The sequence below is a fragment of the Lactiplantibacillus modestisalitolerans genome (genome assembly GCF_005405425.1).
GTDB classification, from domain to species: Bacteria; Bacillota; Bacilli; order Lactobacillales; family Lactobacillaceae; genus Lactiplantibacillus; species Lactiplantibacillus modestisalitolerans.
The window spans coordinates 1-57,671 of the sequence record NZ_BJEA01000004.1 but is presented as its reverse complement, the minus strand read 5'-3'; the positions used below and the strand labels follow the sequence as shown (position 1 = coordinate 57,671).

Below are 57,671 nucleotides of genomic sequence, written 5' to 3'. Positions count from 1 at the left end.
TCTTACTTGGTAACAACTGGGACTTGACCTGCTTTTTAGCCGTTGCCATGGCAGTCGCCACCTGCTTTTGCGTGGCCTGTAAACTGGCCGCTTGCGTTTTAAGCTTGGCCGCAGCCGCTTGCTGAGCCTGTAGCGTCGCGGCGCCAGTTGCCGCCTCAGCGCCCCCGGCCTGTACTTGCGCTTGGGCCGTTTTAACCTTCGCCTGAATTTGGGCCTGCTGCTTTTTCAGCGCTGCGCCCTGCGTCTGCAGCTTCTGCGCAGCCGCCTGGTCCCGCTTACTCAACTTCGACGCAATCAAGGCCTGATTATAAGCCGTCGCCAACTTCTGATAGCCCAACAGGCGCTTCGCACCCTTTACGTGGACCGTCTTAGTCTGGTTACCGGCCTTAATTTGAACGGCCTGACGCTTCGTTTTAGTTGGCACTTGAATCACGAAGGTGTGATGATTGACCTTCGCCGTTTTTGTTTTGGCCCCATCGATTTGGTAACGGACGGTTTGCTGGTTACTGCGACCCTTAACGGCCGCGACCAGTCCGTTGCGCTTGTACGTGGTTTTAGTTGTGGAGAGCGTCGTTTGACCACAGCCGGCAAGTACTAACGCTAACGCGCCCGCTGAAACGACGATTCCTACGGTTTTACGGAACAATTAACACCCCTCCTTTAGTCTTGACTAATGTTTCCTGAAAATTGACTGTTATACAAATCGGCATAGAAGCCATTTTGCGCCATTAACTGGCTGTGAGTCCCAGTTTCAACGACTGAGCCGTGATTCATCACAATGATATTATCGGCGCCCTGAATCGTTGATAGGCGGTGCGCCACGACGAAACTCGTCCGGTTCTTTAAGAGCCGTTCCATCGCGTGCTGGATGTGAACTTCGGTTCGAGTATCCACCGAACTCGTCGCTTCATCTAAGATCAAGATTTCTGGATCGGCGACAAAGGCCCGCGCAATCGTTAATAATTGCCGTTGGCCCTGAGAAATATTGGACGCTTCTTCATTTAGGATCGTCTGGTAGCCATCCGGTAATTTACGTACAAAGCTATCAACGTGGGCCGCCTTCGCCGCCGCGTAGATTTCTTCTTCGGTCGCGTCTTCGCGCCCGTACTTCAAGTTATCGTAAATCGTCCCGGTAAACAGCCACGTATCCTGCAGCACCATCGCAAAGTGCGATCGTAAGTCTTCACGCTTCAAATCCCGCGTATCGACACCGTTTAAGCGAATCGAGCCACCCTTAATGTCGTAGAAGCGTTCCAGCAAGTTGATAATGGTCGTCTTGCCGGCCCCGGTTGGCCCAACAATAGCCACTTGCTGCCCGCGCTTAACGTCCAGATTATAGTCCTTCATCAAAAGCGCTTCGTCGGTATAACCAAACTGAACGTGTTGTAAACTGATCAAATTGTCCGAATCGGTTTCCGCGGGCAAGTCCGACTTCGTTTGCTTCATTTCTTCTTCGTCAAGGACGTCAAAGACCCGTTCCGCAGACGCAATCGTCGATTGAATCGTGTTCAACAGGTTCGCCATCTGTGAGATTGGTTGGGAGAACTGTTGCGTATATTGCAGAAAGGCCTGGATGTTCCCCAAAGTCACTTTCCCGTTGGCAACGTCGATCCCACCAATAATCGCAACGAAAACGTAGCCGATGTTATTTAAGAACATCATCAGTGGCATGATAATCCCAGAAATAAACTGGGCCTTCCAAGCCGATTGATAGTAGTTTTCGTTTTGTTCCTCAAAGTCATCGATCGCGTCTTGTTCCTTATTGAAACTCTTAATGACGACGTGGCCGGCGTAATTTTCTTCAACTTGGTCGTTTAGTAACCCCAAACTCTTTTGTTGAATTCCGAAGAATTTTTGCGACTTAGGCGCAATCACCCCAACAACGACAACGCTGAGGGGAATCGTGACTAGGGCAATTAAAGTTAACTTCCAACTGATGGAGATCATCATCCAAAGGGTCCCAATAAAGGTTACCGTGCTGGTAACCGCCTGGGTCAGGTTTTGTTGCAACGTGTTGGCGATGTTATCCATATCGTTGACCGCCCGACTCATGATATCCCCGTTACTGTGGGTATCGTAGTACGAAATCGGGACGTTCCGCATCTTTCCCTTAAAGGAACGCCGCAATTTATAAACGGTCCCCTGAGAAATCCGGGTCATGATGTACTGTTGGATAAAGTTAAAGACGGCCGATGCCAAGTACATCAAAATAACGATTAAAACGATCTGACCAATCTTTTCGAAGTTAATTGGAAACCCGTTCTGGGCAATCCCGGCACTCTGCTGGGCGTTTCCCTTCATAATCCCCTTATAGATTTCAGTAGTGGCTTTCCCTAAAATCTTAGGAGTCCGAATTTGGAAAATAACCGACGCAATCGCAAAGGCCATGACAACCACTAGTCCGACCCACCGATCAGACATGTACCGCATTAAGCGGAAAGTCGTTTTCCAGAAGCTCTTCGGTTTTTCCACGAGGCCACGGCTACCAGGACCATGCCGGGGTCCACTTGGACGGGGTGCTTCCGTTTGACTTGCTTTTTTCGCACTCATTACAGCTGGTCCTCCTCTCGTAATTGTGACTTCATAATTTCTTGATAAACTTCATTATTTGCTTTTAATTCAGCGTGGGTGCCCTTACCAACTAACTGACCATTATCTAATACTAAGATCAAGTCGGCATCGGCAACCGTGGCAATTCGTTGCGCGACGATCACCACGACGCCCTTTTGAATTTGCGCGTCTTGCCGTAATTCGGCCCGTAACTGGGCGTCGGTCTTAAAGTCCAACGCTGAGAAGGAATCGTCAAAGACGTAGACCGCGGCGTGCTTCACCAGCGCCCGGGCAATTGCTAAACGTTGCCGTTGACCACCGGAGAAGTTTCCCCCGCCTTGTTCAACGTGCGCGTCTAAGCCGCCCTCTTCTTTAACGAAGTCGGTTGAACGGGCGATTGCCAGGGCGTGCCAGATTTCTTCATCGGTTGCGTCCTTATTCCCGAACTGCATATTATCGCGAATCGTCCCGGTAAACAGGGTCGCGGTTTGCGGCACAAACGAAACCGCCCGGTGTAAATCGGCCAGATCCAAGTCCCGAACGTCGTGGCCGTCAATCTTAACGTGACCACTTTCAATGTCGTAAAAGCGTGGAATCAAGTTAACTAAGGTTGATTTCCCAGAGCCGGTCCCACCAATAATCGCGACCGTTTGGCCCGAATGCGCTTGAAAGTCAATTTTTTCCAGCGCCAGCTGTTCCGCGTTTTGATAGCGATAGTTGACGTTATCAAACGCCAAACTATGGGTACTTTCGGCTGGTAAACTAGTCGGCTTAGCTGGATTATGAATTTTGGTCTTAATTGCCAACACTTCTTGAATCCGGGAAGCCGAAGCGGCCGCCCGTGGGATGAAGGCAAAAACCATCGCCAGCATCATGAAACTCATTAACACTTGCATCGCGTAAGTCATAAACGCAATCATGTTCCCAACTTGCATGGTTTGGCTGCTAATCAATTGGCCCCCAAACCAAACAATTGCCACGTTAGTACCACTCATAATCAGGGTCATTACTGGAAAAGCTAACGCCACGATCGTATTAACCTTAATCGCATTTTGGGTGTAATCCTTATTGGCATCCTCAAAGCGGTCCTGTTCAAACTGGTCCTGGCGAAAGGCCCGGATGACCCGCACCCCGGTCAGCCCCTCACGAAAGACCAGATTAATCCGGTCGGTTTTGGTTTGCATGGCCCGGAACAGCGGAATCGCAAACCCCATAATTATGCCAATAAAAACTAATAAAATTGGAATCGCCACCAAGAAGATCCATGTTAACTCGTGACTCTTGGTATAGGCTAAAAATGACGCACCCACTAACATGATTGGTGCCATGATCATCATTCGTAACGCCATCATGGCAACGTTTTGAATTTGCACCACGTCGTTGGTCGTCCGGGTAATCAGTGAAGACGTTTCAACCTTATCAAACTCATCGTTCGAAAAGTTAATGACCTTATGATAAATGTCCGTCCGTAAATTTTTCCCGAGCTGTTGTGATGACCGGGAAGCCAAAAAGACGTTCCCAAAGGCCGCGACAACTGACAGCAACGAGAAGCCAATCATTTCAAACCCGATTTTCCAAATGTAGCTAATATCTCCTTTGGCGACCCCGTTGTTCACAATATTGGACGTCAAACTAGGTAGATTCAAATTCGCGATAACTTGGATAATCATAAAAATAATTGCCCCAATTACCGCCGGATAAGAAATCCGACCCTTGGCTATTTTAAGCATCTACACGCTCCCCTTCATTAAAATAATTATTGCTAGTTCATTCTTGCATGAATTAACGATTCTTGTCAATTATCTTTACAAGTCCAACGAGAACTATTGTAACTCACTCACCGAACTTTGACACCCCAAAAGCTTTAAAATTTAATAAAGTCTCTAATATTCAGTAAACAATGGTTGCGCTTTAATTTCAAATAAAGGCGCCCCCAACCCCTTCGTCGCCAAAATGGCGCAAAAAACCGACCAACCGCAAGCCCGAAGGTGTGCGGTTGGTCGGTTGATTTTCCGGTGTAACGAACTTAATGATTAGTTAGTCGGCGCTAGTGCAATTACTTGGTTAACTTGGCTCGGCAGTTGCGTCACCGGTACCGCCGCCCACGAATTGACATTTTGTCCCTTCGTTTCAATCTTCAGATAGTGGTTTAGTTTTAACCGGTGATCGGCATCAAAAGTCAACCACCGGCGGTTCCCCTTGGCATCGACCGTATTGATGCGGTACTCGTAGACGTCTTCACCCATTTGCCCCTGATGGTAGCTGACCGCCTGGTTGGTCTTACCGTAAACGGTCGTGACCGGCACGAGCGGGTTAACGTTATCTAACGCCATCGAAAATTCGTCCCCGCGATTCTTAGTCACCGTCCCCGATGCTAACAAGCCGCCAACGATCAACACAATCACAAGGGCTAACCCCAAAAGTCCTTTTTTCATCAATTGTTCCTCCATTAATTTAATTATTATTTTAATACAAATAATATTTTAACGGCTAGCCAATCCGGGGACTAGTGGGTCTAAGGGTTTCTTAACGACTTTAGGAAATTTCTAAAGCTTCTAAAAGCTTCTTAATAATTAAGGTGGCTCTGCACCAATTGGTGATGAAATTGCTGCCAGCAGCGGGTGTAACCGATTGGCAAAAACACTGCGGGTATCGATTTGAGCTCACTCAGAAAACCGCTGAGCAATCTCAAATTCGAGCCTTATTCTAAGCCGGAAGAACAACACTGCCGACTAAGAATAATTTCGCAGTTGAGCCATGGTTACACCCCCTACTGGCTAAATTTATCTTAATACCAAGATTCAATTAATGAAACAGGTTGTGTAAGGCACTTACTAAGCTAACTACAACCTTACCTGCTTATCTAGCAGTTACAGCAAATTTGTTAAAAATCCAACTGACCTTTTAGTTAAATAACACCATCATCATAGGGTTCTTACGGTTAGTGCTTCCCCATAAACACAAAACAACCCGCCAATATCTCTTAGATATTAGCCGGGTTGTTTAAAATAAGCCTAATTATACTGAAAGGACCTCACCAATTAATGGCTAACGCGTAAACGATAAAACCGCCAATTAACATGCCAACGGTCGCTAAACTCCCCAACAAAACGTTGCGGGTGGCGCGACTGACCCGTTGTTCGAACCGCGTCTTCGTTTGGGTTGGTTCGTGTTGCGCATTGAACAACGACGCATTCGTATTTTTAATCCAATCGGCTCCCCGTTGTCCGTAATATGGATTAACGTGGTCCGCTTGGGAACGTGCAACCCGTCCATCGGGTTTGGTTAACGGTCGATATTGCCGCATTAAAATCCTCTTTTCCTTGATTGCTTAGTGCTTCTGAGCTTTATAAGGAACTGCGTAATTCTTAGGTGCGTCACTCGCCTTAGCGTACTTCCAATGGCCAGACATCTTTTTTTCTAACGGTGCGTTCGGCTTAATGCAAGTAAACCGGGAGCCGACTTCATTTTCGATAATAAAAATCCGGTTAAATTCGTGCCGGGTCTGAACAACGTGACAGTCATCGTGATCAATTCCAAAAACATCTTTATAGACCAACAAAAATTATCTCCTTTGTAACTGACTAATAAACAATCCAATCATGCCGCGACACCCAACGATCAGTTTTCATTCCACCTTTATTATACGCCCCACCCCGAACCGGTAAACTGTTTTGCTCAGCTTTTTCCCCGATTCACAATTAAAAGCGTCCTTGATGATAAAGCGACGTTCTTTACCAACGCACGCATCAACGGCAAACGAAAAGGACTAAAACTGCCCTTCAGGCAAGGTTTCAATCCCACGCAAGCATCCGTAACGCTAATTTCGAACGGCTCCAACTGACCGTTGTGGTCACAAGCATCCACTTTCTATCATAAGAGTAAACTTTCACGCTGTAAACCAGAATGTTTGTTCGCCGCGCTTAACCAGCAGCCCCTTCGTTACCAAAGCCCGGCCTTCAAATCACGGTTTGCACGTAATAAAAAAACACCGAATCGCCGTCAAACCAGCTCTTCAGTGCTTAATTATTTTACCGTAACGCCTACTTAATCACCCGCACGGGGATCGAACCCGTAACTCCGCCTTGAGAGGGCGACGTCTTAACCAATTTGACCAGCGGGCAAAATTCATTTACAATCTTACCGAAACATTCGGGACTTGTCAAATCAAATTTACAATCAATTTTAGATGCTTACAATTTTGCGTGCCGCAACCGCAGAACCGTAACGCCTACCAGCGCAATAAATAAGAGCCCACAATAGACCACGCAACACCAAAAAACAAAGGTCAACAGCGCCGGCCATAAAAAATGGCGCATTACCGCAAAAGCGATGGCGGTCACCGCCCACACCACTAATTGCTGGCGCAGGCGGTTAAACCAACGCGTTAATTCCTTCGTTGTCATTTTGATCACCCCACCCTTTTAGTGTGCCCAAAACCCGCTTTAAACGCAAGCGTCAATGCGTCTTTTTTGAAAAAATTGGCTTCAAACCTTGACAGTTAAGTTCCGAAAAGTTAATATTAAATAGTTGTTTCGCAACGTTATTGGGTATTCGCCAAATTGGTAAGGCAGCGGACTCTGAATCCGTAATTTACTGGTTCGAGCCCAGTATACCCAATCAGTTTAACGAAGTCGCCACCAACTTTTAAAGTTGGTGGTTTTTTTATCTAAAAAAAAGCCGGAATTACCGACTGGTAGAATTCCGGCTGCCACTTATTTAAAAAACGACTTGTGGGTCGCCAGGCGGTAAATTGCATCGCTCAGCCCCACTACAAATACCAAGCCTAAACCGGCATATTGTAGCCAAGGGACGTTTGTTTTCAGGCTGGCGACCTGACTCCCAACCCCAAATAAAATCAAGCCAAACAGGATGAGAATGCTTTCTACCATGTTTAGTGTGCGCATACGGGCCTCCTCAATCTATTTTTAATCAAAGAAAGCACCACTAACACCGATAGTGGCATTAGTGGCGCCCATTTAATTGCCAGTTTTAAACGACTAGTCGCTTAAGCGGGCAGTTAATTTCTTAGTTAATTCTTCGTAACCTGGCTTACCAAGTAAAGCAAACATGTTGTTCTTGTATGCTTCAACCCCTGGTTGGTTGAATGGGTTGATTCCGTTCAAGTAACCAGAAATGGCAACGGCTGCTTCAAAGAAGTAGATCATGTAGCCAAGCGTGTAAGCATCTTGGGAAGGAATGTTAACGACCATGTTTGGCACACCGCCATCAACGTGGGCCATAATAACCCCTTCAAAGGCCTTAGTGTTAACTTGGGCCATCGTCTTACCTTCAAGGTACTTCAAGCCGTCTAAGTTTTCAGCTTCCTTAGGAATGTCAACGTCACTAGTTGCGTTTTGCACCTTGATAACCGTTTCCATTAAGTTCCGGCGACCTTCTTGGATGTATTGGCCCAAGGAGTGTAAGTCGGTCGTGAAGTTAGCGGATGATGGGTAAATACCTTTTTGGTCCTTACCTTCTGATTCACCCATTAATTGCTTCCACCATTCGGAGAACATTGCCATATTTGGTTCGTAGTTTTCCAAGATTTCAGTGGTGTAACCCTTGCGGTATAAGATGTTCCGCAATGCAGCGTATTGGTAAGCTTCGTTCTTCGTCAAGTCAGCATCTGAGTATTCAGCGCGACCATCAGCAGCACCCTTCATCATGGCATCAATGTCGCCACCAGAAACGGCAATTGGTAATAAACCAACTGGCGTTAAGACCGTGAAACGGCCACCAACGTCATCAGGAATAACGAACGTTTCGTAACCTTCAGCGTCAGCTTCTTGCTTCAACGCACCGCGCTTGCGGTCAGTTGTCGCGTAGATCCGTTCCTTTGCGCCTTCTTCACCATACTTCGCAATCAAGCGTTCCTTGAATACCCGGAAGGCGATTGAAGGTTCCGTCGTAGTCCCGGACTTCGAAATGATGTTAACGGAGAAGTCGCGGTCGCCGATCAAGTGAATCAAATCGTTGACGTATGAAGATGAAATTGAGTTCCCAGCAAAAACAACTTGTGGGAATTGACGATCTTCACGAGAAAGTGATGACCAGAAAGTTTCATGTAAAAATTCAACGGCAGCGCGCGCACCGAGGTATGAACCACCGATACCGATTACAACGAGGACGTCAGAATCGTTTTGAATCTTCTTTGCAGCGGCCTTAATCCGGGCAAATTCTTCCTTATCGTAGTCAACTGGTAAATCTAACCAGCCACGGAAATCGTTCCCGGCGCCGGTTCCTTCACGCAGCTCCTTGTCAGCAGCTGTGACCATCGCTTGCATTTCGCCAAGTTCGTTGTCATGGACGAACTTAGTTAAATTGGAGCTGTCAAATGAAATGTGTGCCATTTACTATTACCTCTTTCTTTACTTAATTACAATCCACATTATACAATAGCCGCTCGCAGAATAAAAAGCGATTACCCATCTTTTTCGCAATTTTCCACCGATTTCGGAAAAAGCAACCGGTTTCACAGACAAAATAAGACGCCTTCGTCATGCAACGAAGCGCGTCAAATCAAGCTTTATTCTAATTAATAAAATTATTATCAAATTAAAAGTAAATTTTTTACTAGGCCTTCATTAGTGAGAGGGCAATCCCACCGACAATCACTAAGATTGAACCGATGACGACGTACACCATTTCACGCTTGGTCTTGCGTTCGCCCAGCAAGAAGATACTCCCGAAAGTAGAGATAACAATTCCCATTTGTGATAAGGAGTAAGCGACGGCCTGACCGATTTGAGCCATTGCCATGAACATGAACAAGTTCCCGACACCCCAAACCAGTCCGGTCACGATGTTGCGGTAAGTCGCCGTTTCTTTCCAAGGCTTGTCCTTGAAAGACCAAATCAACGCCCCAAGTAACATCCCAACGGCTTGTGGCATGACCACGGCCTGAGCATTAACGTTCCCGTAATGCACGACAATCGTGTAACCCGCATAGCCAATCGTTGAAATAATCAGGGCCCGAATCCCAACGCCCCAATTTTCAGACGTACTACGGTTCGGATCAGTTCGGTCAGTCAGGGAGGTCAATACCGCCCCGGCAATCAAAATAATGACGGAAAACGAGCCAATCCAGTACATATTACCGTGCCACTCGTTAAAGAGCAAAACGCCGGCAAGGGCGTTTGCGACTAGTTGCATCCCCGTTGAAATTGGGGTCGTCCGTGAAATTCCAACGGCCTTCATTGACGTAAACTGTTGTCCCTGTCCAATACTCCAGAATAACCCGGAAACGATCCCAATCAGCCAAATTTTGCTGGTTAGCGTCGGTTGTTGAACCAGCCAAAGGGCCAAACCAAAGACAAGTGCCCCCATGGTCATCCCGAGGGTTTGTTGCCGGGCGGAGCCACCCATCCGGCCACTAATCAGGCCGATACTACCCCACGCGATTGCAGGAATCAGTGCAATTAGAATTCCCATTACTAATAATCCTCATTTCTATTTTTTCTCTCATGCCTAACGACAAAAAATAATTCTAACAGTTAAGTAACCGTTTTACCAGTCGTAATCACTGATTCCGCGCTAAATATAATTATATTTATATTTTCATGAATTCGTTTTCTTACTGATAGGGACCGTTTTCAATTAATGAAAACGGTCCCTGAAATGACGCTTAAAATTTTTTTATTTACGGTGGGAATTTATACTCAACTAACTAGTCATCCAGGCTCAAAACGAGCACTTTCAGGTAGTTACTTGCCAGGTACGCTTTGCGCGTAACGAAGTCGGCTGGTAAGCGGTACGTTTCTTCCAAGCGATAATGCCGATCACTGCCCACAAAGGCCGCACTAACCGCCGCTTTAAACTTCTTCATTGAGAAGTTGGCTGCACTCGTCGCGACGATCAAGTGACCCTGGCGCCGTACTACTGGCAAGGTTGCGGTTAATAGGTCGGTTAAATCAGTGGCAACTTGGAACTTTTGCTTCTTAACGCGGGCAAAGGTTGGCGCCGTTACGGCTACCACGTCGTAACTTAAGCGGTGCTTTTGCGCGTAATCCAAGTAGTTCGGTACCTCGATAACCCGAATTTCATGCTTATCTGGGTCAACGTTATTTACGGCTAACTGGTCAGCCGTCGCACTGGCACCCTTTTGGTTAGTTTCAATCGAAATGGTCTTCGCGGCTCCCGCCACGGCTGCGGCCGCGGTAATCCCGTTTTCCTGACTAAATAGGTTTAACACGGTCTTACCCGGCAATTCAGCACCGGCTAACCACTGCCGAATTGGCCGCATATCTAATAATAACCCGGTCGTTAAATCGTCGGCCAAGTGCAGGGGGTACGTGACCGCCCCTTCCGTCACGAGCAAGGGCTCCGGGGCGGCCGTTCCCGTCACGAGTTGGCTCTTCAAATTGGCTTCTTCGACGTTAAACCGCAGTTTCGCGTAAATCCCCTTAAATTGGTGGTCACTGGCCGCTTCAAATGCCGCGTACAGCATCTCACGTTGTTGGTAAACACCCTGCGCGTACCACGTAAAGACGTAGTAGTCCTGATAACGGTCAATCGTTAAGCCACCTAAACCGTCACCATCCGCGTTAAAAACCCGTTGCGGTAACTGGGGATCAAATTCGCGAACCCGGCGGACGAGTGCCTGCTTAAATAACTTGCGGAAATAATCCTGAGTCGGGGTTTCCGCTTCGTCACGACTAAGTACCCAGCCAAGTTGCCGGCGGTGCTTAGCGACCAAGGCATAGCCCATAAATTGGGAACTTGCCATCAACGCGACGAACGACCCGTCCGTCAATTTCATGGCGGGATCCTTTAAATCATCCGCTACGAGTAACGGGTACCCGTCCTTGACCTTCCGTTGTGAATTTCCTGTAATTTGTACTTTTTGCATAAGTTAACTCCTGTTCATTTCTATCGAATTGGGCCTGGTGAGGCCCAGCAAATTGCCGTGTTAAGCGTACCACACTTAACCTAGCGGCGCTATCTAAAAGAGAGTGTGCCAAAAGTCGGTTAGCTGGTGATCAGAGCCAGCTGACTTTTGGCGCACGTTTCGGCTATTAATACGCGGCAACGCACAAGAGACTGTGACTCATGTCACAGTCTCTTAATCAGTTTAGTCTTCATTAATCGGTTGGTCGTGGCCCTCATCCGGGAACGTTATGGTAAAGGTCGTTCCGTGATCAACGACACTTTCAACCGCAATCGAGCCCCCGTGTTGCTGGACCAATTGGTGTGAGATCGCCAATCCGAGGCCCGATTCACCGTACTTTGTATTTTTCCGGGACGGGTCCGCCTTGTAGTACCGCTCCCAAATATTCTTAACTTGGTCGGGGGTCATCCCAATACCGTGATCTTGAACCGCAATCACCGCGGCATGTTCCGTCCGCTTAGCGCGCACTTCGATCACGTTTTCCTGTGAAAACTGAATCGCGTTTTGCATGATATTAAAGAGGACCTGGACAAAGCGGTCGTAGTCCGCCCAAACCGGCAAGGCCGCGGGCACTTGGAGCTTAAACTGGTCGTCCGAAGCTGCCGCTTTCTTGGTCAACTGTTCAACCAGGTTTTCAAGAACTTCCTTACCGTCAAACTGGGTCTTGTTTAACGCAATTTGACCGGTTCGAATTTTCTCGTAATCCAAGTTCTCGTTCACCAGCCGAATCAACCGCTTAGTTTCGTTCTGCATCAATTCGATCGAGTGGCCCTTATCCTCTTCTGGAATCGCATCGTAAGCTAAGCCTTCCAAAATTCCGTTGATGGTCGTCAACGGTGTCCGCATTTCGTGGGCCGCGTCCGCCATAAATTCGCGGCGGCGCTTTTCTTGGCGCTTAATCTCATTATCCGATTTTTTCAATGAACTAACCATGCCGTTAAAGTCATCCGCTAAGTCATCAATTTCGTCCTTGTGATGACTCGCCACCTGAATATCAAAGTCCCCGTTAGCAACTGAATGGGTTGCGTTTCGGAGTCGATTAATCCGGCGAACTGAGTAACGGGCGATGATGTAGCTGAGAATTAAGGCCGCCACCCCCGAGACGAGCAGTGCAATAAACAAATTGTTTTCAATCTGCTGCTCGTTGGCCTGAATGGTCTGCTCAAACGAGCCAATTGAAATCGCACCGACAAACTGCCGGGTACTCCCATTCTTATAAAAGAGTGGCACCAGTACGTCAATCGTCCGTAACGCCGGCGTGTTAACCGGCCGATCATGCCGGCGCGACCGGAACGTCACGTGGGGGGACTGGGTAATAATCTTGTTTTGTTTTAACTTTTTCCAATCGCGGCTGGAAATCCGCGGTTCATAAAAGGATCCACCCGTCATGCCAGCCGTTTCAGCGGTCGGATAAACGACCTGCTTATTAGCGTCATAAACGGAAAAGTGAATGTGCTGATCTCGCAAAATAACGGTGCCATCATTTAAAAATTGCTGGTTAAACCCGACGACCTGATTAGTCTGGGTATTATACCGAATCGCTTCTTTTTCAATACTCGCGGCGTACTGTTGGAGCTGTTGCCACGAATTTTGATAGATCATGGTCTTGGTCGTCCGAATAAAGGAAAAACCTAAAACAACGATCACCGTAATAATGACGGCAAAGAACGCTAACATTTGTTGATAGATCAGCTTCATTGCTCATCCACTCCACCATCATCAAATTTATAACCAACGCCCCAAACGGTCTGAATAATTTGCGGGCCGGCCTTCTCAATTTTTTGCCGTAATTTTTTAATGTGGGCGTCAACCGTGCGTTCGTCACCGTAGTATTCGTAATCCCAAACGAGTTGGAGTAGTTGCTCACGTGAAAAAACCTGGCGTGGTTTCTGAGCCAACGTTTTTAACAGGTCAAACTCTTTAGGTGTCAAATCCTTAATTTCTTTGCCACCTAAATAGGCCTCGCGGGTTTTCGTATTCAGTTTAAAGTGGTCCGTTTGAACGTCAAAATCACTAACCGCGTTCGTCGGGGTTTCCGCTGCGACCTGCTTACCGAGATCGGCCCGCCGGTGTAACGCCTTGATCCGCGCAATTAGGGTAATTGGCGAAAACGGCTTCGTGACGTAGTCGTCCGCTCCCATTTCCAGGCCTAAGACTTGGTCGCTTTCCGAGTCGCGCGCCGTTAACATGATAATTGGTACGGTTGGCGAGGCTTTGCGAATATCTGCACTAACTTGCATACCGTCACGCCCGGGAAGGTTTAAATCGAGGGTCACCATGTCCCAACCGTCAACGTCCTCGTTAAACATTTTGACTGCTTCGTTCCCATCATAAGCGAAATGGGCATCCCAACGTTCTTTTTTAAAGAACATCGCCATCATTTCCGAAACGGATTTATTATCTTCAATCATTAATAATTTCATCGTGGCAATTCCTCCAAGCTATTTCACGAACCCCAATCAATTTGAGGCCTTCATTTTAGCACCCAATATTATTATGATACCCCATTTTGTATCAAGATTCAGTGTTAGTATAACAGTCAATTGCTAATAAACCGTGCGGGCTTTGTGAAAGAAGTGTGTGGTTAATTTTTTCACAAGTTACCGACCGCTTCTAAAACTGAACTGAATTGGTTCGGGTCGCAACCATCCCCACCTATATAATAGAAGCAATTGAACAATTATTAATTCTTGAATGAATGAATTGGCGCTGGAATGTGACCGCCCCGCTGAATGAAGGCTTGCGGTTGACTCGTATTGACTGGCATCACCGGTGCCCGACCAAAGAGGCCGCCAAAGGTCACTTCGTCACCAACCGTTTTACCCGGCGCCGGAATTACCCGGACGGCGGTCGTCTTATTATTGATCATACCGATGGCCGCTTCATCCGCAATCATCCCACTGATGCTAGCCGCACTGGTGTCGCCCGGAATGGCGATCATATCCAAGCCAACAGAGCAAACCGCGGTCATCGCTTCCAACTTTTCTAAGCTTAAACGGCCGGCACTCACGGCTCGAATCATTTCAGCGTCTTCCGAAACCGGAATGAAGGCCCCCGATAAACCGCCGACGTGTTCACACGCCATCACGCCACCCTTTTTAACCGCATCGTTAAGTAGTGCGAGGGCCGCCGTGGTCCCCGGGGCACCAACGCTTTCTAGCCCAATCTCTTCTAAAATTTCGGCCACTGAATCGCCCTCATTCGGGGTTGGGGCCAGGGATAGGTCAACAATCCCAAACGGCACGTTTAACCGCTGAGCGGCAATCGTCCCAACAAACTGCCCCATCCGGGTCACTTTAAAGGCCGTTTTTTTGATTTGTTCAGACACCACGTCAATTTTCGCGCCACGAACTTGTTCCAAAGCCCGCTTAACAACGCCGGGACCACTAATCCCAACGTTAATGACCCGATCGGCTTCGCCAACACCGTGAAACGCCCCCGCCATAAACGGGTTGTCCTCAACCGCGTTTGCGAAGACAACGAGGCTCATGCAATTGACCGGATCAATGGCCGCAACGTCTTTAATGACCTGGCCCATCTCCGCGACCGCATCCAAATTAATGCCGGCCCGCGTCGAACCCACGTTAATCGAACTGCAGACGCGCTTCGTTTCTGCTAACGCTTGCGGTAACGAGGCAATTAACCGCCGGTCGCCAATTTGAAAGCCTTTCTGCACGAGGGCCGAAAAGCCCCCAATCAGGTCAACGCCAAGTGTCGCGGCCGCTTGGTCCATTGTTTTTGCGTAGGCCACGTAATCGTGATCGCCACTAGCTGCGGCAACTAGCGCAATGGGGGTCACCGCAATTCGCTTATTAATAATCGGAATCCCATACTCCGTTTGAATCTGATCCGCGACTTTAACTAGGTCACGGGCACTAGTCGTAATCTTATCGTAAATCTTTTGCCGCGAACGCTCCCCATCGCTATCAATGCAATCAAACAGTGAAATTCCCATGGTAATGGTCCGGATATCTAAGTTTTCTTCCGCCACCATCTGAATCGTTTCTAAAATTGAACGCGTCTCCATACGGCACCCCCTACAATTTTTGAATAGCGTCAAAAACAGCTTGACGTTGAATTCGAATCGTTAAGCCAGCCGTCCGCCCCAGCGTTTCGAGCGCCGTTTGCGCGTCAGCGAAACTTAGCTTTTGATCATCCCACTCACCGGATAACATCATCGTGAAGCTCCGATCCATTAAGGTTTGCGAAATATCAATAATATTAATCTGTAGTTCAGCTAGCTTCGTCGCAACTTGCGCAACGATGCCCACCTGGTCCTGACCGACAACGGTAATGATTGCTTTCATGTTCAATCCCTCCATTTAATAGCGTTTTCAATAATCATAGCACGCGGACTGTGAAAGCGCACTTGCAACCGGTCCCAAATTATAATTCAATCAGAAGTGCCGAATTCGCGCAGGCAGTCCCGCGATTGTTTGTTATAATGTAAGCCGCAATTAATTGAGAAGGAGTGAGTTCAGTTGACGCAACAACACCACTTACGCGGTATTTTGCTCGCGAGTACGGCGTGTATTTTATGGGGAATTTCGGGGGTTTGTGCGAGCACCCTCTTCATCCACAACCGGGGCCTCTCCGCAATTTGGTTGACTCAAATTCGGATGCTAGTCGCGGGCAGTATTTTAATTATTTGGGCCCAATTAGCGCATAAACGCCCACTACAAATTTGGCATCACCGGCAAAGCGCGTGGCAAGTCGTCAGCTACGGGCTCATTGGGATGATTCCGGTCCAGTTCTGTTACTTTGAAGCGGTCCGCGTTGGTAACGCCCCCATCGCCACCATTATTCAGTTTTTAGGACCATTCATTATTAGTTTTTATTACTTATTATTTAAGCACGTCCGGCCCAGCCGCATCGAATTGCTCGGCATGGGGCTTGCGTTTATTGGTACTTTACTAATTGTGACCCACGGGCATTTAAACCAATTAGCGATTTCACCGGCAGTGCTCTTCTGGGGCGGACTATCCGCCGTGGGGGTCGCCACTAACACCCTGTTACCCCGGCCGCTTTTGCCCAAGTACGGCGCCCTGACGGTAACCGGTTGGGGCTTACTGGTCGCCGGACTCTTCCTAATGCTCGTGCAACCGGCCTGGCGCCAATCCGTTACCCTAACCGGCTTTGACTTCGGGCTACTCGTTGTCATTATTTTACTGGGAACCGTCGCGCCGTTCCTGATGTTCGCCCGCAGTTTAAGCGACATTTTACCAACCACTGCTAGTTTACTCGACGCGTTTGAACCACTGGCGGCCACCGTCTTCTCGGTCGCCTTCCTAAGTACCCAGCTCACCCGCTTTGACTTCATCGGCGGGAGCCTCATTATCCTGGCAGTCATGGCCCTATCCATCAACATGGACAAAGTCATGCGCCGCTGGCGGCGGTGGCGGCAAGCGTCTTAAGCTTTATAGTTGGCACACCGGGGGAACTATGCTAGACTAGTAATGTTGAATCTGGGGGTGTTCTGGATTCGACAGGTATAGTTTGAGTCCGGATTGCGTTTCGTAGGTTGCGTCTACGTAAAAACGCTCAGTTTAAATTATAACTGCAAAAAATAATAACAATTCTTACGCTTTAGCTGCTTAATAGGCGCTTAACGTAGATCCTCCCAGGATCGTCCATGTTCTGGATCTGGGTCCTAAATTTAGTGGACTTACGCTCAAGGCTTCCACCTGGAGTTGCGAGAAGAGATTAATCAGGTTAGCCATGACTGATAGCCCTGTCATGCGGCGTTTGGCATGGTGAACTTTAAGTAGTATGACTATGAACGTAGATATCCGGGGGGCAATATGCTTGGACGCGAGTTCGACTCTCGCCACCTCCATTCTTAAGTTTCAAGGCGATGTAATAAGCTCCAGAACACTTGTTATATCAACGTTTTAAGGCAATTGGTAAAGCAACTAAATATCATCGAATCAAACTAAATGGTATTCAAAATGGTATTCAACCAACCACGCTAGAAACGGACTATCAAGGTCATCCGAACTCCGGATGGCCTTGATTTTACACTTACGCAAACACAACTTAACCGTAACAAATGTCGTAACAATTTTATACTGGCGGGCTAGAATGTGGAAGCTATCCTAAATGGATAGCTTTTTTTATGCCTTGCAATCATTCCCAAAGCAATCCCCCTCTCATTTCAAGCTCAAAAACCCGTCCAATTGCACAACCATGCCTTTCTCAGCGTCCAATTACATGCTACAATTTAATTACTGATATCGTTTGCATTTTTGCGCGGGGACGCGATGCAAGCTGACGATTGATTTACGAGGAGGCGTTATGAATGGCACATAAAGATAATAAACCATCCGCTGGTAAACGGCTCTGGAATTCAATTACTGAGCCGATTCCAGATGAACACGATCAAGATGAAAATAACGAACAAATTCCACTGGCGTACGATCTAAAGGAGACGCCCAGCGACGAGCATCAGGCCGAAGATGATGCTGATGCCGAGGCTAAGTCCACCATTGATCCAGCCCGGGTGTCGCGTTCGGCTGGCACCCCGACCCCACCGCCCGAGCGGCCTAACCAGCATCAAGATGACGAGCAAGAACCCGAGCACCGGCGTTCCAATCCCCATCTAAAAAGGTCGCGGCACCGCAACCATTGGAAACTAGCGCTGACTAGCGTTGTCGTTTTGGTGATTGCGGTTGCTGGTGCTTTTTTCATGTGGAACCGGGCGAAAGCGACCCAGACGCACACCCAGGATGAGGCGCATGCCCTGGTCGCTAAGATTTACACGTCCAAGGCCCACCAAGATATTCGCAAGTCCGTCACCCGTGCTCAACTTCAGGCGCTCCAAACGCAAATTGATAAAGTTAAGGATTCAAAAACCAAAGCCACCCTGCAAGCACAACACGACGACGCGGCTAACATGTTAAGCATTCGGACGGCCTATCAGGGATTACGAAACGCGGACGGTTTAATCAAGGCAAACGTCACGACTGCGAACATCAACAAAATTAAACGCCGGTTGACCACGACCGATTTAACTAATACGAAGCCCCAGTTTGCCAAGCAGTCGCAAAAACAATTAACGGCAACCAACCAGATTGTTACCAAGGTTGCCACCGTCCACCAAGATTTCAAGAAGCTCTACACTAAGAAGGGGCAATTGAAAGCATCAACTGCATCTAAAACCATTAATAAGGTGCAAAAAGACTTGAAGGCTTACCGGGACAAGTCTCAGCTTGCGGCCGACGACTACGATCAACTCCAAAAAGACCGTAAAGCCCTGGCCAAGAAGCAGAAAAAGGCCAAAGCAGCCAGTCAGTCCGAGGCAACGTCAACTTCACAGGCGGACCTGATTAGTGAAAGCACTAGTTCGATCAGTTCAAGTTCAATTAGCGATGATCAGCTAACTGCTAGTGACGATTCAACGAGTGCAACTAAGAATGATAGTCAACTTTACTCGCAATCATCCCAGTATTCATACCGGTACTACGCCCCAACGACCCGCAAGTCATATACGGGTTCGTCGTATTATTACCAGGCGCCGAGCCGGAAAAAGTCCAGCAGCCATCAATCATCAACGCCGAACTCTCACGAATATTCGTCAACATCAGCTAAAAAAAACAAGCCTTCAGATTCAGATTCAACTAGCGACGTTAACAAGGACTCAAGTCCGTCGAAAGAGACCGATGACAATGAGTCCGTGACGAGTCCGGACGAGGAAACCGGTGCTGAAGAATAAACTGACTATGCAGACCGTCGATTCACTTGTCTAATCACCCTTTTAAAGTATGCACCGTTAGTCGGTCCCCAGCGCGGGACCGACTTTTTTTCGAATCGATTAATGGTGTTACCATTTTGAATGCCGTAAAATTAACTTAACCGTATTTAATCTTAATTGATGGAGGGTTAACATGACCGATTTATTTGCAGCTGGTGCAATTAGCATTCACGGCGCTCAAGAAAACAACCTCAAAGACGTTAATTTAAAAATTCCGAAACACCAAACGACCGTTTTTGCCGGTCTCTCCGGTTCCGGTAAGTCTTCATTAGTGTTTGACACCCTAGCGGCCACTTCCCGACGCGAACTTAACGAAACTTTTCCGAGTTTTACCCAACAATACCTGCCAAAGTACGGGCAACCCACCGTCGACCGAATTGACCACCTCCCCGTCGCCATCGTGGTGGAACAAAAACCAATTGGCCGGAATTCGCGTTCGACCCTCGCAACCTATACCGGTATCTATTCGGTTTTACGGCTCATGTTCTCACGCCTCGGCCAACCCTGGGTGGGCTATTCCGAATGGTTTTCCTTTAACCTACCACAGGGCATGTGTCCGGAATGTCAGGGGCTCGGTTTCGTGGACGACGTCGACGAGCGTCAATTAATTGACCCCAATAAGTCGCTTAACGAGGGTGCAATGACCTTCGCCGGCTTCCAACCCGGCACGTGGCGCTGGAAGGAATATGGCAACAGCGGCCTCTTTGATTTAGATAAAAAAATTAAGGATTACTCTGCTGAGGAATACGACCTCTTCATGCACGCCCCGCAGCAAAAGCTTAAAAATCCCCCAGCCAAATGGGGCCGAACGGCGTTGTACGAAGGACTCGTTCCCCGCATGTTACGCTCCGTCATCCACAGTGCTTCCGGTCGCCACCATGAGGCCGCTCTGGCCAAAATCGTCACCCGCAAACCCTGCCCGGTTTGTCACGGCAGTCGTTTGAATGCTAAGGCACTAACAAGTCGCATCGCGGGTTATAACATTGCCGAAGTCAGCAATCTGGACCTCGTCAACGTCCTCAAGTTTTTGGATCAAATTGACGACCCCAAGGGCAAGCCGATGGTCCGCGAACTTCGCAGTAAGGTACAAGCGCTCGTCGACATTGGCCTGGGCTACCTATCGCTTGGCCGGGGCACCGATACGTTGTCGGGCGGCGAAGCGCAACGGATCAAGATTGCGAAATACTTAACGAGTTCGCTTTCCGACCTCGTTTACGTCCTCGATGAACCGAGCGTCGGCCTTCATCCGCACGATATCCAGTTAATCACGCGCTCCTTGAAAAAATTAAAGGCGCGTGGTAACACGATTGTTCTCGTTGATCACAATCCGGCAATCATTTCAGCGGCCGACTATGTCGTTGAAATGGGCCCACAGGCGGGTAAAAATGGTGGCCGCGTGACTTTCACGGGGACTTACCCGCAATTATTGCAGTCGGACACCATTACGGGCAAGATGCTCCGGGAAACCATCCATTTCAGAAAACCCCGGCAACCGCAAGCCTGGCTAACCGTCGACCACGTCACGGCTCACAATCTCAACAACGTCAACGCTCGGATTCCCCGGGGCGTCTTAACGGTTATCTCTGGACCGGCCGGCGCTGGTAAAAGCACCCTCGTTTCGGCATTCAAGCACCAAATGGCTGATCAAGATTATATCGACCTTAGTCAGAACGCGGTTGGGATCAACATTCGGTCGACACCTGCAACCTATCTCAATATTCTAAATCCACTCCGCCGCCTCTTTAGTAAGGCTAACGGGGGCGTTTCAACCCAGTTATTTAGTTATAACGGTAAGGGGGCTTGCCCCCGCTGTAAAGGGAAGGGCGTGATGATTACTGAGATGGCTTTTATGGACCCGGTCGTTCAAACTTGCGAGCTGTGCCACGGCAAGCGCTATAGTCAAGAAGCCCTCCAGTACACTTACCACGGTAAGGATATTGCCGAGGTCCTAAATATGTCGATCAACGATACGCTGGCCTTTTTCAAAGATGTTCCGAGTATTGATCAGAAGGTGCAACTCTTGCATCAAGTTGGGCTGGGCTATCTCAACCTCAGCCAGTCCATGACCACCCTTTCCGGTGGTGAAGTCCAACGGGTCAAACTCGCAATGGAACTTGACCATACGGGGAGCGTCTACTTTCTCGACGAACCCACGACCGGCCTACACCTCCAGGATACCCAGCGGTTAATTGACTTGTTCGAGGGCCTCGTCAATAAGGGAAACACCTTGATTCTAATTGAACATAACCTCAAGTTAATTTCACAGGCCGATTGGCTGATTGACATGGGACCGGACGCCGGTAAATACGGCGGCCAGGTCTGTTTTGAGGGCCAGCCCGCTACGAGCGTTCACGACCCTCACTCCAGAACCGGGGTAGCGCTCGCCAAACTCGGCGCTGAGGCTTAACTTACTAGTGAAATTAAAAGTAGCGGCTGTGACGAGCGTCACAGTCGCTACTTGTCTTTGGATATTAATTGGCACACTCGCGCGCACTTTGAATGCGTTGTTAATTTGTTACGTTAATCAACCGGCGACTTCACTTTCCGTTTGCGGAAACCCGGTTTACAATGAAACATGAATCCAACAACTCGTTTGCTGGATCCACTCCAAGATTTTCGGATGATGTTGTCAACCACTTTACGCCCAATTAGTCTGACGACTAGGCCCGTGCCTAGTCGTTTTTTGTCGCTTCCGGCTAGTACGAGTGCCATCATTTATTAAAGAGCACTCAACCGTTGCCGGCTAAAACCAACCCGCGTTAACATCCGGTAAATTAGCGGCACTAAAATAAAGCAAGCAATCGAATTAATGGTTGCGGCTAATAAGCTGGTGAAAGCACCAATCATCGCAACGTTGAGCGTTGTCCCAACCATCAGGGCCTCAATCACACCGGTACACCACGACGTTACAATTTTAGTTATTCCGGCAACCAGTGAGACCCAGTACAGCTGAAGGAAACGATCTTCTGAATAATGAACCAGCCGGAAACTCCAACTGACCATCGCCGCTAAAATAATGGCTTCAATAACCGTTAGCCAGGCCGTCGCCGCGTAACCGTTAAGCAAATCAAAAAGGCCCAGCCCAATTGCACCGGCAGCCGCCCCATAACCAAATCCCAGCAACATAACCGCAATCACGGTTAAAATATTGCCAAAGTGAATGAACGGTCGCCCCACAATCGCTGGCAACGGAATTCGAATTACACTGATTCCAATCAAAATAATGGCCGCAAATAAACCGGCAAACACGACTTTCTTTAATTGTACTGATTTCATTTAACTAACTCCCCATTTTATTAACGTTTTGTAATTATATTCTAATCCTTCAACGGCCAAATTGATAGTCACCCTCGGCTTTAATCTCCGATAATTGAATAACCGGCCCCCCAGTCGGCTGCCCAATGTCAATTTGGCACGCAATTGCGAGTAAATCATGCGCCGCACGCGGCATTTGATAATCGTGACAAAATAAGTAGTAACCTAAGTCAACAACCAAGTGGCGCGCAACCACCAGGTAATCTTCCTGTTGCGCCAACCGCTGGCCAGCCCGAAGTACCAACCGATTTAGCCCCACATCACTGCGAATCGCTTGGTCGTTGCGCGTCAAGATCAATTGCGTTTTTAGCTGGGTTTTCTGTTGCTGTGAAACCCAAAAATCCGCTTTCGCCATTCCACTCAACTCCGTTCCTTAGTCGCTTACATCATAGGAGTTTTCGGTAGGCTTCGCAATGAATGACACTCAAAACGCCGGTGCACCGGCATTACTCAGGCTTAACTACAAAATATATTATGTTCAAAGTTTAATCGGACTTAACCGGCTAGCGGTTCAAACCACCTTTATTTAAAGATAACTAACTAACGCCTACCATTAAATTTATATTTAACAACCAAGACCAAAAAGACGGCTCAGCGCCGTCTTTTACTATCGATCTTGATCGTGTAAACCAACCAACAACACGACGACCCCCAAAATCAAGGCGCCAACGAACATCATGAAGATGGCGGAAATGCCAAGTCCCATGCCCATTAAGGCCCCCACTAAGAACGGACCGATGGTTGCCCCAATTCGACCGATTGACTGGGCAAAGCCCATGCCCATTCCCCGGGCGTCGGCGGCAAACTGGCCAGGTGTAAAGGCAATCATAATCCCCCACGCACCTAGCGTGAAAAACGATAACCAAGCGCCACTAATTAAAATCATCGTGGTGTTCGTCGCCAGTCCAAACGCCGCTGCACTAATCATCGTTCCCAGTAAATAGGCGGTCAAAACCGCTTTACGGGGCACTTTACCAAGTAGCCACGCCGCTAAGTAGTAACCCGGTAATTGTGCCAAGCTCATCAATACCGTGTAGCCAAAGCCGTGAACCATTGAAAAGCCCCGTAAGACTAAGACACTTGGTAGCCACAAAAACATCCCGTAGTACGCAAACATGATTACAAACCAGAGAATGCTTAAGCAAGCCGTTGCCCGCCGATACTCTGGCGACCACACCTGACGTAAAGCTGGCCAAAACGCACGCTTATTGCTTGATCGTTCAGCTGAAGATGTTGGCAGGTGGCGACGCATGAGTAACGCGTACAACCCCATCAGCGCGGTTAGTAACACCGTTAATCGCCAGCCCAAAACAGGCATCACTAAGAAAGCTAATAATGAAGCAATGATCCAGCCAAACGCCCAGAAACTATCAACGAGTACGAGCATCCGCGCGCGGCGCGTACCCGTAAAATGATCAGCAATAATTGTCGCGGCAACCGGTAACTCGCCCCCTAGACCAATTCCAGTCAAGAGCCGAATAATGATAAACCAAGTCACGTTCGGTGCGATCGTCAACAGTAAGTTCCCGAACGAAAATAAAAGCAGGGTCATGATCATAACCGGCTTACGGCCCCACTTATCCGCTAAGTAACCACAACCCAGCGCCCCAATCATCATCCCGAGTGAGGTAACCGCACTAACCGCTCCTAACTGGCTCCCCGTTAAGTGCCAACTCTCCTTGATCACTGGCATAATAAATGACAATAATGCAACGTCCAGCGCGTCAAATAGCCACGCCGTTCCAATTAATAATAAGAGCTTCGTGCCCTTTGCTTCCATTAACCTAATCCCCCATATTTTTTAAATTAACAGCGCTATTATGTATTTCCTTAAGGTGTTTTCAGGTTATCATTTTGAACCTGTCATGTCAATTCAGTTTCGCCATGTTAACAATCTTAATTGTCAATTAAAGCAACCTGTCAAGACAATTCAACGTACAAAAAAAGATTGAGCGGCTAACCGCCCAATCTACGTTAATTGATTTAATTCATTTGGGTCAATGCTTGAACCGTCCAGCCGTTAATCGCTGACTTTTCAATGATTGCTTTTTTAATTTCCCAGACATCCGCCTTAATATAGTGCTGGCGAGCAGTCATTAATGGAATATTGGTATAAACCTCGTGACCCTTATTAATTGTAACGCGCATTGTATTACGTCCTTTCCTAACGCTCAGGAAATCTGTAAATAATTCCGTGTATTAATACTGGGGCAAGTACTGGATACTTCAAAGTTATTTATTCAAAATCTGAGATTGATTGTGCAAGTTGCGGAGCCGTTCCACGCCCCGAACCAAGTACTTACTTTAGCATACCTCGTTAACTTTAGCGAGGTATTTCTCCGTAATTTGAAACTTTTTTAAGCAATTTATCAAACCCGAGGCTTGCCCTTGGCAGCAATGATGAAAGCGGTTTACAATACAGTTAAAGCCAAGCTAGGAGGGGGTTTCATGAGAAAAACACACGTCCTTGTTTATGGCGGTATTTCGTTGGTTTACCTGTTCGCACTTTACGCGTTATACCACCTACTTCGATTAGCTTATATTTTATTCCTGCTTTAATTTTCCATAACCGTACAAATACGAGGACTGTGGCGAATACCACAGCCCTCGTATTTATTTCAGCATATTAATAGGCAAAGCGGATACCAAAAATCAGCCGGCTCCGTTCACCAGCAGATTTTTAGTACACGCTCATTTTTTTAATGCGCTTGCGACCAGAGTGCCTTTTCAATCGTCGTCGCAACCCGTGGATTTTCGTGCAATTGACTATGCTGAGCCGAAGCCCCGTGAAAATCCCGCTCAACGTAGTGGACCCGTTGATCACGCAGTAGGTACTTGATCGAACGTGCTGAAACGTGCGTCACCAAGCCATCCGAATTAGTGCCATCGTCTAAGTCACCCACGATGTTTAACAAGTGCACGCCCTTTGGAAACTGGTGGCGTTTAGGCGCTAACAACTGGTACGCAGCGTGTTGATACTTCGGCGCCCCTGATGCTAAGAACTGGTTTTGATTGGCCACGTCGTCTTCACCAACCACGCCATCAAACGGACCCGCAATCGTGACGAGCTGTTTGATTCGTGGAAAACTAGCCGGATGGGCCGTCATCAATAAATTGACCGTTGCAACACACCCCGCCGAATGGGCCACCACGTTATAACGCTTAAAGTGGTGCGCTTGCTGGACCGCCGTTAACACCTTGGTAAGCCAAGCCGTTTGTTGCGGGTACTGAGCTAAGTTGTTCGTAAAGACGACCTGAATGAGTGGGCGCTTGACCCGCTTACCCCAGTGTCCCGTCAATTGAACTTGACCATCGGCACTGACGGTCGCCGTGAGCACCTTCTTAGCTTGGGCGTGCTGCTCGGCGTGCGCAATTAACGTGTTCGTTGATTTAGCACTGCCCTGAAACCCGTGGACGTAAAAAGTAGGTACAACCGCAACCGACCGCTTCACTTTGCGCGTCGTACTCGCGCGACTCGTCTGCGCCGTTGATTTAGCTCGCTGACCACAGCCAACCAGGGTCAAACCGAAAACGCCCGCAACCAAGGCCAGTACCGCCCCCCGACGAAACCATTGCCATTTATTAATCTTAACCGCCCCTTACCAATTTCGTTGAACCGCCACTAACTCGTCAGCGAGTGGTGACGTTGCTAATTTCAAATACGTGACGTGTTTACCCGGTTTTGGCGAATGAATCAGCCAACCGTCGCCGGCGTACATCGCAACGTGGTGCACTCGCCCGTGTCCGTGCTCACTAGCAAAAAAGCAGAGGTCTCCGGGTTGGGCGGTGGCTAACGTCACTGGCGTGCCAACCGTGCGTTGTTCGGCAGCGTCCCGTGGTAGTCGCACCCCAATACAGCGGTGAAGCGCGTAGACAAAACCGGAACAATCAAAACCGTCGCTACTAATGCCGCCCCACAAATAACGTAAGTCCAAGTACTTGCGGGCCAGTTGCACCATCGTTTGACCGGCCGTTAAATCAGCGGTCAAGAAATCAAACTGGGTTGCGCCTTTGGCAATTTTTCCCACCCCCAGCGGGGTCTGAACCTGATCGTAACGGTAATCCTTACTTGAAATCACCGTCAGTTCCGTTCCTAGGTTAAGCTGGCGCAAGGTTGACCCATCCGCGCGCAATAACGGCGTTTGGCGTCGCCGAACCGTAACCGTTGGCCCGGTTTGGACGGCTAACGGGGCCAACGACAACTGAGCCGCCCAGATCCAGCCTGGATAGCCCTGTGGGTGGGCCTCATCACGTTGCGTTGCCACGTAGCCGTACGCCCAACCATCCACCAACCGTTCAATAACAAACGGATCGTTGAACAACGCCTGGGTCACCAGGCGATTGTGCCGTTCCAAATCAATGGTATCCGCGTCCGTCAGTTGCCCCAACCACGCCTGTAACCCGGTATTGGCCAACGCCGGACTTTCCAATGATGTTACGTGCGGTTGTCGCCAAACGTTGGCAACCGTCGCGATAATTCGTGCTGTTTGCATTTAACCACCCCCACGTTTTATTAAGTCTAACATACCATTTTTTACGTCGTCCGACACGGGCAACGGTTAAGTTGTTTTCCTTTCTTCAGCTTTTCAAACCCGAAATTAAAAGATTCTGTGAAAGTATGCTATTATACTAATAATTACTTAGGAGGCATTTGTCATGGATAAAACCGATTTAAAAATTCTAAATGCCTTACAGTCCGACGCACGGATTTCCCTAAAAGCGTTAGCCGATCAGTGTTTCATCTCTTCACCAGCGATTTCGGCGCGGATTACCCGGCTTAAGAAAAGCGGCATTATCCGGGACTATCAGGCGAACCTAAATTACGAAAAGCTGAACTATCATATTAAAGCTTACATTCAGTTACAGCTGGAACCCACTCAAAAGGAGCGCTTTTACCCGTTCGTCGAAGGGGTCCCAAACATTTTGGAATGTGATTGCGTGACCGGGGAATATTCACAAATTCTAAAGGTGATTTTTGAATCAACTCAGGCCCTCGACGAGTTTGTCAATCAACTGCAAACCTTCGGCAAAACCAGCACCCAAATTGTTTTCTCAACCAGCGTGCCGAACCGCGGTTTGACTCTACCTACCGATCACGACACTAGTCAGGTTCACGAGTAGCCGGGACGACCCCAAAATTTTATAAGCACTAACCGTTCTACGATTAGCTCCGTAAAATCCAAAATACTGTAATCCCCTTAAGGTTGACGGATGAAAAACTATAATTCATCTATTAACTTTAAGGGGATTTTATTATGCCTAGAAATAAGTTTACTGCCGAAGACAAGTTGCGATTATTGCAAGCACCGACCTATCGAAAACAACATGTTTTACTACCTTCCTGGCGCTTAATCACTTGATGAACCGCCACCAAGTGATTAGAACCATGTCCCGGCCCAAGACACCGTGTACGCCAACGCGCCGCTGGAACGTTAGTAGAGCGCGTTTAGGCTAAATTTCTTCTAGTTTCAGGTACATCGCCCACTAGAATCCATTTCGGAATAGATTACTATTTTTTCTATTTTAAACTAGCACGAATAGTGCAAATTATTGAAAAAGCCAGGGCTAATAAGACCACATTTCCCAATACGCCAGCAGGATACAATATTTGTATGATTGTAATATAAACCAGAATAGCCAGGCTTATCAGCCAACCAAACCGCCTTATTTCCCTAATCACAAAGCTTTTCGGTTCTACTTTACTCATAGTATAAAGTGACATTGATATGAAAATAAAGGACACTACTAAAGCCGAGTTGTACACCCAATCATCCCTTTAAAATGCTGATTTAAGCTAATACATGCATTGAATAAAATTTTATTAACGGAAGCCATCATTTAGATCCATACAAGCTCTTCGAATTAGTTTGAAATAAAAGTTACTAGTACGGCGGCTATGACCTAACTAGCCGCTATGGGCGCAAAAGGGGTGCCAACAGCCAGCCGACCGTTAGCACCCTTACTTTTTCATAAGTTCATTTGGCGGGCGTCGTCGTTGCGGCCCGTTTGGTTTGAACGTGTTCGCGCAGCAGCCCACAACTTAGCAGCAGTAATAAGCCGCCCCCGGCCGCCCACAAACCGTTTGGACCGATTACGTGGGCGGTACACAGCCCAACTAACATGAGTAGTGCCCCCGTAATCAGGCCACCCGTCAGGATCCAAAACCACTTAGTCATGACTGCGCCTTCCCTTCCAGACGACCCGTTCGCCGAGCACGAACTGGTCGGTGTTGATGGCGGTGCAGCCCTTTTTGACTAATTAATGCCAGCCACAAAACGCTGACACTCCACACTAACATTAACGGTACTACGACCGTTGCACCGAACGTATACCAACTAACAACGCCCATAAAAAGTACCGCCACCGTGTTAACAAGTAACAATAAGGCCCGGTACTGCCAGAAAAACCATTCTAGTCCCATTCCAATCAAAAACGCACTGCCAATTACCCCATAAAACATTGCGTGTGCCACGGTCACTAGCCCCTTTCAGTTCATACTACCCTAACTCATTTAATGATCCGCACTAAAGCCAGCTACGGTGCTGACCTTAACTGAACGTACTTCTATTTTGCCAAGCTAATCCACTGATTGCCATCATTTTCACGTAAAAACTAAGTTAATTTTCTGTAAATACCATTGTGGTCAATAAGTGACCGAACTAACACCAATTGACGGTAAGCTAAAAGGTTCTATACCAATTGGTGTTGAGATTTCGCCAGCCGCGGGTGTAACCGGTTGTTTGGAATACTGCGGACATCGATTTCAGCTCAGCCTCATTGCCACCTATTCTGCAAGTATAATGACTTTTTAAAAACCCAACTGACATCTCTTTTAGCAAATCAACACCACCTATTATAGAACCAACTAAAAAACGGCCGTGACAACTGTCACAGTCGTTTACGCTAGCGAACAAAACTCGTCACACTGGGTTCGGGTGCCGTCCGTACGTCAGGCAATGCGTCGGCGCAACCTCGCTCCCACACACCCCATTTAAATTAATCTTGGCGATCCTTTAAACTTAGTTTTTCAACGTTCAGTTCTTTGTCGACCCAGCCCTGAACAAAACTACTTTCATGGCTGACTAAAATTAAATTACCAGGAAAAGCTTGAAGGGCGCGTTTCAAACCTTCCTTAGTTTCATCGTCCAAGTGGTTGGTTGGTTCGTCCATGATCAAGAAGTTACTCTGAACCAGTTCTAGTAAGGCTAACTTAACCTTCGTCTGTTCGCCACCACTCAATAAGTGCATTGGCTTCATCGCGTTTGCCGCGTTAATCCCACACTTCGCCAACTTCGTCCGAATCGTTTTTGGGAGCATCGTCGGGTATTCGTTTTGAATCGTCTCCAGCGGTGTTAACTGTGGGTTATCCCATACTAGGTCCTGATCAAAGTAATTGATTTTAGCCGATGGCGAAAAGTTCGCCGTTCCACTAATCGCTTTAATCTGGCCCAGAATTGACTTGATCAACGTGGACTTACCGACCCCGTTAAAGCCCTTAAAGGCTAACTTCTCACCAGTAGTCATCGTAAACGTTACCGGTTCAAGCAATGGCTTGCCATAACCGACCGAAAGCTTCTTAACCGTGAGCGCGTTTTGTGACCCAGTATCCAAGTACGGGAAGTTAAACTTCGCGTGGACGTTCTCCGACGGTGGATCCACCCGATCCAGATGCGAGAGCATTTTTTCCCGCGACTTGGCCATGGTCGACTTCGAGCCCGCCTTATTCTTACGAATGAACTTTTCGGCCTTTTCAATGACCACTTGTTGCTTCTCAAAGGCCTTCAGTTGGGCTTCTTTACGGGCTTCCTTTTGACGCATCGCTGCCTGGAAATCGCCCCGGTACTTAATAATCTTGCCGAACGCGACGTCACAAATACAGTTCGTCACTTGCTGCAAGAAGTCATAATCATGGGAAATGACCATGACCGCGCCCGCAAACCCGTTCAAGTAGTCTTCTAGCCATTGAATATGGGTAACGTCCAAATAGTTAGTCGGTTCGTCTAAGATGATGACGTCCGGATTTTCCAGGAGCAGCTTCGCTAAAATAATCTTTGACCGCTGACCCCCAGACATCTGACTGATCACGTGGTCGCGGCCGATTGCATCCAGGCCCAACCCGGTAATCACCCGTTCCATTTCAGTTTCAATATCATAGAAATTATTCGCTTCTAAAGTTTCTTGAATTCGACCAGCGCGCTCAAGCAACTGGTCATCCAAGTTTTCTGCGTAATCCGCATAGTACTGTTGCATTTTAGCGTCCAAGTCGTAAAGCCACTGAAATGCCGTTTTCAGAAAATCATACAACGTCATCCCGGCTGGAATGTCCGCGTATTGGTCCAAATAACCCGTCCGCACGTTGCGTTGCCACTTAATTTCACCACTTAATGGTAAAATTTGGCCCGTCAAAATTTTAATCAGGGTACTCTTACCGGCCCCGTTTTGACCAACGATCCCCATGTGATCAGCTTTCTCCAACGTAAAGCTTGCGTCTTCATAGAGCTTCCGGTCGGCAAAGCTTTGCGACAGGTCCTTTACTTCTAATAATGCCATTGTGTTTTCAACCTACACTTTCATTTCTCTGCGTGGCAAATTCCGGGAAGCCTACGCCCCCGGTCAACCACTGTTCAATGCTTCCGACCGGACCGCAATAAAAGGGCCCCGTTAGTCACGAGGCCCACGACGACTCATTCTAGCCTATGCTAAAACTAAGTCCTTATCGAGTTCACATTGCATGTGGAAATACATCCGGTCACCAATGGGTTTAATCCCCACGGTTTCGTAATGATAACGGTCGTATAACTTTTTGGCGCCTAAGTTGGCCATGTCAACGTTCAACCCAATCCGGGTTTGTCCGTCGGCCTGCGCATACTTCGGCAGGGCGGCCAATAACTTACCACCAATCCCGTGACCCTGATAATCGGGGTCGACCGCAATTGAATCCAAGTACCATTCGTGTTCATAACTTTCAGCTTCAGCTTCAAATGCTGAACCAAACGCATCGTTGTCCGCAGTGACCCGTGCTAACACGTCGTCCACCGCGTCCTCATTTTTGTCAGGATACCCAAAGGCAACCCCAACTACTTGACCATTGGCCTCGGCCACCACCGTCGTTGCCTTACCGGACAAATAATCGGGTGTCCGGTAAGCGGCAGTAATGGCCTGCTCTAAGTCAGGTTCAGGAATGTCGTCTAGTTCCTCAAGCTGCATTTCATCAAAAATCATATTAATTAGCGGTGCTATCTGGCCCGCGTCGTCTTGATCGGCTGGTCGAATTGTTATCACGAATAGCCCTCCTTCATATAGTACCTAATACCTTACTATGAATTATCTGGATTGTCAAAATAAGCGCCACCGCGTGGTATACTGGTAAGCGAAATCATTTTGAAGGGATTTGAGCTTGTGAACATTCGTGACATTGACCACATTACTTTGACCGTTACCGACATCGCACGGTCACTGCGCTTCTACCACGAAGTCTTTGACCTACCAATTATTACCTTTGACGGGGATCGGCAAGCAGTTCTAGTCGGAAAACAAAAGATTAACTTTCAAACTAGCGACCAACCGCACGCGCCAATCGCCGCTAAACCAACACCTGGGAGTGCCGACCTCTGCTTAATCGCTAAGGACCCCCTCGATTCAATTGAACACCATTTAAAGAGTTACTTTGTCGACATCGTTGAGGGGCCAGTTGACCGCGAAGGCGCCCACGGCAAGTTACGTTCATTATACGTTCGCGACCCCGATAACAACCTAATTGAAATCAGTAACTACCATTAATACTTCCTCCGATTAGTCATGCCCGGATAGTGGTAACTTGCCGCCTTACCGGTTGGTCCTAAAGCGGCTGGAGCGTGGTGGACACGACTTTAAGCCAAGCAACCCACTTGTCTTAAAGCTCGGTCTTTGGGTAAGTCGGGAAACAACCCCGACTAACGCAAACGACACCACTGAGCCACTTTAGGACCGCCCTCACGGCTAAATACGTGTCAATTAAACAGAGTCTCCCACTGATTGAAACTGCAAAGATCAATCGGTGGGAGACTGCTAAAAATAGATTATATGGTGTGAACCTGCTTGGACCGCGAGTCCGTAGCATGCGTAATCATACAATTGGTTGGCTTTCATCATGAATAAAAGACATTTAACGGTCTTATTCATGCAAGCTACCACTGCGACCTTATCCTGTTTGGGATAAGGTTCGTTTTTTAATCTGTAAAAATCGCAAACATTCATTTGACCACGCGTGCCAGATGCGTTAAGCGCCTAACTAGCTGGCACCGCATTTTTATCCTTCTTAAATTGGCGCATCGTCTCAGCCAAGTGGACCTCGTGGGTCACGAACTCGTGGACCCGGCAAACGTAATCGTGTTCCCGCCCGATTTTAGCAATGTAGCCGTTAATGTAATCCACTTCCGTCGGCCGGCCCTTCGAAAAGTCTTGGTACATTGACGGGTAGTGATACTGGTAGGCCCGACTAACGGTTTCAACCGAATCAATCTCTTCCTGCCGGGTCTCAATTAATTTAATACCCGCCCGCTCGCAGGCATCGTAAGCCTCGTTGAACATCTGGGTTGCCATCGCTCGCACACCCGGATAACTAATAAATTGCCCCATCTGTATTTCAAACATCGTACACAAACTATTGGTCACCGCGTTGAAAACAACTTTGGACATGCACATCCCCATAAAGTTGTCCGACCAACTCGGATTGAGACCGGCAGCCGTAAAGTCGCGGACAATCTGCTTAACGGTTGCGTCTTGCGTTCCTTCATACATGCCCATATGCATCACTTCACTACCAACCGCACCCATAAAGTCCACGTCGGCTGGGCCGTTCAAAACCGTTGCAATCATCGCCGTTCCCCCAACGATGTGCTGATGCGGGAAATACTGGGCAATCTTTTCAAAGTGCCCCATCCCGTTCATCGCTGAAAACACGTATTGATCATCATGGAAAAGGGGCGCATCACGCTTCAGTTCATCCGCTAATTGCATTTGCTTTTTAAAAATAATCCATACGTCGGGATGGCCCTGGTAGTCTTCAGGATAGTAAATATTAATTGGGACGACGTGGGCGTTTTGGTGGTCGCGAGCGACCCGTACCCCGCCCTGCGCCTTAACTTGCTCAACGTTGGGCTCCCAAGTATCGATAAAATCGACTTCCACCCCCGCGTTGGCCTGCAACATAACACCGTAACGATAACCCATGGCACCCGCACCGATAATCCCGTATTTCATAACAACCATCCTTTCAATCTATTCAATAATTTACACTATGTGTCTTCATGGTTCAAAGGGACCCGCAACCGCAACCAGCATGCCCAGTGCGATTGGTAAGAACTACTATGTGTTTAAAACTGGGTCTATGATAATTGGTGTTGATTTGCTAAGAAGGTTGCCAATTGAATTTTCAATCAATTCGTTGTGACTAGCAAAATAGCAAGCAAAATTACGTTAAATTTAGTAATCGTTCTGCGGAATCAACTTCATCAATTAAGACTTATCAGAGTCACCCGTGAGACTCAATATAAAAGCCAGTCTAGCCAGCAGCGGGTGTAACCATGGCTCAACTGCGAAATTATTCTTGGCCGGAAGTGGGCTGCTCCCGGCTTAGAATAAGGCTCGAATTTGAGATTGCTCAGTGGTTTTTCTGAGTGAGCTCAAATCGATGCCCGCAGTGTTTCAGCCACCCGGTTACACCCGCCGCTGGCGGCAATCTCAACACCAATTGGTATCGATCCTTAAAACTTGCTGAACAAAAAACGCCCCTCAGATCAATTGATCTGAAGGACGTTTCCACGGGTTACCACCTTACTTCGCTTAGCGCTCACACGCTAAACCTTAGCACGTTCAAAACAACTAAACGCGCGCACGTTAATGGGTGCCCCCAGTGAATCTCGTAAAATTCACGCCTTAGTCCGACCTTTTAGTGAATTGCCACGACACCTTTTCAGCAACCGGTGCTCTCTACGCGCGTCAACTCGCCGACTCCGTCTAACCATTCGGCTTTTCGTTCATCAAGTTTTAATGTTTTAACCTTAATCTCATTTTGTGTAAAAGTCAACCATTAATTCTAAAAAATCCACTTTTTACGTCAGCCAGCAGTTACACTTCGTCCTGCACGTCGCGCCGCTGGGCCAGGTTTAAAGTGGTTAACAATGGTTTCCAATCTAGTGACCAGATCAACCCCACCGCGTGGTCGCCAGTTAAAACGCCCATGAGCGGCCCAATTTCACCGGTCTTAACCCGTACTTCAGGAAAGTGGTACCGTAATTCGCTCGCCCACTCTTCCACTAATTCGTTATCGTTAGTACTAATCACGTCTAGGCGCACTGGTAGCTGGCTAGCTGCCACGAACTGCCCAAACTGTTCCTGAACGGCTTGCTGCGCGTTTTTTAGCGTCCGTTCCTTCCCCAGCACCTGAATCTTTCCGGTAGCGTTAAACGTAATAATTGGTTTATTGCGGAGGAGCATCGTGCCCGCCAAGCTACTATTATTATAAATCCGACCGTTCTTGATCAGGTGTCGCATACTATTAACGATCAAAACGGTAGTCGTCGCGGCCCGGAGGCGTTTTAACTGGGTTAAAATGGCTTCCATGGAATACCCCGCAAGCGCCATCGCCGCGGCTAGTTTAACCATGTTAGCGGTCCCGGCACAGGCGGTTCGGGAGTCAAACACCTGCACGTCCAACGCTTGCACAGACGGGGCGTAGGTTTTCAAATTATTCACCCAACCACTGATTCCACTGCTAAGGCCAACGACCAGAACTTGATCGTAACCGGCCGCCATTAGCCGGTCAAACACGATTTGCATTTCCGGCATTGAAATCTGCGAAATGGTCGGAATATCTTTTTCAACCTTTAATAAGCGATAAAATTGTTCCGTCGTAATATCAACGTTTTCATGATAGACGTGGTTACCAAACATAATGGGGTCGTTAACGACCGTAATGTGATAATCCTGTGCGGCCTGCGCACTTAAATTTGCGGAACTATCCGTCACTACCGCAATTTTCATATTGTTCACTCCAATTTTGACGTGCCGGTTCACCGTCACGGTGCCCCGCTCAGCCCGACTGATCCGGGGCACAAGTCTTACCCGCACCCCAAAAGGGCGCTCATGAACAGTATACTGTACATGAACGCCCTTTTTCAAATGAAGTCAAACTGCTAAATAGCAACGTGGGTTGCGGAAACCACTTGCGGTTGGGATTGTGCTGACCAGGCCACCGAACCAGCGATTGGAATCGCCGTAATGGCCCCCGTCGCCTGCAAGCGCCGGCACTGGACCGCCGTCAACGTACTCGTTTGGTAACTGGTTGCGCTTAATGCTTTTAATGAGAATCGTTCTTCATCAGCGTAGGTTGCAAGGACGGTTACTGGCAAGTGACTAAACAATAAGTAGGCTTGCGGTTGCCCGCTCAAATTTGCCACGCTTAGGTTGGCTTGGTTCCGGTTAAAGGCCCGGCCACGCGTGCCGGCTAGTAGGTGGCTGGCCGCAACGATGACGTCGTTTAAAACGCTATTCGCAGTTGCCGCACCGCCGGCACCGGGGCCGGTATACAAACTACGGCCAATCGCCTGGCTGGTAATGGCAACCCCGTTTTGGACCCCCGCGACCCGGCTCAATGGTTTCGCGTTTCCAACGGCGACCGGGGCCACCCGGCAATAAAGTTGGTGCCCGTGCCGTTGCGCTTGTGCCAGCAATTTAATTTGCCAGCCGCTCTGCGCGGCCGCCTGACACGCCGCTGCCGTGACCCGCGTAATGCCAGTCGGGGCAACCTGCTCGACCGTCAAGCGCTGACCAAACGCAAACTGACTTAAAATGATCAATTTATAAGTCGCGTCCAGTCCACCGACGTCGTTTGTCGGGTCCGCTTCCGCGTAGCCGGCGCGTTGTGCGGCCGCTAACGCCTGTGCGTAGGATTGGCCGGTGGTCGTCATTGCACTTAAAATATAGTTGGCCGTACCGTTAATGATGCCGGCCACTTCTTGGATCGTATCGGTTGCGTAACTATCCGTTAGGGTGCGTAATATTGGAATCCCCCCAGCAACGCTAGCCTCGTAATAGAGGTCGCAGCCGTGTTGTTGCGCTAAGGCCACTAACCGTGGTCCGGCGGTCGCAATTAAGTCTTTATTGGCGGTTACGACCGATTTACCATGGCACAGCGCCTGCTCGATGGCGTGTTCAGCGGTTGTCAGCGTCCCCATCACTTCAATAACCAATTGGATGGTCGGGTCACTCACGACAGCTTCAATTGAATCGGTTAACCGGGTCCCTAGTGGTAACTGCACTGGCCGGGGCGCGTTCAAATGATTAACGGCAATTGTTGCTAGTTGTAACCGGAAGCCCTGCATCCGTTCAATTTTCGCGGCTGCTTGCGTGAGTCGCGCTACGACCCCACAGCCGACGGTCCCTAATCCTAACATGCCCACTTTAATTGTCGTTGTCATTTTAATCGCCCCTCAATGCTTAAAGTTTTGCTAACGCCTGGTCTAAATCTGCAATTAAATCGTCCGCGTTTTCAACTCCCACCGAAATCCGAATTAAGTCGGGTGTGACGCCAGCGGCCAATAATTCCTGTTCGTTAAGTTGTGCGTGGGTCGTCGAAGCCGGGTGAATAATCAACGACTTGGCATCGGCGACGTTGGCTAGTAATGAGAATAATTTCAAGTGTTGAATCAGTTCCTTGCCGGCCGCTTCCCCACCGGTTAACCCGAGCGTAAAAATTGAGCCAACCCCGTTCGGGAAGTACTTCGTCGCTAAGTCGTGATATGGACTGTCCGGCAATTCGGGATAGTTGATCCACGCGACCTTCGGGTTATCTTTCAAATACGCGACAATTTTGCGGGTATTGGCAACGTGACGTTCAACTCGAAGTGATAAGGATTCGAGCCCCTGCAATAGGAGAAACGAGTTAAACGGACTAATCGTCGCCCCGGTATCCCGTAAAGTTTCGGCCCGCACCTTAGTCGTAAAGGCGCCCCCACCTAGGTCGGCAAAAACTAGGCCGTTATACTGTGGGTCGGGCGTTGTAAATTCGGGATACTTCCCGCTAGCCTTCCAGTCAAACTGACCGCCTTCCACGATGACACCGCCCATTGTCGTCCCGTGTCCGCCAATGAACTTAGTTGCCGAATGGACGACCACGTCCGCACCGTGTTCCAATGGCCGCACGAGGTACGGCGTCCCAAAGGTGTTATCCACAATGAAAATAATACCGTGAGCGTGCGCAATTTTACCGATGGCCTCAAAGTCGACTAAATTAATCCCCGGATTACCAATACTTTCCACGTATAACGCCTTGGTATGGTCGTTGATTTGGGCTTCAAAGTTAGCCGGATCATCCGGATCAACAAAATGGGTGGTAATTCCCAGCTTTTTCAAGGTAACGCTGAATAAGTCGTACGTCCCACCGTAAAGGGTGTTCGCCGCCACGATTTCGTCGCCCTGTTGGGCAATGTTTAAAATTGCCGCGGTAATCGCCGCTGAACCGGTCGCCAATGTCACTCCAGCCGTCCCGTGTTCAAGGGCTGCCACCCGCTTATCAACCACGTCGGTCGTCGGGTTGGTCAGGCGCGTATAAATGTTCCCCGGATCGGTTAACGCAAAGCGCCCCGCCGCCTGCTTCGCGTCCTTAAAGACGTAGGACGTCGTTTGATAAATCGGAACGGCCCGTGAACCAGTTTCATCAACAGTTTGACCCGCGTGGACTTGTAAAGTTTCAAAATGGTAATTTTCTGGATTTGTTTTCGTCATTATTAAAGACCTACCTTTGTTAAAGTTAATGTTGCTAGCCAGTTTTGATAAAGGCGGTGACTAGCGGCCGACCAGTTGTAGTTGATGCGGCTTAAGCGCGCATCCTTAAAGTAGTGTTGCGGCAAGTTGATTGGTAACTGTTTGCGGCGGTCCCGAAAGTACTCATCGGCGAGGGTCGTCGCTTCGTATTCCGGGTGGCCGGTGACGTACACCGCGTGTTGACTGGGTGCGCTTAGTAGTAGTGGCCCCACTTGATCGTTGCTAGCAACGACCCTTAAATCACCGGGTAACGTCGCCGGTAAAACCAACTCGGTGTGGCGCGATTGGGGCATTTTCAACAAGCCCCCGGCGCTCAATCCGCTCACAAGGCGCGAATGCTGATCAACCGTGGTGGCACTGTAGATGCCAAAGACTTTGTGACCCACTAACCGTTTTTGGATGTTGAACTGTTCGTATAACCCGGCCTGCGCCGCCCAGCATTCAAAGAGGGTTTGTTGCACGTGGCGATGGGCCCAATCAATGATGGCTTCCAACTCTTCCCAATAGTCGACGGCTTCAAACGGGAGCTGTTCAACCGGTGCCCCCGTCACGATCAGACCATCAAAATACTGGTCTTCAATTTGGGCTAAGTTCACGTAATTTTGTTCGATCACGTCCCGCGCGATGCTCTTAAAATGGTGACTGGCGGGATACATAAACGTTACGGCAACGTCGGGCGTTGCGCCCGTCAAGCGGTTTAAAAATTGACGTTCGGTCGTCGCCTTCGTTGGCATCAAGTTTAAAATCAATAGTTGTAACGGTCGGGCCGCTTGCCCCGCGTTTTGCCATTGATGGTGCGCCTTTAATAATCCGTTATTGACTGTAACCGTCATCGGAACATCCCCTCTCAGAACTTATGTAACTAAAAAAAGCTTTCGTCCACTAGTTTTAAAATCTAAAACTAACGGACGAAAGCTTTCGCGTTACCACCGTAATTCGCCGCCACCTCACAGTGACGACCTCGACAAGTACCCGTTACCGGATACTCCGCAATATATCGGTTGCAACCGCACCCGTAGCCTTGCGACCCGGGTCATGACTCCAAGCTCATCTTCACCACGCACCCGATTACTTCTTTCACCAACCGAAGCTCTCTAAAAATCAGGTCCGCCGCTACTCTTCTCTTCAACGTCTTAATCGTTTTTTAATTTAAAACTAATTTAACACCGGTTTCAGACGCTGTCAACACTTTTTCCAAAAAACTTTTTCATTTCCATAAAGGGCGGTGTAACGGCTCTTTCATTTGACCCAAGCAACTTGAACCGCAAGCCGCGCAACCAACCGCTCACATAATTCCGGGCGTGTTCGCCATAATAGTCACATTTATTTTTAATTATTTTACCTTTTATATTGGCCGTTGTAATGCCCGTCTAACACGCTTTCATCGGCTCGAACCGCGCCTAACCGCGAACATTAAATCAATTTTGGCTTGACAGCTTTTCCGGCTTTGCCTATACTGAATTCATTCAATAACGAAAGCGAGGAACTAAGAATGACAAAGTTAAGTTTTAACTTGAACAGTTCATGGCAAAGCCGGCCGTTCAGATTGTAATTCCGATGCACGGATACAATCTGGCAAACAGTTTGTATCTGTGCCGGCTTAACTTTGATATTCAAAGAAGTCTGCATGGGTTTTAAACACAGCAGGCTTCGGTTCCGTAAAGGGCAAACCAGAGCTTACTGGTTTGCCCTTTTTATTTTGCCCCGCAACAGAAATTATTTTTGAGGTGATTGAATTGAAACGAATGATTGCATTTATTAGCGCCCTCGTTATTTTTCTCGGTGCCGCCTTCGTCATGACGGGCAAGCCTAAAACGAGTACCGCCAGCACGAAGAAGGTGCCCACGGTTGGCATTCTTCAACTACAAACCCACCCGGCCCTCGACGCGATCCACCGCGGGGTGCTTGCCGGCTTAAAGGAATACGGCTACGTCCCCGGTAAAACGGTCAAAATTGACTATCAAAACGCGCAGGGTGACCAAAGTAACTTAAAAACGATGAGCCAAAAGTTCATTAATGAAAACGCCGACGAAACGGTCGGCATCGCCACTCCCGCAGCCCAAGCACTCGCAACGGCCGCTAAGAAAGAAACGCCCGTTATACTGGCCGGAATCACCAACCCGTCCGGTAGTGGCCTCATTAAAAGTGACCAACATCCTGGCGGTAACATTACCGGGACGTCCGGTGAATCACCGTTGAAATCTCACTTGGACCTCCTGCGGCAATTAGTCCCCAAGGCTAAAACGATTGGGATTATTTACACGACTTCCGATCACGGTGGTGAGTATAACGCTAAAAAGTTTGCCCGCATCTGTAAGCAGGAAGGCGTCGCCTACAAGCTCTACACCATTGCCAACACGAACGATATGCAACAAGTTGCCCAAACCATGGCCAACAACGTGGACGCGGTTTACGCTCCCCAAGATAACGGCGTGGCTAGTGCCATGAAGACCTTAGTCTCCGTTACGAACAAGGCCGGCGTTCCCGTCATTCCTGCCGTGGATACGATGGTCAAGGCGGGGGGCCTCGCCACCCTCTCCGTGGACCAATTCCAACTCGGAAAAGTTTCTGGTGAAATGGCTGCCCGGGTACTTAAGGGCAAAGCCACTAGCGACTACCCAATCAAGGTGATTACTAAGGGTAAGATGACGTTAAACATGACAGCTGCTAAGAAGCTCGGCATCACCTTCCCAGCTAGCGTTGTTAAAGAAGCACAAACGAAAGGGGTTATTTACAAATGAGTATGATCGTATCTAGTATTGGGCAAGGCCTCCTCTGGGCAACCCTGGGGGTCGCCCTCTTCCTAACTTTCAGAATTTTAGATTTCCCCGACATGACGGTTGAAGGGACCTTCCCATTAGGAGCGGCCACCGCCGTCATGGCCATCAGCCACGGCATGAACCCGCTCGCCGCTTCGCTGCTAGCGTTTGCTGCGGGTGCTTTAACCGGCTTAGTAACCGGCTTACTCTACACCAAGGGCAAGGTGCCGATTTTACTGGCTGGGATCCTAGTCATGACCGCCTGCCTGTCAATCAACTTACGGATCATGGGCGGTAGTTCCAACGTTTCGCTCCTTGGCAAACAGACCCTGTTTGCTAGCAACTTCCTAACCCAGCTACCCAAATACTTCGACAGTGTCTTCGTCGGGTTAGTCGTCATCAGCGTCATTACCATTTTACTAATTGTTTTCTTGCAAACCGACCTCGGCCAAGCCTTCATCGTGACTGGTGACAACCGCGAAATGGCCCGTTCAATCGGTATCAACACCGACAACATGACGATCATGGGCTTGATGGTTTCCAACGGAATCATCGGTCTCGGTGGCGCCCTGATTGCCCAAAACAACGGCTACGCTGACGTCAGCATGGGGATTGGGATCATCGTGATTGCGCTTGCGTCGATTATTATCGGTGAAGTGGTCTTCGGTGAACTGACCTTGAACCAACGACTCGTCGCCGTCACGCTGGGGAGTATTTTGTACCAGTTCGTGCGTCTATTAGTCCTTCAATTAGGGTTCAATACCAACGATATGAACTTACTGTCCGCCCTGATTCTGGCCATCTGCCTGATGTTGCCACAGTTCAGCAAGGCGCTCAACCTCAACCACGTATTGAAGAAAGGACTGGCCAGCTATGATCAAGAAAACTGAAGCACCGCTATTATCGTTAGCGGACATCGTCACGACCGTGAACGGTGGGACGCCCAACGAAGTGACGATTTTAAACCATTTAAACTTAAACATTTACGACGGCGATTTCATTACCGTCCTCGGTTCAAACGGGGCTGGGAAGTCAACCCTTTTCAACACCATTAGTGGTGAATTACCCGTAACCGCGGGCACCATCAAACTCCGTGATCGCGACATCACCCACCTGTCCGTCGAGAAACGTACGGCCTTTCTGGCGCGGGTCTTCCAAGACCCCAAAATGGGCACGGCGCCCCGAATGACCGTCGCGGAAAACTTACTGCTCGCCAGTCACCGCGGACACCGCCGGACGCTCCGACTACGGGGCTTAAAGCAACAAATGCCCCATTTCAAAGAAATGACGGCCACGATGGACGGTAACGGCCTTTCCGAACGGCTCAACACCGCCACCGAAAACTTATCCGGCGGGCAACGCCAAGCCCTCAGCTTCTTAATGGCGACTGAACAGCGGCCAGATTTATTATTACTTGACGAACACACCGCCGCCCTAGACCCGAAGACGAGTGCCCAGTTAATGGCACAAACCAACCAGCGAGTCACGCAGGAACGGTTAACTTGCTTGATGATCACCCACCACTTAGACGACGCCTTGAAATACGGCAACCGGCTAATCGTGTTAGATCAAGGTAAGATTAAATATGACGTCCGTGACGAGGTCAAGGCCGCGCTGACCAAGGAACAACTGCTCGGTTTCTTTGAAAGTATTGATTAATTAAAAGATCGTGGCTCCGTACTAATTGAAGTTGAGCTTACCGCCAGGTCCGAAATAAATTCGGGCCTGGTTTTTTTGAGTTCTATGATCTGCAATATTGATTTGCTAACAAAGATTGGCAGTTTTCTTAGTAGATCAACACCACATATCATCGACCCCAAAGGTTTTCAAAAAATTCATTACGCTTGCCAAAATAATTGACCAAAGTTGCGCTTAACTTAGTAAACGCCCAGCACGCGCCACCCTAAATTCAGCAAACTACATTGTGTGCAATTTAAGATTCAACGGGGTAAACTTTACTTAGTTGGTTCCCTTAATTTTTACCACCCATTAGTTGCAGCGCTTCCACGATTGTGTTACATTTAGTTTAGAACAGTTCTAAACTAAAATTTGGAGGCATGTACTTATGAAAGTTATTGTCGTTGGTTCTTCACATGGTGGTTACGAAACAGTTCGCGGAATTTTGGCCGCTCAACCGGATACCGAAATTCAGTGGTACGAACAGGGGGATTTTCTCTCCTTCCTGTCCTGTGGGATGCAGCTTTACCTGGAAGGAAAGGTCAAAGACGTTAACAACGTCAGCTACGCTACCCCAACGGATATGCGGGCGCAGGGCGTGCACGTCTACCTTAATTCCGAAATTAGTCAGGTCCAACCCGACCAGCATCAGGTTCACGTCATTGACCACGCCACTGGTCAGGAACGTGACGAAAGTTATGATAAATTAGTACTAAGTGTCGGTGCCGTACCGGCAGTTCTGCCAGTTCCTGGGCACGACCTGAAAAACATTTACGCGATGCGTGGGCGCGACTGGGCGATTAAGTTAAAGGCCAAGACCGTCGACCCAACCGTTAAGAACGTGGTTGTCATTGGATCGGGCTACATTGGGATCGAAGCGGCCGAGGTCTTTGCTAAGGCCGGGATGCACGTTACAATCATCGACCTCTTACCACGGCTCCTAAGCCTGTACTTAGACCAAGAATTTACCGACGTCCTGACTAAGACGATGGTCGACCACGGCATTTACCCGGCGGTTGGTCAAAGCATTCAGTCCTTCGAGGGTCAGGATGGACACGTCACGAAAGTTGTGACCGACCAAGCCGAATACGCGGCTGACCTCGTCGTCACGGCCGCTGGAATTCGACCCGCAACCGGCTTCTTAAAAGGGGTCGTTGACTTAGACGCCCACGGCTTAATCAAGATCAACGAACACCTCCAAACGAGCCAAGCCGACGTTTACGCGGTTGGAGACGCAACCTTAGTACCATTCGCGCCAACTGGCAAATTAAACCGGATCGCCCTTGCAACCAACGCTCGGCGTCAAGGTCGAATTGCCGCGAAGAACTTACTCGGCACGCCAATTGCAATGCCCGCGGTTTCGGGTTCTTCCGCCCTGTCGGTTTTCGATTACCACTTCGCATCAACCGGTGTTAAGGAAGGGACGAGCGCGAAACTTGGGGTGGACTGCGCGTCCGTACTCGTGACCGACACGATTCGGCCGAAATTTGTGACCACCGAAAACGGTAACGCCAAGGTTTGGTTCAAACTAACTTATGATCCAACCGATGGGCGCGTTCTCGGGGCGCAAATCATGTCAACCGCCGACGTGACGGCAAACATTAACGCCATTTCGTTGGCCGTTCAATTGAAGGCTAGCGTTTACGACCTCGCTTACGCCGACTTCTTCTTCCAGCCAGGTTTCGACCGGCCGTGGAATATCATCAACGTCGCGGCGCAAAAGGCCGTTCAACATTTAAACACGACTAACTAAACTGACATATTCAATCGCATGCACGCGCTAAGCCGCGCTAGTCTACTAAAAATTGGACTAGCGCGGCTTACTGGTTAATCGTTAGAAACTAGTATTGCAATTCAAGTGAATCCGGACTACAATTTAATGCATAAGGTAATAACCTTATTGGACCTCGAGTCCGTGGTATGCATAGTCATACGCTAGAACCTCATTTTTAATGAGGTTCTTTTTTAATTTATTCTCAAATAATAATCCGTCCAGCGGATACTAAAAACGGCTCTATACCAATTGGTGTTAAGGTTGCCGCCAGCAGCGGGTGTAACCGGTTGGCTGGAACACTGCGGGCATCGATTTGAGCTCACTCAGAAAACCGCTGAGCAATCTCAAATTCGAGCCTTATTCTAAGCCGGAAGAAGCCCACTTCCGCCTAAGAATAATTTCGCAGTTGAGCCATGGTTACACCCGCTACTGGCTAGACTAGCTTTTATATTGAGTTTCAAAGGTTACTTTAGTAAACCTTAATTAATGAAGATGATTCTGCAGCACGGTTATAAAATTTATTGTAATCTTGCTTAATTTCAGTATTTACAGCAAACTAATTGAAAATTCCATTGGTAGCCTTTTTAGCAGATCAACACTATCTACCATAGAGCCCTAAAAACGGACGCAACCTGAACATAGGCTCGCGTCCGTTTCAACATTTAGTAAGCAACTGCGGCAGGACTTGCTAAATTTTTTAATTCGTTGATTAAAGTTAACTAAGGGCTAGTCATAAATATTGATCAGGCCCTGCGTCCCCTGATCACCTAACCCCCGAACGTCAACCATCACTTCGTACAAGCGTTTAGCCTGCGCCGTCGCAACTAGGTCGAGCCCCATCGCATCCGCTTCACTCAACGCAATCCGGAGATCCTTCAAGAAGTGGCGGGCAAAGAAACCCGGCGTATAATCATCCTTTAAAATTCGTGGCACGTAGTTGTCCATACTCCAGTTGTCAGCCCCACCACTTGAAAGCGTCGCTAAGACCTTTTCAGGGTCCAATCCGGCCGCCTTCGTGTACAGCAACATCTCGGTGAGCCCGGTCATGGTCCCCGCGATCATAATTTGGTTAGCCATCTTGGCGTGCTGACCCGTACCAGCCGCACCAAAGTGGTTGACTTTGTGCCCCAACACGTTGAATAGTGGCAACATCGCATCGTAGGTCGCATCCGCCCCACCAACCATGATTGTCAGGGTCGCGTTTTTAGCACCAACGTCACCGCCAGAAACCGGCGCGTCTAAAGCTTGCCAGCCATTTTTAGTCGCATAATCGGCAATCTTCGCGGCCAACTTCGGTTGACTAGTGGTCATGTCGATCACGGTCTTGCCAGCGGGTAACCCACTAAAAATACCATCGTCACCGAAGTACACCTGTTCAACGTCGCGCGGAAAACCAACCATTGTAAAAACAACGTCACTATTTTGTGCGACTTCGGCCGGGGTCGCTGCCCAGGTCGCACCGGCCGCAACTAGCGCGTCAGTCTTACTTTTAGTGCGGTTATACACCGTCATTGGGTAACCCGCCGCCATTAAATTGCGGGCCATCGCAGCACCCATCACGCCAGTTCCAATCCAGCCTAATTTCATCATTATAATCGTCCTTTCAGCTACTGTCTTTTCGGTACGCGTCCGTACCACCATCGCTTTCATTATTTCCAGTATACCCGTTTTGGGATTTTGCGACAGCGTTGAGGTTTGGTTGATTAACCGACGGAGCCATCCATAAAAGTCAGGTAACTGGCGAACATTAACGGCGTAGGGTAACTAATTTCGGGCGCTCCTCTACAAAATAGCTGAAACGTGTTCGGACCAGCTGATGCCTGTGCCTACTACGCCAAGGGCACAATGCCAAAAACCGGCATCATGCCCTTGGCTAGGTAGTGCTCGGCATCAAACCGCTGGGTCCTCACACTCTTCGGTCATCAACTCCCGCAACCGGGCATTATCCGCCGCTGTTCCAATGGTTAATCGTAACCAGCCCGGGCGCAACCCCGTCCGCACCAAGTAACCATTTTGCTTCAGCATTGCCGCCAACGCCACCGCCCGCGGGTGCGCAAAGAAAATGAAATTAGCTGCCGACTGATCAAACTGCCAGTGCCGCGCGGTAAAGTAAGCTTCCCAGCGCGCCCGTTCGCTTGCGTTTTGCGCGACCGTTTTTTGGACGAAGTCCTGATCCTTTATGGCGGCTAAGGCGGCGACCTGCGTCAACGAATTGACGTTATACGGCAGCCGAACCGCCTGCATCGTCGGGGCCAATTCAGGGGCAAACACCCCGTAGCCGATCCGGAAGTTGGCTAGTCCGTAAGCCTTAGAGAAGGTCCGCATCACCACCACGTTCGGATATTTAGCCGGCAGCTGCATCGCCGTTAGCGCGGCCGCGTTTGGCGCAAAGTCGATGTAGGCTTCATCGATCAAGACCATCGTTTCAGCGGGCACTTGCTGAATAAAGGCGGTAATGTCCGCCAGCGACTCACTTGTCCCGGTCGGATTGTTCGGGTTGCAAAGCCAGACCAATTTAACTTGCGGCGTTAGGGCGGCCGCCATGCCCGCAAAGTCAACGTGGTCGTCAGCCAGTGTCGGCACCGTCACGAGCTGCGCGCCTTCAATTTGCGCGTGCAGCCCGTACTCCGAAAAAGTTGGGCCGGAAACCAACACCCGATCCCCCGGCGCCAGGAAGGTCCGCGACAACATCACGATCATTTCATCCAGCCCGACACTAAAAACAAGTTGCGCGGGCGCGACACCAATCTGCGCCGCAACGGCGGTCCGCAGTGCCCGGGCGTCCGCATCCGGATAACGGTTGCTGTTGGTAAAGTCCCAACTTTTAACCGCCCGTTCCACGGCCGGCGACGTTCCGTATGGATTTTCGTTCGCGGATAGCCGTACGACCCGCTTCAGGCCCAGCTCCGCCTGTAAATCCGCAAGCGGTTGCTCCGGCACGTACGGCGTTAAGTTTCTTACACTGGCTTTCATGTGCATCCCTCCCTATAGGTTGTCGATTTCGGGCCGATCCTTGTAATCACTCATCTTGCCTTCACGCTTGGCCAATTCCGTCTTGATTTGATCAAAGCTGACCCCGCGTTCAACAAGTAACACTAATAGGTGGTATAACAAATCTGCCGTCTCATACACGAGCTCGTCGTCGCCGGGATTCTTAGCCGCCACGATCACTTCGGTCGATTCCTCGCCAACCTTCTTCAAAATCTTATCTAAGCCCTTCGTAAACAGGTAGTCAGTATATGAACCGGCCTTGGGATTCTTTTGCCGTTCGGCGATCATTTGATATAATTCTTCCATATTTTGCATAGTTATAACCAACTTTCTTCTATATTAATATCGTGATTAAAAAGATACCTTACCGCACCCGTTGGACCGGGTTAAAAAAGCAGCTCTGGTGGCCCGTATGACAGGCTGGTCCGTGCGGGTGCACCGCAATTAGGAGCGTATCCGCATCGCAGTCAAGCGTCACGCTGACCACGTCCTGCGTGTGCCCGCTAGTCGCACCCTTATGCCACAATTCTTGCCGGGACCGCGACCAAAACCAGGTTTGACCACTAGCCAGCGTTTTTGCATAGCTTTCAGCGTTCATCCAGGCCACCATCAGGACGTCCTTGGTGTCCGCATCGGTAATCACGGTCGTGACCAGACCGTTCCCCTTTTCAAAATCTGGTTTCATCGAACCGGGACTCCTTCCGTTCGCAAAGCTTGTTTAACATCGCTGATTGTCAGTTCACCATAGTGGAAGACCGACGCGGCGAGGGCCCCGTCCACCGGCGTCTGGGTAAAAACGTCCGTAAAGTCCGCCAGCTTACCGGCCCCGCCGGAAGCAATGATGGGAACGTTAACGACGCGACCGAGGGCTTGATACAAACGGTCGTCAAAGCCCCGCTTAGTGCCATCGCGGTCCATGCTCGTCACCAGTAGCTCCCCGGCCCCCAGTTCAACGCAACGTTGCGCCCAAGTTAAGGCGTCTAAGTCGGTCGCTTGCTGACCGCCGTGTGTATATACCCGGTAGCGTTGCTGCTGTTCGTCCCAAGCCGTATCAATGGCGACGACGATGCACTGGTTGCCAAACTTTTGGGCACCGGCGCTGATCAATTCGGGATGCGCTACCGCCGCGGAATTAATGGCGGTTTTATCGGCGCCGGCGCGCAACAACCGTTGCATATCGGCAACACTCTGAATGCCACCGCCGATTGTCAGCGGCATAAACACTTGGCGTGAGACCCGTTCAACCAGGTCGGCCATCGTTTTGCGGTGCTCGTTAGTCGCCGTAATGTCCAAAAAAACCAGCTCGTCAGCACCCTGCTGTTGATAGGCGGCCGCAATTTCAATCGGATCACCCACGTCGGTTAAATCTACAAAGTTAACGCCCTTCTTAACGCGCCCGTCCGCCACGTCCAGACACGGAATCAACCGTTTTGCTAACATGCATCCACCCCCGCTAGTTCCGTTAAGCTAATCGTTTTAGCTGCCAGGGCCTTGCCAACAATCACGTCCGGCAACCCCAGCGCCTGTAACGCTTGAACGTCGGCTAAGTCCCGGACGCCCCCACTCGCAATTAAATTAACTTGGGGCAGTTGCGCCTTTAACTGGGCGTATAGCCCCAGGCTGGGTCCCTGCAAGGTACCGTCCTTAGCGACGTCCGTCACGATGAAGTGCCGGGCCCCGGCCCGACTCATCGCGGCGATCAAGTGGCTCATCTTCGTTTGTGACTGATCAAGCCAGCCGTTAATCGCGACCCGGCCGTCACTACCATCAATCCCAACCACGATTTTTTCCGGGCCGTAGGTGGCTAATAATTGTTGGACCAGGGCTGGTTGCGTGAGTGCGATTGACCCTAAAATCAAGCGGTCAATTCCAAGCTGCAGGTACTGGCGCGCCTGCTCGTAAGTCCGAATACCGCCCCCCACTTCAATCAAACCGTCAAAGGCGGCCCGGATTGCCATCACCGTTGCTAGGTTTTGCGGTTGCCCGGCCTTGGCCCCGTCAAGGTCCACCAAGTGAAGTTGGTGTAACCCGGCCGCATTAATTTGGCGGGCCTGCGCGACCGGATCGGCGTTGATCAGGGTCGCCTGCTCAAAGTCGCCCTGATAGAGCCGGACACTTTGCCCGGCGTGTAAGTCAATTGCTGGAAGCATCATTTGTAACCACCATCTTTCTAAAACTTTCAAGTTGTGCTAGTCCGACCCGACCACTTTTTTCGGGGTGAAATTGCATGCCAACCACGTTCCCGCGTTGAACAATACTTGGAACCGCCACCCCGTGGTGCACACTGGCGACGACTTCTTCAGCCGGACAGTCCGCATAAAACGAGTGGACAAAGTAGGTATATTGCTGATCAATCGCCGCAAACGGGCTGTTTACGCGCTGCAATTGATTTTGATTCCAGCCCATCTGGGGAACCTTGACCCCGCGGTCAGTCGGTAACGGCACAACACGGCCTTGTAGCAACCCCAACCCAGCGTGTTGACCATATTCCAAGCCGGTTTCAAAGAGAAGTTGCATGCCCAGGCAAATTCCGAGCATCGGCTTGCCACTGCGGGCGAGCGCTTGAAGCGGCTGAACCAATTGCCGTTGTTCAAGCGCGGCCATCGCCGCACCGAACGCCCCAACTCCCGGTAAGAGGACCGCGTCCGCGTTCGCCAGCACCGCCGGGTCGGCCGTCAGCGTCGTGGGCACGTTTAGGTAGGCTAACGCCTTTTGTAAATTCAAAGTGTTGCCAGTATCATAATCAACGATCGCAAACATTTAGATCACACCCTTCGTGGAGTTCACCCCGACAATCTCCGGGTTAATGGTGACGGCGGCGCGCATTGCCCGACCAAAGGCCTTAAACAGGCTTTCAACCTTGTGGTGGGTATTGCGCCCGTACAAGATGCGGGCGTGTAAGTTCATTTCCGCCGCAAACGCGACCGCTTGGAAGAAGTCCTCCACCGTTTCGGTATCAAGACCGCCTAGGCGCGGGTTAGTCAACTCGGCGTTAAAGACAAGGTAGGACCGGCCGCTCAAATCAACGCTGACTTGGCCCAGGGTTTCGTCCATCGGCACAAATTCGGTGCCGTAGCGTTCAATACCCACTTTTTCACCAAGGGCCTGTTTAAAGCACTCCCCCAACACGATGCCAGTATCTTCAGTCGTGTGGTGCGGGTCAACGTCCAAGTCACCGTGACACTTAACGACCAAGCCGAAGCGGCCGTGCTTAGCGAACAAGTTTAACATGTGGTTTAAAAACCCGATGCCGGTGTCGATTTCAATGCCGGTTTGTTCGTCGAGATTCAAACTAATTTCAATTTGGGTTTCCTTAGTCACCCGTTTAATGGTTGCTTGACGTGCTTTCGTTGTCATAATTAGTCCTCCGTATCATAGTACTGGTCAAACCGGGCTTCGATCGCACGGGCGTGGCCTTCCAAGCCCTCCACCCGGGCAAGCGTCGTAATCGCGGTTGCTTCCTTTTTAAGTGCCGCCTGGGTGTACTGAATAAACGACGTCCGTTTCACAAAATCATAAACTCCTAGCGGTGATGAGAAGCGCGCCGTCCCACTCGTTGGCAAAATGTGGTTAGGCCCCGCCACGTAGTCCCCGAGCGGCTCGGAAGCGTACTTCCCTAAGAAGACTGAGCCGGCGTTGCGAATCAAGTTTAAGTACTGGGTCGGTTCCGCTAATTGGACTTCCAAGTGTTCCGGCGCGACCGTGTTCATCAGTTCAAACATGTCTTGCGTTTGGGGAACCACCGCGATGAAGCCCTTCTCATTGACCGCTTCGGTCGCAATTGCGGTCCGCGGTAACACTTTTAACTGCGACGTCACGTTTGCATCCACCGCCCGGGCAAGCTTAGCACTGGTGGTGATCAGAATTGGCCGGGCGCGACGGTCGTGTTCGGCCTGACTCAATAGGTCCGCCGCTAACTGCCGCGGGTCGGCCGTCTCATCGGCAATGATGCCAATTTCAGAGGGGCCGGCAACCATGTCGATCGCCACTTGACCAAAGACCTGCTTCTTCGCGGTGGCAACGAAAACGTTCCCGGGACCGATAATTTTATCGACGGCTGGAATCGATTCCGTTCCGTAAGCCAGCGCGGCAATCGCTTGGGCACCGCCCACTTGGTAAATGGCATCCACCCCAGCAAGCTTCGCCGCTGCTAGGACGGCCGGGTTAATCCCGTCTGGTTGGGGTGGCGTTACCATGACCACTTCTTGCACCCCGGCAATCTTCGCCGGTAACGCACTCATGAGGAGGGTCGAGGGATAGGCCGCCGTCCCACCGGGCACGTAGAGTCCCACCCGCTGGAGTGGTAACAGCTTTTGGCCGCGCAGCACGCCCGGTTGCTCGGCGTCCACAAAGCCCGTCGCCCGTTCCTTTTCGTGGAAACTGGTGATGTTGCGCTTGGCTAATTGCAACGCGTCCTTGACCTTCTGATCCAACTGATCATAGGCCGCATCAATGGTTGCTTGCGGTAACCGAAATTCGGTTAAGTCGACCTTATCAAATTGAGCTTCGTACTTTTTAAGGGCCGCGTCACCATTATCAATTACGTCGGTAATGATTCGACGAACCGCGTCCTCAACTTTTAAGTCGGTTAATTGCTGGGTTTTACGTTGCACTAGGCGTTTCAAACTGTTTAGATCGGATTCAATAATTTTCATTAGGCACGCTCCTTTGAAGTCGGCTCGTTAACAACGGCCGCTAACTGGTCAACCAATTGATAGATGGCGGTTTGGTGTTGCTTTAGAGCCATCCGGTTGACCACCAGCCGGGTTGAAACGGGTTGTAAGTAATCGTAAATTTGTAAGTCGTTTTCGCGCAGGGTCGTCCCGGTTTCGGTAATGTCGACGATGGCGTCGGCCAGCCCGGTCAACGGTGCCAGCTCAACCGACCCTTCAATTTTAATAATCTCAACGTCCTGGCCCCGCTGATCAAAGTAACGCTGGGTAATCAACGGGTACTTGGTCCCAATAATTTTGCGTTTCGGGGCGAACGGGTCAAAAGTACGCGTAGACGCAAGCACGAACTGGCAGCGGCCAACGCCTAAATCTAATAGTTCGTACTGGGTACTTTGGTGCTCCACTAAAATGTCGCTCCCAACGATGCCGATATCCGCAGCACCGCGTTCCAGAAAAGTCGTGACGTCCGGGCCCTTGGCGAGAATGAACTGGTAGGGTTGCGTTTTCGAATTAAAAATCAGTCGCCGCTGCTTATTGCGGACGAGTGAACAGTCAATTCCCGCCCGTTCTAGCAATGGCAGCACCTGTTGTTCCACCCGGCCCTTCGTTAAAGCAATTTTAATGCGTTCGGTCATGCTTCAGCCCCCTTGGTTAAATCAACTAAAGTCGCACCCATCCGTTGAGCTTCCAGCTCAGCCTGCTCCCGAGTTGGTGCGAGGCTCAAGCTAGTGTTCGGTGTTCGGGCTAAGCGCGCCTCGGCCGTCGCCCATTGTTCTGGTTCAAAGTAAATTAATTGGCGCGGGGCTGCCGGCTCAGTGGGTGCGGCTAAACTCGTTAGTAAGTCAACGTTAATGCCCATCCCCACCGCCGGTTCCGCCTCGGCTTGGAAGTTTGTTAGCAAACGGTCGTAACGCCCCCCGCTAAACAGGTAGTCACCGCCCACTTGCGAGAAGCCCCGAAACGTTAAGCCGGTATAGTACTTCTGGGGGGCCTGACTACTTAAATCGATCGACACCGACTGACTCGGCATGGTCGTTTGCATCCAAGCCACCACTTGCCGCAAGCGGTTCAAGGTACTTGTCACGCAGGTGGGTAACGGCGCTTGCGCCAACTGCTCAAAAATCGCTTGGGGCTGACCAAACAACCGCGGCCACTTTACCAGAAAATCATAGAGCGGTTGCTGGCGGTAACTGGCGATCAACGCTTGGTACTGCGGAATTTGTTTGTTAAACAACGCCGTTAAAATCGCTTGCTGGGTCGCGGCATCACTGGTCACGCTCGCCACCACCTGCTGCGCGAACTGGGCATCGCCCAACTCAATTTCAACCGCGTCGTCGATCAACTCACTACTGAGCTGATTAGCAATCGTCAAGCACTCCAATTCCGCTTTCAGTGACGCGTAACCGATCAATTCCACCCCGGCTTGCGTCATTTGGTTATACGACCCGGAAAGGCGGCGGCTGACCCGAAAGATATCCCCAATATAACTAAACTTTTGGGGTAACGGCACCTTCGTCGCACTGATGAAACGGGCCACCGGTAACGTTAGGTCGGGACGCAACACTAAGGTCTGTCCGTCCGGCCCCAGTAACCGGTACAATTGGTAGTTCCCCATTTGGTACGGTTCAAAGACCGCTTGGTTTTCCAATAAAGGCGTCGCAATCGGCGTCAATCCGCGCCGCTTGAAATGGGCCTGAATCACCGAAATAAGTTGCTGCTTAGTTTGGGCCTGACGACCAAATTCATCGCGGGTCCCGAGTGGTAATAAATGTTTTAACATGCGACCGCCTCCTTAAATTATTTACGCAGTTGAATCAAAAAAACGTCCCCTTAGCAATTTGCTAAAAGGACGTTTCCACGTGGTTCCACCTTATTTCGCCAGCGGTTCACACCGCTGACCTCATGTTGAGCTTGTCAACTTGGATAACGAAACCAATTCGGCTGGAGCTAGTTAAGCCAGTTCACCCCAGCAGTTCATAGATGTGGGTTCGTCAGACGTGTCCGCCCGGTTCGCAGCTACCCGGACTCTCTGGATGAGGAACGCCTGATTACTTTTTCTAATCACAACCGTTTATTAAAATTTGATGAATCATTTAATCTAAAACTCATTGTAGTGACTTGAATGCCACCTGTCAACCATTAATTAACGTTTTTATTAAATGGTGACCGCGTCCCACACTGGCAACATCGTGCGCGTCCGAGCCGTAGATCAGCGGAATACCAAGCTTTTGCGCCCGCGTGCTAATTTCACGGCCGGGGTAAAAATCATTACAAAATGGTTTGTAAAGTCCCGCTAAATTCAAATCCAATTCCCGGTGTTGCTGATGCAGTCGGTTTAAAATTTGATCGACTAATAATAAATTGCCGGCGTTTAACGGTTCCTGTAGCCCGCACGCATCCTGATACTTACGCACTAGGCTCATGTGACCGATTCGTTGCGGGGCGTAGCGCCCTAAATCAGCGTTAACGGACTGCCAAACGGTTTGATAATATTCTTCAAACACCCGCTGAGGCGTTGCCAACCACTCCCCAAACGCAGTCATGAAATTTGCGGCTGAAAGGTCAATGGCCCAGATTCGCTGGTCAGCTCCCCGCATAAAGTGAACCGATAAAATGTTGTCCTGAGTACGCGGACCGTATTGATCTAGGAATTGGCGGGTCCAAGCCACCTGCCCTGGTAAAAAGTCAACCTCGAAGCCGACCGAAATATTGATTTGATCCGCGTAACGCCGCTGGAGATCCTCGGCCAATGCCAAGTAGGGTTCAACCTGGTCTAGGCGCAACGATGCTTCCGTAATCCCAGTTGGGTCGCCGGCGTACTGCTGACTAAACGCCGGTGGTAGTGGCGCGTGTTCCGTAATGCAGTAGCGCTGAAAACCTAATTGAATCGCCCGCTGGACCATTTTTTCGGTGGCTTCGCCACTACCGTGCGGGCACAACTCGGTATGGGTATGTCCATCAACTCGCATTTTATCATCGCCTTCTCATAATTTTATCATCATTCAAGCATATTTTAGCCGCTTCTGCAAGTCGCCGCTTCCCCGCATCACTCCCAGCGACACTTTTTGGCGCCAACCAATCCCAGCTACCATGGTGACCACCAACGTTCTAAACTTTTACTAATTTACTAGTTTCAAAATACAAACTTAATCATTAAGTGGTATAGTCAATTACAGATTGGGATTGGTTACCCAAATAACCGACTTAAAGGGGGAGTACCATGCACGAACTAATCACCAAACTTTATCAACTCGGGCTATCGAGTCACGTTGTGAGCGCCCTACTTGAGCCCGTTCACATTTTAATTCTGGCGTTGCCCGTGCTAACGCTCATGGCCGCCATTCTAATTCTGGCCGGCCAACTTAAAATCCGGCACCAACTAACTGAAAAAAACGTGATCGCCACTTACACGTTTATTTGGTACTTGGCCGCGGCGTACCTGTTGATTATCCTACCGTTACCAACCCAGGCCAGCGTTGCGCGGATGACTGGTGCCGAATATAATCTCCACCCCTTCTTATTTCTGAACGAATTTCGCCAAGCCAACCCACTTCAATTGAGTGACCGTAGTACCTGGCTGAGTGCGTTTAAGGCGTCTTCTTTTTTCCAACCGTTCTTTAACCTGCTCTTTTTCATCCCAATTGGCGCCTACTTAAAATGGCGGCGCCACTGGCCGTTATGGTTAATTACCCTCACCAGTTTCACGCTTTCGCTCTTCTTTGAAACAACGCAACTCACGGGGCTGTACGGTTACTATTCGCGGGCTTACCGGATGTTTGACGTCGACGATTTGCTCATGAATACGCTGGGCGGTGTCGGTGGCGCGCTGGCCATCAGTTTTCTCCCTCGCAAATGGCGGGAACGCGATCACAGCCCCGTCCTGCAAGCCGACCAGCAGCCGATTGCCTGGCGGCGAATTGGCGCCCTCGTTTTTGACTGGGCGCTGATTGCCGCCTTTGACGTCAGTTATTTCGTGCTGGTCAAGCACTTTCAATGGCCCCTCAGTCGCGATTTTCGGTGGCTCTACCTACTGGACATCGGCCTTTTCTTCTTACTACCGGCTTGGTGGTTCAAAGGCAAAACCATCGGCGGCCTACTGTTTAATAGTCGCATAACCGCAAAAAACGGGCAGTCGGCGCATTTGTGGCAGTTGCTGATTCACTACGGCGGCCTCTACATCGTCAGTCTCCCATTACTCTTCTTAGACCTCTGGCTGTTTGATCGGCTGGGAGACCTACCAAGTGCCTCCCTGAACCGCCTCGACGTCTACTTAGTGGTCGTTTCGTTCGTCTTATTAATTTTAAGTTACGACTTTTTACTAGCGCTGTTTAACCGCAAGCACTTACTCTGGTGCGAGCGGTTAAGCCAAACAACCGTTAGTTAGCTCGGAAATTTCCGACGTCCGCCTTTACGTTCGCCTAGGAATCATGTTAAATTGAAAGTAAATCAAATTTCTGGAAGTTAAAATAATGATAAAAGAACAAGCCTTAAGCGACGATTTCCGGTGGGTCGCGGTTAATAATTATACGGATAATGACTATAATCAGCTGGTCAACGAGGAACAGGTCACGGACGAAATGCTCGGCTACGCGACCGACCAACACGAACGGGGCCGGTTGGAGTACGACGCCAAAAGTGCCATTACAACCATTATTTTTGACGTGGTAACGAACGATGAAGACGAAGGGACGTACACGGCCCAGGTTAGTTTTATGCTAATTGACCACACCCTACTGACGTTTACAACTGACAACACGATGTTTGTCGAGGACATGCTCGCCGACGCGATTGACGCCGACTGGGAAAAGGTCCTGCACCCGTTTGACTACATTTTTGAGGTGCTATACAAACTCTCGCGCCAGTATTTTTCAGCTATTAATAAAATCAACGAGGAACGCCAAAACATCCAGCTCAAGATGCGCAAACAGATCCAGCGGTCCGTCATTTTACAATTAATGGAATTAGAAACGACGCTCGTTTACTTTTTAACCTCGCTAAAGAGCAACAACGATTTATTACAATCGTTAAAGCGCTTTGGCCCGATTAAATTTTCAACGACCCAAAAAGAACGCCTCGACGACATTATCGTTGAAGCCCAACAAGGGCTCGACATGGCCAACATCGCGTCGGACATTATCGCCCGCGTTTCCAACGCCTATTCCAACATTTTGGATAATAACCTGAACAACACGATGTGGCTATTAACCGTCTTCTCAATCGTTCTCACGATTCCGAACATCGTCTTTGGGTTCTTCGGTCAAAACGTGGCCCTTCCATTCATGAAAAATCCGTTCGGCTGGGAAATTACGGTCGTAATTGCGATTGGGCTCTGCGCCCTGACCATTTGGCTACTGCGGCGAAACTCATTTCGGCGGTAGTCACAGCCCGGATTCACTATGTGGAAAATTAGATTCTGTACCAATTGGTGTTGAAATTGCCGCCAGCAGCGGGTGTAACCGGGTGGCTGGAACACTGCGGGCATCGATTT

The 57,671-nt window shown here is 49.5% G+C and carries 53 protein-coding genes, 2 tRNA genes, 1 other RNA gene and 1 other annotated feature (1 of these 57 running past the window's edge); of the genes, 13 read left to right on the top strand and 43 right to left on the bottom strand.

Features of this window, described 5'->3' with window-relative positions; translation table 11 throughout:
- The 8 genes from FFM79_RS03000 to FFM79_RS02965 form a co-directional block, all read right to left on the bottom strand.
- Positions 1-646: the 5' portion of a hypothetical protein gene (locus FFM79_RS03000; RefSeq protein ID WP_137641988.1), read on the bottom strand. 326 nt of this gene lie to the left of the window's left edge; 646 of the gene's 972 nt are visible here — the first part of the coding sequence; the start codon lies at positions 644-646; the stop codon falls past the left edge of the window.
- 14 nt (positions 647-660) lie between these two features.
- On the bottom strand, positions 661-2,550 hold the full coding sequence (locus FFM79_RS02995; RefSeq protein WP_137641987.1) for an ABC transporter ATP-binding protein: 1,890 nt from the start codon (positions 2,548-2,550) through the stop codon (positions 661-663).
- Positions 2,550-4,280: an ABC transporter ATP-binding protein gene (locus tag FFM79_RS02990; protein ID WP_137641986.1), complete on the bottom strand. Its 1,731-nt coding sequence runs from the start codon at positions 4,278-4,280 to the stop codon at positions 2,550-2,552. Before FFM79_RS02990 ends, FFM79_RS02995 begins: the two co-directional genes overlap by 1 nt.
- A 303-nt stretch (positions 4,281-4,583) precedes the next feature.
- Positions 4,584-4,985, bottom strand: a complete 402-nt coding sequence (locus FFM79_RS02985; protein WP_225424361.1) for a YxeA family protein — start codon at positions 4,983-4,985, stop codon at positions 4,584-4,586.
- Positions 4,986-5,584: 599 nt separating this feature from the next.
- Positions 5,585-5,857: a hypothetical protein gene (locus FFM79_RS02980; RefSeq protein ID WP_137641984.1), complete on the bottom strand. Its 273-nt coding sequence runs from the start codon at positions 5,855-5,857 to the stop codon at positions 5,585-5,587.
- Between the two features lie 24 nt (positions 5,858-5,881).
- Complete coding sequence (locus FFM79_RS02975; RefSeq protein ID WP_170177361.1) at positions 5,882-6,109, bottom strand: hypothetical protein; 228 nt, start codon at positions 6,107-6,109, stop codon at positions 5,882-5,884.
- Between the two features lie 492 nt (positions 6,110-6,601).
- Positions 6,602-6,674, bottom strand: a tRNA-Glu gene (locus FFM79_RS02970).
- 69 nt (positions 6,675-6,743) lie between these two features.
- Positions 6,744-6,956 (bottom strand): hypothetical protein, encoded by a 213-nt coding sequence (locus FFM79_RS02965; protein ID WP_137641982.1) that lies wholly within the window; start codon positions 6,954-6,956, stop codon positions 6,744-6,746.
- A gap of 141 nt (positions 6,957-7,097) precedes the next feature.
- Here FFM79_RS02965 and FFM79_RS02960 point away from each other — a divergent pair.
- Positions 7,098-7,170: transfer RNA gene (locus FFM79_RS02960), tRNA-Gln, on the top strand.
- A 95-nt stretch (positions 7,171-7,265) separates the two neighbouring features.
- On the opposite strand, the gene FFM79_RS02955 is transcribed toward FFM79_RS02960, so the two are convergent.
- The 8 genes from FFM79_RS02955 to FFM79_RS02920 form a co-directional block, all read right to left on the bottom strand.
- Complete coding sequence (locus FFM79_RS02955) at positions 7,266-7,457, bottom strand: hypothetical protein (protein WP_137641981.1); 192 nt, start codon at positions 7,455-7,457, stop codon at positions 7,266-7,268.
- A gap of 93 nt (positions 7,458-7,550) precedes the next feature.
- A complete protein-coding gene (locus FFM79_RS02950; protein WP_137641980.1) occupies positions 7,551-8,903 on the bottom strand; it encodes a glucose-6-phosphate isomerase in 1,353 nt (450 codons plus the stop codon).
- 223 nt (positions 8,904-9,126) lie between these two features.
- Entirely contained in the window at positions 9,127-9,984 is an 858-nt protein-coding gene (locus FFM79_RS02945) for a GRP family sugar transporter (RefSeq protein WP_137641979.1), read from the bottom strand.
- A gap of 235 nt (positions 9,985-10,219) precedes the next feature.
- Positions 10,220-11,401 (bottom strand): class I SAM-dependent methyltransferase, encoded by a 1,182-nt coding sequence (locus tag FFM79_RS02940; RefSeq protein ID WP_137641978.1) that lies wholly within the window; start codon positions 11,399-11,401, stop codon positions 10,220-10,222.
- A 222-nt stretch (positions 11,402-11,623) separates the two neighbouring features.
- Complete coding sequence (locus FFM79_RS02935) at positions 11,624-13,138, bottom strand: ATP-binding protein (RefSeq protein WP_137641977.1); 1,515 nt, start codon at positions 13,136-13,138, stop codon at positions 11,624-11,626.
- Entirely contained in the window at positions 13,135-13,863 is a 729-nt protein-coding gene (locus FFM79_RS02930) for a winged helix-turn-helix domain-containing protein (protein WP_137641976.1), read from the bottom strand. The genes FFM79_RS02935 and FFM79_RS02930 overlap by 4 nt, the downstream gene beginning before the upstream one ends.
- A 260-nt stretch (positions 13,864-14,123) precedes the next feature.
- A complete protein-coding gene (locus tag FFM79_RS02925) occupies positions 14,124-15,467 on the bottom strand; it encodes a PFL family protein (RefSeq protein ID WP_137641975.1) in 1,344 nt (447 codons plus the stop codon).
- A gap of 10 nt (positions 15,468-15,477) precedes the next feature.
- Positions 15,478-15,747: an ACT domain-containing protein gene (locus FFM79_RS02920; RefSeq protein WP_137641974.1), complete on the bottom strand. Its 270-nt coding sequence runs from the start codon at positions 15,745-15,747 to the stop codon at positions 15,478-15,480.
- Positions 15,748-15,921: 174 nt separating this feature from the next.
- On the opposite strand from FFM79_RS02920, the gene FFM79_RS02915 reads away from it, so the two are divergent.
- The 4 genes from FFM79_RS02915 (at position 15,922) to FFM79_RS02900 (ending at position 21,597) form a co-directional block, all read left to right on the top strand.
- Positions 15,922-16,854, top strand: a complete 933-nt coding sequence (locus tag FFM79_RS02915) for a DMT family transporter (RefSeq protein WP_137641973.1) — start codon at positions 15,922-15,924, stop codon at positions 16,852-16,854.
- Positions 16,855-16,907: 53 nt separating this feature from the next.
- Positions 16,908-17,279, top strand: a transfer-messenger RNA (tmRNA) gene (ssrA, locus tag FFM79_RS02910).
- Positions 17,280-17,738: 459 nt separating this feature from the next.
- Positions 17,739-19,151: a hypothetical protein gene (locus tag FFM79_RS02905; protein ID WP_137641972.1), complete on the top strand. Its 1,413-nt coding sequence runs from the start codon at positions 17,739-17,741 to the stop codon at positions 19,149-19,151.
- A 172-nt stretch (positions 19,152-19,323) separates the two neighbouring features.
- Positions 19,324-21,597, top strand: coding sequence for an ATP-binding cassette domain-containing protein (locus tag FFM79_RS02900; protein WP_137641971.1), 2,274 nt, complete (start codon positions 19,324-19,326; stop codon positions 21,595-21,597).
- A 311-nt stretch (positions 21,598-21,908) separates the two neighbouring features.
- On the opposite strand, the gene FFM79_RS02895 is transcribed toward FFM79_RS02900, so the two are convergent.
- From FFM79_RS02895 to FFM79_RS02870, 6 genes are all read right to left on the bottom strand, one after another.
- Positions 21,909-22,466: an ECF transporter S component gene (locus FFM79_RS02895; RefSeq protein WP_137641970.1), complete on the bottom strand. Its 558-nt coding sequence runs from the start codon at positions 22,464-22,466 to the stop codon at positions 21,909-21,911.
- 49 nt (positions 22,467-22,515) lie between these two features.
- Positions 22,516-22,860 carry a bacteriocin immunity protein gene (locus FFM79_RS02890; RefSeq protein ID WP_137641969.1) on the bottom strand — a complete coding sequence of 115 codons (345 nt, stop codon included), beginning with the start codon at positions 22,858-22,860 and terminating at the stop codon, positions 22,516-22,518.
- A gap of 252 nt (positions 22,861-23,112) precedes the next feature.
- Complete coding sequence (locus tag FFM79_RS02885; RefSeq protein ID WP_137641968.1) at positions 23,113-24,285, bottom strand: MFS transporter; 1,173 nt, start codon at positions 24,283-24,285, stop codon at positions 23,113-23,115.
- Positions 24,286-24,488: 203 nt separating this feature from the next.
- Complete coding sequence (locus FFM79_RS02880; protein WP_137641967.1) at positions 24,489-24,653, bottom strand: hypothetical protein; 165 nt, start codon at positions 24,651-24,653, stop codon at positions 24,489-24,491.
- Between the two features lie 551 nt (positions 24,654-25,204).
- Positions 25,205-26,050, bottom strand: coding sequence for an alpha/beta hydrolase (locus FFM79_RS02875; RefSeq protein ID WP_225424360.1), 846 nt, complete (start codon positions 26,048-26,050; stop codon positions 25,205-25,207).
- A gap of 54 nt (positions 26,051-26,104) precedes the next feature.
- Complete coding sequence (locus tag FFM79_RS02870; protein WP_137641965.1) at positions 26,105-26,998, bottom strand: C40 family peptidase; 894 nt, start codon at positions 26,996-26,998, stop codon at positions 26,105-26,107.
- Positions 26,999-27,161: 163 nt separating this feature from the next.
- Between FFM79_RS02870 and FFM79_RS02865 the strand changes: the two genes are divergently transcribed.
- Complete coding sequence (locus tag FFM79_RS02865) at positions 27,162-27,626, top strand: Lrp/AsnC family transcriptional regulator (RefSeq protein WP_137641964.1); 465 nt, start codon at positions 27,162-27,164, stop codon at positions 27,624-27,626.
- Positions 27,627-28,480: 854 nt separating this feature from the next.
- On the opposite strand, the gene FFM79_RS02860 is transcribed toward FFM79_RS02865, so the two are convergent.
- From FFM79_RS02860 to FFM79_RS02845, 4 genes are all read right to left on the bottom strand, one after another.
- On the bottom strand, positions 28,481-28,681 hold the full coding sequence (locus tag FFM79_RS02860; protein WP_137641963.1) for a hypothetical protein: 201 nt from the start codon (positions 28,679-28,681) through the stop codon (positions 28,481-28,483).
- Positions 28,678-28,977, bottom strand: coding sequence for a hypothetical protein (locus FFM79_RS02855; protein WP_137641962.1), 300 nt, complete (start codon positions 28,975-28,977; stop codon positions 28,678-28,680). The genes FFM79_RS02860 and FFM79_RS02855 overlap by 4 nt, the downstream gene beginning before the upstream one ends.
- 524 nt (positions 28,978-29,501) lie before the next feature.
- Positions 29,502-31,055, bottom strand: coding sequence for an ABC-F family ATP-binding cassette domain-containing protein (locus FFM79_RS02850; RefSeq protein WP_137641961.1), 1,554 nt, complete (start codon positions 31,053-31,055; stop codon positions 29,502-29,504).
- A 144-nt stretch (positions 31,056-31,199) separates the two neighbouring features.
- Positions 31,200-31,787 carry a GNAT family N-acetyltransferase gene (locus FFM79_RS02845; protein WP_137641960.1) on the bottom strand — a complete coding sequence of 196 codons (588 nt, stop codon included), beginning with the start codon at positions 31,785-31,787 and terminating at the stop codon, positions 31,200-31,202.
- A 117-nt stretch (positions 31,788-31,904) separates the two neighbouring features.
- Here FFM79_RS02845 and FFM79_RS02840 point away from each other — a divergent pair, with 117 nt between their 5' ends.
- Positions 31,905-32,285: a VOC family protein gene (locus FFM79_RS02840; RefSeq protein ID WP_170177360.1), complete on the top strand. Its 381-nt coding sequence runs from the start codon at positions 31,905-31,907 to the stop codon at positions 32,283-32,285.
- Between the two features lie 486 nt (positions 32,286-32,771).
- Here FFM79_RS02840 and FFM79_RS02835 read toward each other — a convergent pair whose 3' ends face one another.
- The 5 genes from FFM79_RS02835 to FFM79_RS02815 all read right to left on the bottom strand — a co-directional run bounded on the left by FFM79_RS02835 (position 32,772) and on the right by FFM79_RS02815 (position 39,142).
- Positions 32,772-33,746, bottom strand: coding sequence for a ketopantoate reductase family protein (locus FFM79_RS02835; RefSeq protein WP_137641958.1), 975 nt, complete (start codon positions 33,744-33,746; stop codon positions 32,772-32,774).
- An 867-nt stretch (positions 33,747-34,613) separates the two neighbouring features.
- Complete coding sequence (locus FFM79_RS02830; protein ID WP_137641957.1) at positions 34,614-35,528, bottom strand: DegV family protein; 915 nt, start codon at positions 35,526-35,528, stop codon at positions 34,614-34,616.
- A 152-nt stretch (positions 35,529-35,680) separates the two neighbouring features.
- Positions 35,681-36,964 (bottom strand): homoserine dehydrogenase, encoded by a 1,284-nt coding sequence (locus tag FFM79_RS02825; RefSeq protein ID WP_137641956.1) that lies wholly within the window; start codon positions 36,962-36,964, stop codon positions 35,681-35,683.
- Between the two features lie 19 nt (positions 36,965-36,983).
- Positions 36,984-38,270 (bottom strand): O-acetylhomoserine aminocarboxypropyltransferase/cysteine synthase family protein, encoded by a 1,287-nt coding sequence (locus FFM79_RS02820; RefSeq protein WP_137641955.1) that lies wholly within the window; start codon positions 38,268-38,270, stop codon positions 36,984-36,986.
- Positions 38,271-38,272: 2 nt separating this feature from the next.
- Positions 38,273-39,142 carry a homoserine O-acetyltransferase/O-succinyltransferase family protein gene (locus tag FFM79_RS02815; RefSeq protein ID WP_137641954.1) on the bottom strand — a complete coding sequence of 290 codons (870 nt, stop codon included), beginning with the start codon at positions 39,140-39,142 and terminating at the stop codon, positions 38,273-38,275.
- A 912-nt stretch (positions 39,143-40,054) separates the two neighbouring features.
- On the opposite strand from FFM79_RS02815, the gene trpX reads away from it, so the two are divergent.
- The 4 genes from trpX (at position 40,055) to FFM79_RS02790 (ending at position 44,498) form a co-directional block, all read left to right on the top strand.
- Positions 40,055-41,050: a tryptophan ABC transporter substrate-binding protein gene (trpX, locus tag FFM79_RS02805; RefSeq protein WP_137642158.1), complete on the top strand. Its 996-nt coding sequence runs from the start codon at positions 40,055-40,057 to the stop codon at positions 41,048-41,050.
- A complete protein-coding gene (locus FFM79_RS02800) occupies positions 41,047-41,958 on the top strand; it encodes an ABC transporter permease (protein ID WP_137641953.1) in 912 nt (303 codons plus the stop codon). Before trpX ends, FFM79_RS02800 begins: the two co-directional genes overlap by 4 nt.
- Positions 41,942-42,727: an ABC transporter ATP-binding protein gene (locus FFM79_RS02795; RefSeq protein WP_170177359.1), complete on the top strand. Its 786-nt coding sequence runs from the start codon at positions 41,942-41,944 to the stop codon at positions 42,725-42,727. The genes FFM79_RS02800 and FFM79_RS02795 overlap by 17 nt, the downstream gene beginning before the upstream one ends.
- Positions 42,728-43,133: 406 nt before the next feature.
- Positions 43,134-44,498, top strand: coding sequence for an FAD-dependent oxidoreductase (locus FFM79_RS02790; protein WP_137641952.1), 1,365 nt, complete (start codon positions 43,134-43,136; stop codon positions 44,496-44,498).
- Between the two features lie 747 nt (positions 44,499-45,245).
- Here the strand turns inward: FFM79_RS02790 and FFM79_RS02785 are convergent.
- The 12 genes from FFM79_RS02785 to hisJ form a co-directional block, all read right to left on the bottom strand.
- Positions 45,246-46,160 carry an NAD(P)-dependent oxidoreductase gene (locus FFM79_RS02785; RefSeq protein ID WP_137642156.1) on the bottom strand — a complete coding sequence of 305 codons (915 nt, stop codon included), beginning with the start codon at positions 46,158-46,160 and terminating at the stop codon, positions 45,246-45,248.
- A gap of 249 nt (positions 46,161-46,409) precedes the next feature.
- Positions 46,410-47,492, bottom strand: a complete 1,083-nt coding sequence (gene hisC, locus FFM79_RS02780; RefSeq protein WP_137641951.1) for a histidinol-phosphate transaminase — start codon at positions 47,490-47,492, stop codon at positions 46,410-46,412.
- Between the two features lie 12 nt (positions 47,493-47,504).
- The gene (gene hisE / locus FFM79_RS02775) at positions 47,505-47,825 is read right to left on the bottom strand and encodes a phosphoribosyl-ATP diphosphatase (RefSeq protein ID WP_137641950.1); all 321 of its coding nucleotides are present in this window, start codon (positions 47,823-47,825) and stop codon (positions 47,505-47,507) included.
- 49 nt (positions 47,826-47,874) lie between these two features.
- Positions 47,875-48,195 (bottom strand): phosphoribosyl-AMP cyclohydrolase, encoded by a 321-nt coding sequence (gene hisI, locus FFM79_RS02770; protein ID WP_137641949.1) that lies wholly within the window; start codon positions 48,193-48,195, stop codon positions 47,875-47,877.
- On the bottom strand, positions 48,192-48,950 hold the full coding sequence (gene hisF / locus FFM79_RS02765) for an imidazole glycerol phosphate synthase subunit HisF (protein ID WP_137641948.1): 759 nt from the start codon (positions 48,948-48,950) through the stop codon (positions 48,192-48,194). Before hisF ends, hisI begins: the two co-directional genes overlap by 4 nt.
- Entirely contained in the window at positions 48,944-49,663 is a 720-nt protein-coding gene (gene hisA, locus FFM79_RS02760; RefSeq protein ID WP_137641947.1) for a 1-(5-phosphoribosyl)-5-[(5-phosphoribosylamino)methylideneamino]imidazole-4-carboxamide isomerase, read from the bottom strand. Before hisA ends, hisF begins: the two co-directional genes overlap by 7 nt.
- Positions 49,644-50,270 (bottom strand): imidazole glycerol phosphate synthase subunit HisH, encoded by a 627-nt coding sequence (hisH, locus tag FFM79_RS02755; protein ID WP_137641946.1) that lies wholly within the window; start codon positions 50,268-50,270, stop codon positions 49,644-49,646. Before hisH ends, hisA begins: the two co-directional genes overlap by 20 nt.
- Complete coding sequence (gene hisB, locus FFM79_RS02750; protein WP_137641945.1) at positions 50,271-50,867, bottom strand: imidazoleglycerol-phosphate dehydratase HisB; 597 nt, start codon at positions 50,865-50,867, stop codon at positions 50,271-50,273.
- A gap of 2 nt (positions 50,868-50,869) precedes the next feature.
- Entirely contained in the window at positions 50,870-52,165 is a 1,296-nt protein-coding gene (hisD, locus tag FFM79_RS02745) for a histidinol dehydrogenase (RefSeq protein ID WP_137641944.1), read from the bottom strand.
- Positions 52,165-52,818, bottom strand: coding sequence for an ATP phosphoribosyltransferase (gene hisG / locus FFM79_RS02740; protein WP_137641943.1), 654 nt, complete (start codon positions 52,816-52,818; stop codon positions 52,165-52,167). The genes hisD and hisG overlap by 1 nt, the downstream gene beginning before the upstream one ends.
- Positions 52,815-53,963 carry an ATP phosphoribosyltransferase regulatory subunit gene (locus FFM79_RS02735; protein WP_137641942.1) on the bottom strand — a complete coding sequence of 383 codons (1,149 nt, stop codon included), beginning with the start codon at positions 53,961-53,963 and terminating at the stop codon, positions 52,815-52,817. The genes hisG and FFM79_RS02735 overlap by 4 nt, the downstream gene beginning before the upstream one ends.
- Before the next feature lie 62 nt (positions 53,964-54,025).
- Positions 54,026-54,257 (bottom strand) — a binding site (T-box leader).
- 58 nt (positions 54,258-54,315) lie between these two features.
- On the bottom strand, positions 54,316-55,152 hold the full coding sequence (gene hisJ / locus FFM79_RS02730) for a histidinol-phosphatase HisJ (RefSeq protein WP_137641941.1): 837 nt from the start codon (positions 55,150-55,152) through the stop codon (positions 54,316-54,318).
- A gap of 251 nt (positions 55,153-55,403) precedes the next feature.
- Here hisJ and FFM79_RS02725 point away from each other — a divergent pair, with 251 nt between their 5' ends.
- Both FFM79_RS02725 and FFM79_RS02720 read left to right on the top strand, forming a co-directional pair.
- Positions 55,404-56,567 (top strand): VanZ family protein, encoded by a 1,164-nt coding sequence (locus tag FFM79_RS02725; protein ID WP_137641940.1) that lies wholly within the window; start codon positions 55,404-55,406, stop codon positions 56,565-56,567.
- Positions 56,568-56,652: 85 nt separating this feature from the next.
- Positions 56,653-57,561, top strand: a complete 909-nt coding sequence (locus FFM79_RS02720; RefSeq protein ID WP_137641939.1) for a magnesium transporter CorA family protein — start codon at positions 56,653-56,655, stop codon at positions 57,559-57,561.
- Positions 57,562-57,671 lie beyond the last annotated feature (110 nt).

What these genes read in the sequence shown, in the direction of transcription:
- FFM79_RS02820 (WP_137641955.1), bottom strand. Translation starts at nt 38,270, where the DNA reads ATGACGAAAACAAATCCAGAAAATTACCATTTTGAAACTTTACAAGTC.
- FFM79_RS02955 (WP_137641981.1), bottom strand. Translation starts at nt 7,457, where the DNA reads ATGCGCACACTAAACATGGTAGAAAGCATTCTCATCCTGTTTGGCTTG.
- FFM79_RS02925 (WP_137641975.1), bottom strand. Translation starts at nt 15,467, where the DNA reads ATGGAGACGCGTTCAATTTTAGAAACGATTCAGATGGTGGCGGAAGAA.
- FFM79_RS02895 (WP_137641970.1), bottom strand. Translation starts at nt 22,466, where the DNA reads ATGAAATCAGTACAATTAAAGAAAGTCGTGTTTGCCGGTTTATTTGCG.
- FFM79_RS02980 (WP_137641984.1), bottom strand. Translation starts at nt 5,857, where the DNA reads ATGCGGCAATATCGACCGTTAACCAAACCCGATGGACGGGTTGCACGT.
- hisF (WP_137641948.1), bottom strand. Translation starts at nt 48,950, where the DNA reads ATGTTAGCAAAACGGTTGATTCCGTGTCTGGACGTGGCGGACGGGCGC.
- hisI (WP_137641949.1), bottom strand. Translation starts at nt 48,195, where the DNA reads ATGAAACCAGATTTTGAAAAGGGGAACGGTCTGGTCACGACCGTGATT.
- FFM79_RS02800 (WP_137641953.1), top strand. Translation starts at nt 41,047, where the DNA reads ATGAGTATGATCGTATCTAGTATTGGGCAAGGCCTCCTCTGGGCAACC.
- FFM79_RS02880 (WP_137641967.1), bottom strand. Translation starts at nt 24,653, where the DNA reads ATGCGCGTTACAATTAATAAGGGTCACGAGGTTTATACCAATATTCCA.
- hisA (WP_137641947.1), bottom strand. Translation starts at nt 49,663, where the DNA reads ATGATGCTTCCAGCAATTGACTTACACGCCGGGCAAAGTGTCCGGCTC.
- FFM79_RS02870 (WP_137641965.1), bottom strand. Translation starts at nt 26,998, where the DNA reads ATGCAAACAGCACGAATTATCGCGACGGTTGCCAACGTTTGGCGACAA.
- FFM79_RS02935 (WP_137641977.1), bottom strand. Translation starts at nt 13,138, where the DNA reads ATGAAGCTGATCTATCAACAAATGTTAGCGTTCTTTGCCGTCATTATT.
- FFM79_RS02815 (WP_137641954.1), bottom strand. Translation starts at nt 39,142, where the DNA reads ATGACGGTTACAGTCAATAACGGATTATTAAAGGCGCACCATCAATGG.
- FFM79_RS02785 (WP_137642156.1), bottom strand. Translation starts at nt 46,160, where the DNA reads ATGGTGGTACGGACGCGTACCGAAAAGACAGTAGCTGAAAGGACGATT.
- FFM79_RS02905 (WP_137641972.1), top strand. Translation starts at nt 17,739, where the DNA reads ATGGCACATAAAGATAATAAACCATCCGCTGGTAAACGGCTCTGGAAT.
- FFM79_RS02735 (WP_137641942.1), bottom strand. Translation starts at nt 53,963, where the DNA reads ATGTTAAAACATTTATTACCACTCGGGACCCGCGATGAATTTGGTCGT.
- FFM79_RS02725 (WP_137641940.1), top strand. Translation starts at nt 55,404, where the DNA reads ATGCACGAACTAATCACCAAACTTTATCAACTCGGGCTATCGAGTCAC.
- FFM79_RS02720 (WP_137641939.1), top strand. Translation starts at nt 56,653, where the DNA reads ATGATAAAAGAACAAGCCTTAAGCGACGATTTCCGGTGGGTCGCGGTT.
- FFM79_RS02940 (WP_137641978.1), bottom strand. Translation starts at nt 11,401, where the DNA reads ATGCAAAAAGTACAAATTACAGGAAATTCACAACGGAAGGTCAAGGAC.
- hisC (WP_137641951.1), bottom strand. Translation starts at nt 47,492, where the DNA reads ATGAAAGCCAGTGTAAGAAACTTAACGCCGTACGTGCCGGAGCAACCG.
- FFM79_RS02985 (WP_225424361.1), bottom strand. Translation starts at nt 4,985, where the DNA reads ATGAAAAAAGGACTTTTGGGGTTAGCCCTTGTGATTGTGTTGATCGTT.
- FFM79_RS02965 (WP_137641982.1), bottom strand. Translation starts at nt 6,956, where the DNA reads ATGACAACGAAGGAATTAACGCGTTGGTTTAACCGCCTGCGCCAGCAA.
- hisB (WP_137641945.1), bottom strand. Translation starts at nt 50,867, where the DNA reads ATGACAACGAAAGCACGTCAAGCAACCATTAAACGGGTGACTAAGGAA.
- FFM79_RS02835 (WP_137641958.1), bottom strand. Translation starts at nt 33,746, where the DNA reads ATGAAATACGGGATTATCGGTGCGGGTGCCATGGGTTATCGTTACGGT.
- hisD (WP_137641944.1), bottom strand. Translation starts at nt 52,165, where the DNA reads ATGAAAATTATTGAATCCGATCTAAACAGTTTGAAACGCCTAGTGCAA.
- FFM79_RS02945 (WP_137641979.1), bottom strand. Translation starts at nt 9,984, where the DNA reads ATGGGAATTCTAATTGCACTGATTCCTGCAATCGCGTGGGGTAGTATC.
- FFM79_RS02950 (WP_137641980.1), bottom strand. Translation starts at nt 8,903, where the DNA reads ATGGCACACATTTCATTTGACAGCTCCAATTTAACTAAGTTCGTCCAT.
- hisE (WP_137641950.1), bottom strand. Translation starts at nt 47,825, where the DNA reads ATGCAAAATATGGAAGAATTATATCAAATGATCGCCGAACGGCAAAAG.
- FFM79_RS02830 (WP_137641957.1), bottom strand. Translation starts at nt 35,528, where the DNA reads ATGAAAATTGCGGTAGTGACGGATAGTTCCGCAAATTTAAGTGCGCAG.
- FFM79_RS02995 (WP_137641987.1), bottom strand. Translation starts at nt 2,550, where the DNA reads ATGAGTGCGAAAAAAGCAAGTCAAACGGAAGCACCCCGTCCAAGTGGA.
- FFM79_RS02850 (WP_137641961.1), bottom strand. Translation starts at nt 31,055, where the DNA reads ATGGCATTATTAGAAGTAAAGGACCTGTCGCAAAGCTTTGCCGACCGG.
- FFM79_RS02885 (WP_137641968.1), bottom strand. Translation starts at nt 24,285, where the DNA reads ATGGAAGCAAAGGGCACGAAGCTCTTATTATTAATTGGAACGGCGTGG.
- hisG (WP_137641943.1), bottom strand. Translation starts at nt 52,818, where the DNA reads ATGACCGAACGCATTAAAATTGCTTTAACGAAGGGCCGGGTGGAACAA.
- FFM79_RS02900 (WP_137641971.1), top strand. Translation starts at nt 19,324, where the DNA reads ATGACCGATTTATTTGCAGCTGGTGCAATTAGCATTCACGGCGCTCAA.
- trpX (WP_137642158.1), top strand. Translation starts at nt 40,055, where the DNA reads ATGATTGCATTTATTAGCGCCCTCGTTATTTTTCTCGGTGCCGCCTTC.
- hisJ (WP_137641941.1), bottom strand. Translation starts at nt 55,152, where the DNA reads ATGCGAGTTGATGGACATACCCATACCGAGTTGTGCCCGCACGGTAGT.
- FFM79_RS02920 (WP_137641974.1), bottom strand. Translation starts at nt 15,747, where the DNA reads ATGAAAGCAATCATTACCGTTGTCGGTCAGGACCAGGTGGGCATCGTT.
- FFM79_RS02825 (WP_137641956.1), bottom strand. Translation starts at nt 36,964, where the DNA reads ATGACAACGACAATTAAAGTGGGCATGTTAGGATTAGGGACCGTCGGC.
- FFM79_RS02860 (WP_137641963.1), bottom strand. Translation starts at nt 28,681, where the DNA reads ATGACTAAGTGGTTTTGGATCCTGACGGGTGGCCTGATTACGGGGGCA.
- FFM79_RS02790 (WP_137641952.1), top strand. Translation starts at nt 43,134, where the DNA reads ATGAAAGTTATTGTCGTTGGTTCTTCACATGGTGGTTACGAAACAGTT.
- FFM79_RS02890 (WP_137641969.1), bottom strand. Translation starts at nt 22,860, where the DNA reads ATGGCGAAAGCGGATTTTTGGGTTTCACAGCAACAGAAAACCCAGCTA.
- FFM79_RS02930 (WP_137641976.1), bottom strand. Translation starts at nt 13,863, where the DNA reads ATGAAATTATTAATGATTGAAGATAATAAATCCGTTTCGGAAATGATG.
- FFM79_RS02865 (WP_137641964.1), top strand. Translation starts at nt 27,162, where the DNA reads ATGGATAAAACCGATTTAAAAATTCTAAATGCCTTACAGTCCGACGCA.
- FFM79_RS02795 (WP_170177359.1), top strand. Translation starts at nt 41,942, where the DNA reads ATGATCAAGAAAACTGAAGCACCGCTATTATCGTTAGCGGACATCGTC.
- FFM79_RS02990 (WP_137641986.1), bottom strand. Translation starts at nt 4,280, where the DNA reads ATGCTTAAAATAGCCAAGGGTCGGATTTCTTATCCGGCGGTAATTGGG.
- hisH (WP_137641946.1), bottom strand. Translation starts at nt 50,270, where the DNA reads ATGTTTGCGATCGTTGATTATGATACTGGCAACACTTTGAATTTACAA.